Here is a 53,729-nt window from a genome sequence, read left to right as displayed (position 1 = left end):
GACGGCGATTCGTGTGCGAGCGGTTCCCGGGTCGATCCCGCGAAACGCCACACCTTCGAGGCGAATGCGCCGGATGCTCTCGGGGGCCAGCGACACTCCGAGGCCGGCTTCCACCAGGGCGCAGACGGTCTGCCATTCCACCGCGTGCTGGGACACCCGGGGCGTGAAGCCTGCCGCGGCGCACAGGCCGGTGATCCGGTCGTGCAGCTGCGGGCCGACCGCGCGGGGCAGGAGGACGAAGGCGGAGTCTGAAGATCGAAATCGAGGCGTACGCCCGGCGGTCATCGCACGGTCCGGCGCTTGTGCGTGGTGGGCGGCGGGCCGATCCCGGTGAGGGGCGCTGAGTTGTCCCGGTGTACCGCCCGGCTACCGGATTTCGGCACTGGACGACTGCGCCGCCGCGTGGGAGGCAAGGCTGTCGGCCACCCGTTGCATGACGCCTCGCATGACGGGCTCCATCAGCCAACCCCCGTCGCCTGTGTGAGTCGATCGGGCGGCTCGGACGACGCTGTTCGGGTGGTCATGCCCGGCGGGGCGGCTCGGTGGCCTCTCGTCGGCCGCCCAGTGGGATCACCAGCGGGAGGCCGGAGGCCGGGCATGCGATGACCGATGTGCGCAAGTCGAAGACCTCGCGGACCAGTTCCGGGGTGACGGATATCGGCGGGGGACCCGAGGCCACGACTCGGCCGGCGCGCATCGCGACGAGATGGTCGGCGTAGCGGCACGCGTGGTCGAGTTCGTGCAGGACGATTACGACGGTGCCGGCGAGCAGTGTCGCGGCGCCGACCAGCCCGCTCGCGATCAGCGGGATGCCGGCGGTACCGGTGAGTCGGCGGGCGATCCGGGGTGCGCCGAGCGCGATGAACGCGACCGGTCCGGCCGAGGCGGCGGCCACCGACGCCAGGCACGTGGCCACCACGAGCAGGGCGATCGCGTCGCCCTCGCGGCTGCCGCCCGGCGCGTGGAAGACGTCCGCGAGCGGGACGGTCTTGGTGCCGATCGCGAGCGACGCGAAGACAATACTCGATCGAGTGCATACTTTTGCTTTGGAGTGCAAATATATGCCATGCTGTCGGTCTCGGGTGTTCCCGAGCCGCTCACTCGTTACGATTCGGGGCCACGCGCGATCGGGCCGCCAGGGGTGCACACATGTCGAAGGTCTTGAGCAAGCTGCCGGTCGGCGAACGGATCGGTATCGCCTTCTCCGGCGGACTGGACACCTCGGTCGCGGTGGCGTGGATGCGTGAACGCGGCGCGATCCCGTACGCCTACACGGCCGACATCGGTCAGTACGACGAGCCGGACCTGAGCGACGTACCGCAGCGCGGCCGCACCTACGGTGCGGAGCAGGCGCGACTCGTGGACTGCCGCGCGGCCCTGGTCGAGGAGGGTCTCGCCGCCCTGGCATGCGGCGCCTTCCATATCCGCTCGGGTGCGCAGACCTACTTCAACACCACCCCGCTCGGTCGTGCAGTGGTGGGCACCCTCCTGGTGCGGGCCATGCACGAGGACGCCGTCTCCATCTGGGGCGACGGGTCCACGTACAAGGGCAACGACATCGAGCGGTTCTACCGCTACGGGCTGCTCGCCAACCCCGAGTTGCGGATCTACAAGCCCTGGCTGGACGGAGAGTTCGTGGCCGAGCTCGGTGGCCGGCAGGAGATGTCCTCCTGGCTCGTGGAGCGCGGCCTGCCCTACCGCGATTCGGCCGAGAAGGCGTACTCCACCGACGCGAACATCTGGGGGGCCACGCACGAGGCCAAGCGCCTCGAATACCTGGACACCTCGCTCGAGATGGTGAACCCGATCATGGGCGTCGCCTACTGGGACCCCGAGGTGGAGATCCCGACCGAGGACGTCACCGTGGAGTTCGAGCACGGCCGGCCGGTGCGGATCAACGGACGCGAGTTCGCCGACGCGGCTGAGCTGGTGCGGGAGGCCAATGACATCGGCGGCCGCCATGGGCTCGGGATGTCGGACCAGATCGAGAACCGCATCATCGAGGCCAAGAGCCGTGGCGTGTACGAGGCTCCCGGCATGGCGCTGCTGCACGTGTGTTACGAGCGGCTGCTGAACGCCATCCACAACGAGGACACCATCTCGATGTACCACGTCGAGGGACGCCGGCTCGGGCGGCTGCTCTACGAGGGCCGCTGGTTCGACCCGCAGGCGCTGATGCTCCGAGACGGTTTGCAGCGTTGGATCGGCTACCCGATCACCGGCAGCGTCACGGTGCGGCTGCGGCGCGGCCAGGACTACTCGGTGCTCGACACGCAGGGCCCGAACCTCAGCTACCACCCGGAAAAGTTGTCCATGGAGCGCAGTGTCCACCAGACGTTCGTCCCGGATGACCGGATCGGGCAACTCACCATGCGCAACCTGGACATCGCCGATTCCCGGAACAAGCTCGAGCAGTACGCCGCCCACAGTGGGCTCAACCCGTGGAGTCGACTCATCGGCGAGCTGACCCCGGGCGGCGCGACGGCCATCGCCGCGAGCAGCGACGAGGCCGAGGCGGTGGCGGTGGCATCGGACGCACTCGACCACGCGGCCATGGAGTCCGGAACCGACTGATCGCCCTCGCGCCGCACGGGCGCCCACGAACACTGAGGCCCCGAGAGGCGGCCGGCTCGACGAGCCGCCGCCTCTCGGGGCCCGTCGGTACGCGGTGTCCGGTGCCCCGTGGACCCCGGCGACCGGCTGAAGCGCCCGCCGCAAGCGCTAGCGCACCGCGTACATCCTGATCACCACGACGTCGTCGCCGTCCGGCCGGGCCAGCCCGACGAACGTGTTCTCGGCGAGACGGCGGTGGGCCGGGGCGTCGGTGCGAAAGATCGGCGACGTGCGGTAGTAGTGGCCCTTTTCGGTGACTCGGAGATCGCCGTCGTACTGGTCGGGGCCGTCCGGTGCGGGCCGATAGTAGCCGCGGTTGACGATGTCGACGACCGCGCCGTCGTCGGCGCGGACCAGGTAGCGGGCCTCCAGTTCGCAGACTTCGCCGCGCGTGCTGCTCCAGTCGCCGCCGCCCGCCAGGACGATGCCGGTGAACCAGGGGCCGGCGACCGTGCCACCGACGATCGGGGTGAACTCGGTCTTCTCACCGTCGCCGTGGCCGATGTGCAGCGTCTCGGCGACGTGGGCGCGGATCTCGAAAGCGAATTCGAGGGCAGGCGTGAATGCCATGATGATTCCTTGATTCCTTGATTCCTGATGGCTTGATGGCTTGATGAAGCGGATCGGGAAACCGGGGCCGGGGTCGTGCCTGGTGCGGTCCGGCGGCGTCATGCCGCGTCGAGCCCGCGCCGACGCGGTATCCATCCGGGCTTGGGGATCGAGTCGATGCCGGCGGGTGTACGCGTCCTGGGGTGCGCCGAGAACCCGGTCGACCGGGCCGTGCTCGACGACGCGCCCGGCGCCCGGGCGATCGCCACTCGCTGCCGCTGACCGCCCGACAGTTCCCCGGGCAGCGAGCGGGCCTCGCGGTCGTCCACGCCGACCAGGTCCAGGAGTTCCGCGACCCGGGCGCGCAGTGCCTCGCCCCTGAGCGGTCGATGCAGCGCCGCGACGCGTTCGAAGGCAAGGCTCATGAGTACTGCAACGCGGTGGGAAAATACGCGAAATGCATGGAAAACGCTGTGATATAACAATGTTGCATCACGTGAATTCAACGTCAAGTCCCCACTGAGCTAGGTTTCCCTCATGCCGATCGACGTCGACGAAGTCCAGCGCCGCAAGGCCATCGCCAAGGCGACGCTCACCGTCGCCGCGCGGGACGGGGCCCGCGCGGTGACGATCCGCGCGGTCGCCAAGGAACTCGGCGGCTCCACCGCGATGGTCACCAACTACGTGCCCACCCGCATTGCCTTGATCACGAACGCGGTCGCGACGGCCGAGTCCCGCTGGTACGCCGAACTCGACGAGCACGTCGGCCGCCTCGACGGCCGGGAGCGGCTGCACGCGACGGTCGCCTGGAACCTCACGACCGATCCGGACGACCTGCAATTGCGCCGCCTGTGGGTGGAGATGTTGTCGTCCGTGCAGGGCGGCGCCGATTCCGCGGACGCCGCGCAGACCCGTGAACCCGCCACCACGCGCCGGGAACTCCTCGACGCGGTCACCGCGGCGGGCGTCGCCGACCCGGAACTCGCCGCCGACCTGCTCTTCCTGCTGGTGCGCGGCTACTTCATCTCCACCGTCGAAGACCCCGCTCCGTGGACGCCCGAACGTGTGGCCCGGGTCGCGGACACGATCGTGGACATGCTCATCCCCTAGACCGGGCACGGACCCACCACCTTCGCGAACGCGTCGACCCCATACCCGTATCGCGTACGGGGTCGGATCCTGCGGACCGGTCGACGGGCCACGGCCGGGCCGGTGCCCCTTCGCCGCCCGGCTCCCGGCTCCCGGCGGGGGAGTGAATACCCTCAGGCGCGGCGGCCGTTCGTCGCGTCGGCGTCGGCGTCGGCGTCGGCGTCGGCGGCCAAGCCCAGTACACGGACCGCGTTCTCCTTGAGGATCAGCGGGCGTACTTCGTCCTTGATGTCCAGCCGCGCGAAGTCGGCGAGCCAGCGTTCCGGCGTGATGACCGGATAGTCGGAGCCGAACAACACCTTGTGGCGCAGCATCGAGTTCGCGGCGCGCACCAGCTGCGGCGGGAAGTACTTCGGCGACCAGCCGGACAGATCGATGTACACGTTGGCCTTGTGCGTCGCGATCGAGATCGCCTCGTCCTGCCACGGCACCGACGGATGGGCGAGGATGATCGTCAGCTCGGGGAAGTCCGCCGCGACGTCGTCGATCAGCATCGGGTTCGAGTGTCGCAGCTTGATGCCGCGGCCCCCCGGGAGACCCGCGCCGATGCCGGTCTGACCGGTATGGAAGAGCGCGGGCACGCCGGCTTCGGTGAGCGCCTCGTACAACGGGTAGAAGCGCGTGTCGTTCGGGTCGAAGCCCTGGAGACTGGGGTGGAACTTGAAGCCGCGGACGCCGTGTTGCGTGACGAGACGGCGGGCACGGGCGACGGCGGATCTGCCGCCGTGCGGGTCGACCGAGCCGAACGGGACGAGGATGTCGGCATGCGCCGCGGCGGCGTCGGCGATCTCCTCGCTGGACAGCGCCGGGTGGCCGGTCGCGGCACCCGCGTCGACGGTGAAGACGACGGCGGCGGTGCGGCGGGCGCGGTAGTGCGCGGCGATGCGCTCCAGGGTCGGGGTGCGGTCCTGGTCGGCCTTGAAGTAGGCGGCGGAGGCGTCGAGCAGTTCGCGATCGAGGGCGAAGCAGCCGTGGCCGTCCTGTTCGACGTGCACGTGCATGTCGACGGCGTCGATGGTGGTCAGGTCCATGATGGGTTCTCCGGGACGGGCGGTATGGGGCGCGGGATGCGCCGGCGGCGCCGGGGCCGCCGGCTGCGACCGGGCATCAGGGCAGGTCGGCGTCGGCCTTCGCGGCGAGCAGCAGACTCAACAGCGCGTCGCGGCGGGCGGCGAGTGCGGTGTGGTCGATCCCGGCGAGTGCTTCGTCCACGCCGGTCACGAGCTTCGCGGCCAGTTCGGGGGTGAGCGACGGGTCTCCGAGGTCGCGCCACCACGCCTCGGTCGGCGGCCCGAGGTGTTCGAGGACGTGCGCGATGCCGCCCGATCCGCCGGACAGGTGCTGGTTGGCGAACGGCCCCAGGATCGCCCAGCGCAGGCCGGGCCCGTACGCGATCGCGGTGTCGATGTCGGCCACCGTCGCCGCGCCCCGGTCGACCAGCGAGTACGCCTCCCGCCACAGCGCCGCCTGGAGTCGGTTGGCGAGGTGGCCGGGCAACTCGTGGCGGACCCGGATCGGCTTCTTGCCGACCGCGGTGTAGAAGGCGAGCGCGGTGCGGACGGCTTCCTCGGCGGTGTGTTTCCCGGGCACGACCTCGACGAGCGGGATGAGATGCGGCGGGTTGAACGGATGGCCGACGAGCACGCGCTCGGGGTGGGCGGCGCAGTCGCGGGCGATCACCGTGGCCGCCATGCCGGACGAACTGCTGGCCAGGACGACACCGGGGCGCGCCGCCGCGTCGAGGCGGGCGAACAGCGCGCGTTTGACGTCCTCGCGTTCGGGGCCGTTCTCCTGGACGAAGTCGGCCTCGGCGGCGGCCTCGGCGGCGTCCGCCGTGAACGTCAACCGGTCGGGCGAGCCGGCGTGGATCGAGCCGATGCCGGCCAGGGTCGGCCAGAGCGCGGCGACGTCGGCGCGCAGCCGCTCCTCGGCTCCCGGGGCCGGGTCGGTGGCGATCACGTCGAGCCCGTGCGCCAGGAAGTGCGCGGCCCAGCTCGCCCCGATGACGCCAGTGCCGACGATCGCGACGCGGGCGATCTCGACGGGCTCCGTCGCGGCGGCCGCGACGAGGTCGCCGGCCGGGTTCGCGGCGGCGTTCCTGTCGTGGTCGGTGTCCCTGCTCATGGGTTCCTCCGTTCTGCGGCGAGGGCGAGGAAGGCGTCGAACGCCGTCGGGTCGGCAAGGGTGTCCGGCCCGACGACGTCGGCGATGTGCGCGCCGAGCAGGATGCGCTTGACCGGCAGTTCGAGCTTCTTGCCGGTGCGGTTGCGCGGTACGGCCGCAACCGCGATGACGGCGTCCGGAACGTGCCGGGGCGAGAGCGCGCCGCGCAGTTCGCGGACGATGCGCTCGTGCAGTTCCGCGGTGAGTCCGTCCTCAGTCGCGGGGACGACGAACAGCAGCAACTCCCCGTTGCCGCCCGCCGGATCCTCCAGGTGCACGACGAGGCTGTCCGCGACCTCCGGGATCTCCTCGACGACGCGGTAGAACTCGGCGGTGCCCAGGCGCACGCCGCCGCGGTTGAGCGTGGCGTCCGAGCGTCCGGCGATCACGCAGCTTCCGGTCTCGGCGAAGCGCGCCCAGTCCCCGTGCCGCCACACGCCCGGGTAGGTGTCGAAGTAGGCCGCGCGGTAGCGGGAACCGTCGGCGTCACCCCAGAAGCCGACGGGCATCGACGGCATGGGGACGGTGATGACGAGTTCGCCGAGTTCGCCGACGACCTCGCTGCCGTCGGCGTCGAACGCGGCCGCCGCGACGCCGAGGGCCGGTCCGGAGATCTCGCCGGCCCGTACCGGCTGCCACGGGCCGCCTTGGACGATGCCGCTGCACACGTCCGTGCCGCCGCTGCCCACGTTGAGCAGGACCCGGTCGCCGAACTGCTCCTGGACCCAGCGGTAGCCCTCCGCCGGCAGCGGGCTTCCGGCGGCACCGATCTGGCGCAGGGCGGCGAGGTCGTGATCGCGTCCGGGGTTGAGCCCGGCGCGGCGGCAGGCCATCAGGTAGCCGGGGCTCGCACCCATCAGCGTCGCCCCGGTCTCGGCGGCGATGCGCCATTGCGCGTCGAGGTCGGGGTACAGCGGATTCCCGTCGAGCAGCACCGGGCAGGCGCCGACCAGCAGGCCGGATACCAGCGCGTTCCACATCATCCACGCGGTGGTGGTGAACCACACCATCCGGTCGCCCGGGGACAGATCCCAGCTGAGCGCGTGGTTCTTGAGGTGTTCGAGCAGGATGCCGCCGTGGCCGTGGACGATCGCCTTGGGCCGGCCGGTGGTGCCGGACGAGAAGAGCACGTACAGCGGATGGTCGAACGGCACGGGGTCGGTGTCCGGGCTGCCGGGCTCGGCGAGCAGGTCGTCCCACGCGACGGCGTCGGTCAGGGTGCCCGGTCCGTAGGGGACGGAGACCACCGCGCGCAGGGTCGGCAGTGCGGCGCGGATCTCCTCGACGGTCGCGCGGCGGTCGACGTCCTTGTCGCCGTACCGGTAGCCGGGCACCGCCAGCAGCACCGCGGGCTCGATCTGGGCGAACCTGTCGACGACGCTGCGCGCCCCGAACTCCGGTGCGCAGCTCGCCCATACGGCGCCCAGGCTCGCGGTGGCGAGGAACGCGACGACGGTCTCGGGGATGTTGGGCAGGTATGCCGCGACCCGGTCGCCCCGGCCGACGCCGAGGCGGCGCAGCCCGGCGCGGGCGCGGCCCACCCGGTCGCGCAGGTCGGCCCAGGTCAGGTCGACGCGGTCACGGGTCTGCGAGTACGCGATGAGCGCGGGCGCGGAGTCGGCGGCGCCGGCGCCGTGCAGGGCGTGCCCGGCGTAGTTGAGGGTGGCGCCGGGGAACCAACGGGCACCGGGCATGGTGCGGTCGGAGAGCACGGCCTCCTCGGGAGAGGCGAAGCGGACCCGGAAGAAGTCCCGGACCGACGTCCAGAAGTGCTCGGGCCGGGTGATCGACCATTGGTGCAGTTCGCGGTAGTCGGCGAACGCTTCGCCCCGGGCGGCCTCGACGTGTCGGACGAAGCGGCCGAGTTCGGTGGTGTCGAGCACGTCGGCGGCGGGAGCGCGCAGCAGTTCGGGCGCGTCGTTCGGGGCGGCGGCGGTGGCTGGGGTGCTCGGGTGCGCGGGGGTGGTCACGAGCGGCCGACCTTCCCGGCGCGGCCGTCGAGGAAAGCACGCATGCGGGTCTTGGCCTCGTCGCTGCCGGAGGCGACGGCCGCCATGAGCGATTCGAGCAGGTAGCCCTCGTCGGGGTTGGCTTGCGCGATGCGCGGGAGTGCCTGCAGGACGGCGAAGTTGCTGATGGCCGCGTTGTCGGCGATGCGCCCGGCGAGTTCGAGTGCGTGGCCGAGGCCCTCCCCGGCACCGGTCAGGTATTGCGACAGTCCGAGCGCCTGGCCGTCGGCGGCGTCGACGACGCGGCCGGTGAGCATCATGTCGGCCATGCGGTGCACGCCGATCAGACGCGGCACGCGGACCGAGGCGCCGCCGCCGACGAACAGGCCGCGTTGTCCTTCGGGCAGCGCGTAGAAAGTGCTCGGTTCGGCGACGCGGATGTGCGCGGCGCACGCGAGTTCGAGACCGCCGCCCACGACCGCGCCCTTGAGGACGGCGACGACCGGGACGTCGCCGCGTTCGATGCGGGAGAAGGCCCGATGCCACATGCGCGAATGCCGGAGCCCTGCGAAGGTGTCGCTCTCGCTGAGTTCGGACAGGTCGAGTCCGGCGCAGAAGTGGTCGCCCTCGGCGTCGAGGACGACGGCGCGTACGTCCGCCGGGGGTGCCGCGAAGAACGCTTCCAGGCCGAGGACCGTCGCGTCGTCGAGGGCGTTGCGCTTGGCCGGGCGGGCCAGGCGCAGGACCGCGACGGGGCCGTGCCGCTCGACGCGCAGCGACGGCGGCAGCGCGGGCAGCGGGGGGAGGGACGCGGCGGCCACCGACGCCTCGGCGGACGTGGGGGCGGTCGCGGTCGAGGGCCTGTCGGCGGCCGGGGCCGGGTGGGTGGCGGGGCGGGTCATGCGGAGGTTCCTTCCACGTCGGCGAAGTCCGTGGCCGCCCGCACGCGCAGCTCGACGCGGCGGATCTTGCCGGTGGCGTTGGCGGGGAGCGCGGTCACGAACACGACGTACTTGGGGATCTTGTAGCGGGCCAGGTGCGCTTCCAGGTGGGCACGCACGCCTGATTCGTCGAGGGTGAAACCCTCGCGCGTTTGGATGTACGCCGCGCCGACCTCGCCCCAGCGGGCGTCGGGTACGCCGACGACGGCGGCGGTGGCGACCGCGTCGAGCCGTAGCAGCACGGCTTCGACCTCGGCGGGGTACACGTTCTCGCCACCGGAGATGATCAGGTCCTTGACCCGGTCGGTGACCGATGCCCAGCCGTCGGGGCCGACGCTGAGCAGGTCGCCGGTGCGAAACCATCCGTCGACGAACGAATCGGCGGAGTCCGCGGGCCGGTTCCAGTAGCCGGAGAAGACATGCGGGCCGCGGACGAGCAACTCGCCGGGCGCGGCCGTGACGTCGGCGGGACGGCCGGCGCGAAGCATGGCGACGTCGGTGAAGAAGTGCGGGACGCCGACCGAAACAGGACGGTCGGCGGCGCCGGAGGCGGGTGCCATGTAGACGCCCGGCGAGGCTTCGGTCATGCCGTAGCCCTGCTGGAGGCGCACGCCGCGGTCGAGCCACGCGCGGGCGACGCGTTCCTGCACGGGCGAACCGCCGTACACGACGCTGGTCAGCGATCCCAGGTCGACGTGCGCCCACCGCGGGTGTTCGCACATCATGCGCAACATCGTGGGCACCGCGGAGAAGCTGGTGATGCGGGCCTGCTCGATGCGGTCGAGGATCGCCCCCGCGTCGAACCTGGCGACCGGTTCCACGCTGCCGCCCTTGAAGAACGTCGGCAAGGTGACCTGGCCGAGCCCGGTGGCGTGGAACAGGGGCGAGATGCACAGGGCGCGTTCGTCCTGCCCGATGTCGATGTGCGCGAGCTGGTTGATGGTGTTCCAGGTCAGGTTGGCGTGGCTGAGCACGGCGGCCTTGGGTCGGCCGGTCGTACCGGAGGTGTACAGCAGGACGGCCGGGTCGTCGGGGTCGACGGCCGGCGGCGCGTCGAGCGCGGGCCCGGCGGCGATCGCCGCGGCGAGGTCGGGCGGGTCGGCGGGGCCCGCGGCACCGGGGGCCGCCGAACGGCCGTCGGCGCCCGAGTCCGTGGGCCGGTCGCGGTCCGGGGTCGACGGGTGCGCCGCGGGCGCCGAGTCCGCCGGGCGCGCAGGGTCCGCTGCTCCTGCCGGCCCTGCCGCGATGAGGGTGCGCAGCGTGTCGGGCAGTGGCGCCGCGGCGGCCAGGAGCGCGTCGGCGTCCGGGCTGTGCACGAGCACGGCCGTCCCCGAATCCGCCAGCATGTAGCGGATCTCCGCGCCGGAGAGCCGGAAGTTGAGCGGGACGGCGATGGCGCCGAGCAGCCACGTCGCGAAGAACGTCTCGAACGTGCTTGCGGCGTTGACGCCGAGGTAGGCCACGCGGTCCCCGGGGCGCACTCCGCGCTCGGCCAGGTGTCCGGCCAGGCGCGCGGTGCGGTCGGCGAGGGCGGCATACGTGAGGGCGTGGCCGCCCTCGACGAGTGCCGTGCGCTCCGGGGAGATCCGGGCGCGGCGGGCCGGCCACGTGCCGAGCCCGAAGTTCGCGCGGGTGCCCTCAGCTGCGGTGTTCATGGATGGGTCCTCTGCGTCGAGGCAATGACAGGTTTCCTTATATCAAGATTCCGTGCAATGGTCACCCGTCCGGGACACACGTCCCGGCATGCGAGACTCGGGGCGCACACGGGCGGGATCACCGGATCAAGGGTCAGGGGCGGGGCGTATGGCGGCGCGGGCCACGGGGAACGACGCACCGGGCGAGGACGCTCCGTTGCTCCTGTACGCGGTCAAGCAGGTCGAACTCGCGGTGCGCGCACACCTGGACGAACTGCTGCGCCCGGCGGGCATCACCGCCCTCCAGTACACCGCGCTCACCGTGCTCGATCGCCGGGACGGCCTGACCAGCGCCGAGCTCGCGCGCAACTCGTTCGTGACGCCGCAGGCGATGCGGGATCTGGTGACGGCCCTGGAGAGGCGCGATCTGATCGCCCGCCGGCACGACCCCGCGCACCGGCGCCGTCTGCTCATCGCCCTCACCCCGGCCGGGCAGGCACTCCTCACGCAGACCCGGGACGAGGTCGGCGCGTTGGAGGAGCGCATGCTCGACGGCCTCTCGGACGCCGAGCGCCGGGCGTTCCGCGACTACCTCAACCGTGCCCGGACCGCCCTCGCAGGCGGTCCGGCACAGTAGCCCCCGGCGTCGGCGATCGCACGGCCGCCGGTGCGGGAGGCTGTACACGACGTCCTGGGGGGTGAGCGGAGTACCGTCCCGGAACGTCCCCCCGGGGCGCAGGTGGAGCACGAGGCTGTGGTCGTCCGCCCAGGCGGCCCTCTCGGCCGGACCGTGGCCGATCGAGAAGTCCGGGGCCATGCGCAGCAGCGTGTCGCAGAGATCGGCGACCACGGTCTGCTGCTCGGCGAGCAGGCCAGGCACGTCGATGGCGTGCGCCCGCTCGGGCACGCGGCCCTGGTCCTGGGCGTCGGTGGGCAGGCCGCCGGTGTCCTCGACAACTTCGCTGGTGTCGCGGGCGCCGACTGCGTCGAGGACGCGGCGGATGGTGCGGGGTGCGACGCCGTGCTGCCGGGCGAGCGCCTTGACCGCGGCGCCTTCGGCGTACGCACGGGCGATGTCGGCCGCCTGGTCCTCGTCGAAGGCGGCCGGGCGCCCCAGGGTCTTGCCGGCGGCCGCCGCGGCGGCGACGCCTTCCTTGGTGTTCTCCGAGATCATGTCGCGTTGGAATTCGAGGACGCCGGCGAGCATGGTGACGAACAGCTTGGTCTGCGGGTCGTCGGCCGCCAGGTCGAAGCCGGACCACGCTCCGGTGGCGATGCGCAGGTGCAGGCCGCGCCGCTGGAGGGCTTCGCGGATCTGGATGACGTCCTTGGTCGAGCGGAACAGCCGCGCGGCGTCCGCGATGCGGATCGTGTCGCCGACGGCCGCCTCGTCGAGCAGTCGGCGGAACCCGGCCCGGGCGACCGCGTAGACGCGGGAGGAGGTGGCCGGGTCCTCGTACGTCGGCGCGCCGGCCTTGAGGATGTCGGCGAGGGCGTGGAGCCGGCGGGCGTTGGTCTGCTTGTCGGTGGAATGCCGCAGATACAGGCGGTCGGCTATGCCGTTCCTCTCGTCCTCGTGTCCTGTCGGTTCTCGAAGCCGTGTGCCCGAGTGGGCGGGTGCTCCGGTGGTCGTCGCCTGCGGTGTTCTCGAGACCTCACCCGGATTTATTCAGGCGAGTGGGTTGCACAGCAGCCGTGTTCGGGATCCCCGCAGTGATGGCCCAGCGCTCGTGGTCGCGCCACTCGCCGTTGATGAACTGGAAGGCGGCCGAGTAGCCCTCGCGCCGGAAGCCCAGGCGCTTGGCGAGGTTCAGCGAGGCGGTGTTGTCCGGCTGGATGTTCGCTTCCAGCCGGTGCAGGCCGAGTTCGGTGAAGGCATGCTCGACGACGAGGCGGAGCCCTTCGCTCATGTAGCCGCGGCCGGCCGTGGACGCGTAGGCGGTGTAGCCCAGGGTCCCGCTCTGGAGGGCGCCCCGGAGGATGTTGTTGATGTTGACGCCGCCCACGATGGCGCCGGTGGTGCGCAGGCAGACCACGAAGCCCTCGTGGGTGGGCTGCTCGAACCGTGCAAGGTAGTCCTCGAACGCCTCCGCCGTGTTCTCGCGGGCGCCCAGCCAGCGGGCGAGCATCTCGGCGCTCTCCTCGGCCAGCGCGGTGAGCTCGCGGTAGTCCTGACGGCACACATGGCGGACGCCTACGCGCGGACCTTGCAGGAGGTAACTGGTCATGGCCATCCCGGGATCCTACGCAGCCCCGGCGTGCGGGCGGCCGACTTCGGCAGCGGACGCACCCTGTGGTGCCGGAGCGCGCCGTCCAGGGGCGGAATGGGGAGGCGAAAATGCGGATCGGGCCCGATTGGATCGGTGTGCCGTTTTGCGGCGGTTTGCATGTGCCGACTCATTGGATCGGCTGCAGGGGCGCAATCGACCAATTTCGCCCCCATCTCGCTACATGGATTCCAGTTCCACGGGCCTACCAGAGACGCCTCTGTATCTTTGAGAAAAGGGGATTCGATAGCAAAGGGCATTGTCATGGGCGAAACAGGCGGAAATCGTGTGGACTGGGACTACCTCAAGAGACTCGCTACGCTCAAAGCGCTCTGCGCTGGCGAAGGCGATATAACGCTCGACGACGCCTCTCGGCTCGCGGTGACGCGCAACCTGCACGAGTCGACGTCCGCCCCGGCTGCCCCCGTGAAGCAGTCCTACTCGCGGGACCCGTGCGCGGGCGGCTGCATCGGCATCAAAACTGGCTGCACCTATAGCCATTGCTGGGGCTGATGCGACTGATTTCGCCCCCGGCGGTGATTCGCCCGTGACGGCCGGTCAGCCGTCGGCGCCCCCGTCGTCCGGCTCGGCCGGGTCGCGCAACGGGCGCAGACCGTTCTCCGGCTGGGAGGCAGTGAAGGCGTAGCGGCCCAGGATCAGTCAGCCGTTCGGGCGGAGACGACGAAGACCCGACGCGAGCGTGTCGTTCCGTACTCCGCGGCGACCGGGGTCCTGTTGTCCGACTACCTCGCGCATCGGGCCGCGATCAGTCGGGCCCGCGGGCCGCTGTTCCTGTCGGAATCGCGCCGCAACCACGGCCGACCGCTGTCCCTTTGGACCTGGTCGAAGGTGGTCCGGCGGCTCGCTCTCGCCGCCGACCTGCCGAGGTTCTCGACCCACACCACGCGGCACCTGTGCTTGACCGACCTGGCCCGCATGGGTTGGGAACTGCACGCCATCGCCTCCTTCGCCGGCCACTCCAGCACCGAGTCGACGCTGACCTACATCCACCTCTCCGGTCGGGACCTGGCCGAGAAGCTGAATCGCGGCATGCAACAGATCCATTCCTGGCGAGTGGACATGCTCACCCGCGCCAGCGAGGCGGTGACCGAGTGACCACACGACCGAGCAGGACGACCGCACCACCGAACAGCGCCGCGACATGGTCGTGGCCCGTCGACCCGGCACGATACGACCGTCGCGGCCTGCTCACCGAGGCCGAGGCGGAAGCGCTCGGGACTCTCGGCGTCGATCGGATCCGGCGCGACGGCCTCGCCTCCGACGCACCTGCACTCCGGCCGATCGCCAGGTTGGTGCGGCCCTTGGCAGACGCCCTGACCGCCGTCCGCCTTCCGCCAGGCGACCGTCACCAGCGGCGGTTCGCCCGGGACGCGGCGGCCCTGGTGCTGATTCGCTGCGGTGAGCTTCGCCGAGCCTTCTGGGGCTGGTCGGACCAGGACTGGGTGGACCTGATAGACACCGACGGTGCCGAATTCCGACGGTCGTGGGGAGGCCAGATCGGGCCCAACGCCCGCCCGTTCGTACTCGTCCACGCCTACCTGCTCGGCGACTTCACCGCTTTCGATCGCATCGGCCGCTTCATGCGCCCGTCCTTGGCCCGCCGGGTATTCGGGGCCGATCTCGTCGACGATGCCGTCCGGCGGGTCTGCAGGGTCTTGGCCGACTGGGGCTATCGTCGCGACGCCGAGCGATTGGCCTCGGTGATCTGCCAGATGCTGCTGTTGAATCGCAGTCCGCCTGGAGGATCTGTCCACCGAGGCCCTGGCGGCGGTGCGCCGACATCCGGCGATGGACGGGCAGTGGGCGAAGGACTTCCATGACCTTCATCGGGCGGTCGCGGCTCTTGGCCATGCGAACCCACCACCGTCCGGGCGCCGGCGTGGGTCGGTCGCCATGACGGGAGTCCCGGCTTCGTGGGCGGCCTCGGTCGAGCATTGGCACGCGACGTCGACGCTGACTCCGAAGATCCGCGACGGCTACCGCAGCGTGCTCGCCAAGATCGGCCGCTGGTTGGCCGCCGAACATCCCGAGATCACCGAACCGGGCCAGTGGACCCGCCAGACGTGCGCGTCCTGGGTCGCGGCGGTGGACCGGATGGCCGTCGGCGACTTCTCTCAGTGGACCGACGGCATGCGCTCGCAGGATCGCCTGGGCAAACCACTCACGCCGCAGAGCAAGTCCGGCTACCTCAAGGTGCCTCGCGCGTTCTTCCGCGACCTGCACGAATGGGAGTCGATCCCGCGCAGGCTCGACCCCGCGCACGCCCTGAGGACGCCACGAAGCGTTCGTGCCCTGATGGGCCCCGACCCTCGGGTGATCGCCGACGACATCTGGGCCAAGCTGCTCTGGGCGGGCCTGAACGTCGAGCCGGGCGACCTGCCGACCGCGGACGGCCGCACCTACCCCGTCGAGCTCATCCGCGCCATCACCCTGGCCTGGCTGTTCGCCGGTCAACGCAGCGACGAGATCGCCCGGTTGCGGGTCGGCTGCATCCGATGGCAGCACGACGGCCTGCCCATTCCCGGGGACTCGGGCGAAGTCCTCGCCCGCGACGCGGTCTGCCTACTGGACGTGCCCACCCACAAGACCGGCACCGCGTTCAAAAGCCGGCCAGTTGGTGATCTGGGCGAAGAAGTACCTGAACCTGACGCTCAAAACCGTCAGCCGGCCGAAGGACGCCGTCGGGTTCGTCGTCCTGCCCCGTCGTTGGGTCGTCGAGCGGTCCCTGGCCTGGGTCATGCACGCCCGCCGACACGCGCGCGACTACGAAAGGCTCGTTCAGCACTCGGAGTCGCTGATCACCTGGGCGGCGATCACGCTTATGACCAGGCGCATCACCCGCAGGCAGTCACGGCGGACCGGTCAGCCGACATCCCGCGAGAACGACCGAGACTGACGGCGATCCGGACCACCGCCACCCACTCTCACCAGTTTCGAGCCCTTCCACGCTCCCACAGCAACACGCGATCCGGCAGCCCGATCACCTCATCGACCGGACACAACCTTCCCGCGGACCTCCAACCTGCCCTCAAAAAGAGCGGTCGATGTCCTTTGATATTGAACCTTGACCGTTTGCCACTAAAGTCTGACCGGTGACCGGCCCCGCCTTGGCGTGTGGCGCGGCCTTCACCGCAGCATCTTCAACGTCGATGAATGTGGCGATATGTGCTCGACCTGGCCGTCTTACGGCGAGTCGCTTCCGACCGAATGAACCGAACTGAGGGAGTAGCCGTGGAATTCAAGCGTGCGCGGTTGTTCGATGGTGTCGATCCAGAGTCCGGTCCGTACTTCGATGAGTCCAGGCCACGCATCGATGATCAGGATGAGCGTGAACGCTTGGTCGAATTTCTGGCACACGGTGGTACCGCTGTCGTGCGGGCTGCCGGGCTGGCCCCGGATCGGCTCGATGCGTCGAAAGGCCAGGTCGTCCCGATTTTGACCGTGACCGATGGCGTCTGGATCTGGGGGCAGGCACAGGCCTACTACCTGGAGCAGTATGGCTATGGGCCGGATTCAGAATTCTACGAATATATCAAGTCCCGAGGATATCGAGCTGACAAGGTGGAAAAGGAAGTCACGGCCGCCGCTTTGAAGTTCCTGCGCCGCAGTCGAAATGTTCGCTCATGAGTTGACGTGGCACGGGCGAAAAGGGCTCGCTCCTTGATGATCGGGGGCATGCCTACACGAGCACAACTTTCTACTGACTGATGGACAGTCTTGGGGCCGACTATCGGTCGTCAACTTCAGTGGCAAGCAGTCAAGGTTCAATGTCGAAGGAGAGTCGAACCCGCGCGGTCCCTGGTCCCTCACCGTGCCCGGTGGCCCGGCCGTGGCCGGCCGTTCCACCGGCCCCGGGCGCGCCCGGCCCCTGCGGTCGGCCCGCGCTACCTCGTTTCCGTCCGCCCGCCCTGAGAACAGGGGTGAAAGTCGAGCGCTGCTCGGCGGCCAACCAAGAGGGGGCGGCGTGGTGCTGTCGAGGGTCGGTCTCCCCGACTGCGGCGGTGATCACCACGGGTAGTAACCGTGGGGGTCGCAGGGGTCGCAGGGGTCGCACTTTTCCCCCTCCTCTCCGCTTACCCCCTCTCTTTTTCGCTTTTTCTTGAGGACAGAGGAGAGGGGGAAAAGAGCGACCCCCTCGGCCCCTTTGCGACCCCCTGGAGGACGTTTCGCAGGTCGGATCGGGGGTCGGTCGCCAAAAGAGGGGGTCGCTCTCGGCCTGGGGGGTCGCTCTCGGGGGTCGCACCGGCGAGAGCGACCCCCAGAGCGACCCCCTCGATTCGAGGGGCCGACCCCCGTTTCCGTCACCATCCGTGATCGTTTTCCGCTAGAGCGGACGCTTTCGGCGTCCCCGGGAAGGGGTGTGACCGAGATACGCGTCAAAGGGGCAACGCGATACTAGAGTTCCAGCAGATCGTCCAGATATTCGACCAGGTTTCCCGGAAGCGAGCCTTTGTCGATGTCACGGAGGCGCTCCAGGGAGACAGCCTCCAGCATTCCGCCGGAACCCAGCTCCAGCAGAGCGTTCAGTTGAGATTCGAGGGCGGCCGGATCCTGTTCACAGGCCGCCGCGATCGACAGGGCTCCCGCCAGCAGCAGGACATCGGATCGCGAGTAATGACGTAGCCAGTCCACCGACGAGTCGGCGCTGAGCTCTCGCCGGCGGGGATCCGGGTCTGTCACCTGTCGGATCAACTCCACCATCTGAGCAGGCTTTACGCTCATGCTTCGGTTCCCTCACTCGGGTAGGGCAGACTGTGGCCTGCAGGCCATGGTATTTGCGTCGCAATGGCCGTCGCCGGAGGGTTCGGAGTAGACGGGCGGATGCTGCGTGTCCCGGTGTGCGGGGGCGCGGACGGCTGAACGAACTCCCAGCCCCAGCGCTCCTGGCCGATGAAGACCCGTCGCCGACAGCCGAGCCACACCGGCCACGCCGGGAGCCGCCCACACATCGCCCGTCGAAGCGGCCCGCGGCATTCGGGACGGCGTCCCGAAGAGCTTGGAGACCCGGGGCCTCGCGGCGCCCCGGGGTGCCGTCCACCCGGGGGCGGGCGTCCCTCGGCTCCTCGGTCACTCTCCCGGGGTGGCCGGCGACGTGGGGTCCCCCGCCGCACCAGGCCCATCGTCCCTCGACCGCCCCACACCGGGAGTATCACCTCCCGACCTCGACGGACGACCCACCACCTCCTTTCCACTGGATTGCCCGGGCCCGTTCTCGGGGTCGGTGGGAGGAATCGGTCGGCGAAGGGTCGCGATGGTCCCTCGGCGGACCGATGGGAGCTCGCCGCAGGTTCATGGACGGCAACCTCACCGGGCCGGGTGCCACTCGGCGGCGGTCCGATGTCCTCGGTGCGGCGGTCCCGTTTCATAGGTGCCCGCCGTTGCAACACCGCCCCGCCGAGATATCCGAGCAGGTCATCGTGTTTCACGGGTCGTTTCCTTGCCCTTGACCCGTGAAACGCACCCCTGAAACGATCCGGGGTGTGAACAGCGACCCGCACAAGCTCGTCGAAGCGCGTTCCTGCCCGATGTCCACCTGCCGGGCCCCGGCGGGCTCCCCGTGCCGGACCACTGCGGGCAAGGTCGCGCTGAAGTACCACACGGCCCGCTTCCAACTCGTTCCAGACTTCTTGTCACTGCCGGCGGCTTTGAGTCGGTGTTGACAGCCGGCGTCGACCTCGGTTGTCCTCGGGCGGGCATGATCAGATGCCGGCAACCGATGGTTCAAGGGACGTGCCGCCGTCGAATCGGAAGCCCAGGGCATGCGTGAGGTCGAAAACCAGGTCTTCGGCGAACGGATCGCCCTCTGCCACCAGAGCGGCTCTCGATGTGCGGCAACAGCATGATCACCTCCGAACAACTGCCCTTCTACGACTCCCACGGGCGCAAACAACTGGAGATCATCAACAACCCCCGCATTCCGACCGTCTGCCGCGAGCTCGCCGAGCGCGAACTGGACACCACCAACCGGGTTCTCACGATGGCGAAGGAGCCTCGCCCGTGACCGACCTCGCCAGCGACGCGCCCCAGGACCAGGTCAGCCCGAAGGCCGCAGCCGCTCTGCGCGGCGCGATGACCCGTCTCCTCGAAGGCCGGCCCCAGCGCACCGACGGGCGTCTCACCAAAGAGAACCTCTACAAAGAAGCCCAGATCAGCCGCGCCACCATGAACCGCGCCTACGCCGTCCTCGCCGACTGGGACGCCCACATCGCCACTCATGGCAAGACCACCCCCGGCGAGTCCCAGCGCGACGCTACCATCGCCGACCTCAAGAAGCGGCTGGCCGCCAAGACCCAGGAATGCACCCTCCTGGAGAACAAGCTCAAGGCCGCTGCCACCGCGATCGCTGCCCTCCACCACGACAACGAAGCCCTCCGGCAGCAGCTCGCCAGGGACGTCTCAACCACCGTTATCCCGATCCGACCCCGCCGGGGCCGTCAGCGCCGCTACTGAGATTTGATGCGTGATGTCGCTGGGGCGGCGTCTTGAACTGCGAAGACGACAGCCGCGCGGCATCATGCGAAGATCACCAGTAACGGGCTCTCCCGCATTGGTCGTGAGGCGTGTTGGCCTGGCTCCTGAGGGAAGGGCCCGCTTCGCGGGGCTGTGCTAGAAGTAGCCCTTCGTGCCGTCGAGTAGCTCCCGGACGATGTCCGCGTGCCCCGCGTGTCGCCCCGTCTCCTCGACGAGGTGGATCAGCATCCAGCGGAGGTTGGCGCTGCCGTCGCGGAAGTCGGGGTGGCGGCCGGCGTCGTCCAGGTCGGCCGCGGCAACGATCTCGTTGCTGCGGGCGCACTGGGCCTCGTACTCCGCGAGGAGCTCTGCGAGGGGGCGGCCGTCGGTGTGCCAGTCGGCGTTCTTGGTTGACTCGTCGAATGCGGGGTTCTGCTTCTTGTCGCCGCCGAGGAACAGCACTTCCAGCCATATGTGCTCGGTCCAGCGCATGTGGGAGATGAGACCGGCCATCGTCATGTCCGGTGAGGTCGGGATGACCGGGCGGCGCGCGTCCTCGTCGCTCAGCCCTTCGCATTTCCAGCGCAGGATCTGCCGCTGCAGGTCCAGCCAGCCGATGAGCGCGGTGCGTTCGTCCGCTTGGCGCGGGGGGCGTTCCAGTTCCGATGACATGCCGGCGCACGCTACCAGGGCGGTCGGGAGGAGGCGCCTGGGTGAAGGCTCTTCCGCGATTTACGATCTTCGTCACGGTTGGGGACATCGGGGTGTTACTGGTGATCTTCGCGTGATGCCGCGGGGCGGGCCCTCCTCTTCGCAGTTCAAGGCGTCGACCCAGCGACATCACGCATCAAATCTCAGTAACCTGCAGATCCAGGCCCCGGCTTGCGTCGGCTGCATGTCTCATGAGACATACCGAGCGCGAAGAAGACGAGCAGGCCACCGCGTATCGGGCCTTCAACGAGGTGCCCACGCGTCCCGAGTTGGAGCGGTTCTTCTTCCTGGACGACCACGATCGGGACCTGATCGCGTTGCGAAGGACGGACAGTCATCGCCTGGGTATGGCGATCCAGATCTGCACGGTCCGCTACATCGGTCGGTTCCTGGGGGACGATCCGCCGGCGGTGCCGTGGGAGGTGGTCGAGTATCTGGCCGGGCAACTCGCGATCGCGGACGCGTCGTGTGTGAAGCGGTATCCGGAGCGGCGGATGACGCCGTACGAGCACGCGGCGGAGATTCAGAAGCGGTTCGGGTATCACGCATTCCCCTGGTACATGTCGAAGGTGACCCCGGCTCTGATGGTGCCCCTTCGTCTGATGGAAACCTGGGCACACGGGCAGGACGTCTTCGATGCCGTGGGCGTGGCGCGCCGCCCGACGGATCGACTGCAACACGTCGCTTCGCTGGGGGTGTTGGGACGGGAGCTGTCCTTCGCCGCCGTCGGACTGCCTCAGCCGGCGGACCCCTTCCGTGTCGAACTGACAGCACCCGACGGACAGACCTGGGTGTGGGGCCCCGAGGCTGCCACGCAACGGGTTCAGGGCAGCGCCCCGGACTTCTGCCTGTGTGTCACCCGGCGTCGCCCCTGGTCCGAGACGGACATGACGGCGACCGGCGAGGACGCACAGAAGTGGCTGGAGGTGGCGCGCGTCTTCCTCTGAGCTCAGAGCCTGAAGTTCACGTAGCCCCTTGCTTGACAACCGCCTGGCGATCCCTGACTTCGCGGCATTGGGTGACCACCTATGAAACACCGTCGGCGGCTCCCCTGCCGTCGGCCGCCCGCTCCAACGGCCAGAGCATCACGCTCAGCTACGTGTCGGTTGGATCGCCGTTCGTTGGCGACACCCCCTGTTCGTAGTGGTCGGGTCGATGCGAGTCTCGGGTTCGGGGCCTGCGGTGGTGGAGGGCTCGGTGGATGCCGACCTCGCTCTGACCTTGGGACGCGAAGGAAAGCTGCTGCTGCCTTCGTCCGGGCGGCGGTGAGTCCGGTCGCCGCGTCAGCCGTACAGGGCACCGCCGAAGCGTTCACGCAGTGCCCGGGCGGCACGGTCTCCGAACCGGTTGTGCCGGAGTCCGAGCCCTTCGAGTCCGGTCAGGTGCGGTGACCGGGCCAGGGCGAGTGCACCCGCGTCGCCGATCTCGTTGTTGTCGAGCACCAGACACCGCAGGGTGGCCGGCATCGGGGTGCGGGCCAAGACAGCCGCTCCGCGGTCGCCGATGCCGCAGTTGCCGAGGTCGAGGCGGCGCAGCCGCCGGAACGATGCCGCTGCCAGGCCGGCGGTGCCGTCGGGGCCGAGGCGGCCCCGGTCCAGCCGCAGTAGTTCCAGCGATTCGGTGAACACCGACTCCGCGAGGGCGGGGCCGATCTCGGGTGGCAGCCTGTCGAGATAGCCCCCGGAGAGCTGGAGCGTCCGCAGGGCGCCCAGCCGCCGCCCCCGCACCAGTGTGAGCATGGCGGCCCCGGTATTGAAACCGTTGATCGCCATGGCGAGACTCTGGAGGCCGGCTGCCACAGGGGAGTTGACCAGCGCGTCGACGCCTTCCTGGGTGAAGGCGCCGCTCGCGAGGTCGAGCGCGGTGAAGCGGTTGGGCAGCTCGCTCAGCCGGGTCAGCACGTTGTCGCCGAGCAGGTGGTTGTCAAGTGTGAGGTCGGTGAGGCGCGGCAGTGCCGGTAGGACCGTCGCCAGGGCGCTGTCGAGATCGTCGAAGGTGCTGCGCTTGAGGTCGAGGCGCTCCAGATGCGGCGCGAAGACGGCGTCGGGCAGCCGTAGGAGCCCGGCGGAGGAAAATTCCTGCTCGTCGTAACGTGAGGCGGACAGGTCCAGTTCACGCAGGCGCGGGTAGCTGTGGCTGGTGAGCAGGGCGGTCAGACCGTCGTCGTCCAGGTTGGAATCCGGCAGCGCGAGACTTTCCAACTGCCGCAGATGCGGCGACCGGGCCAGCCGGGCCACGGCGTCGCCGTCCAGGTAGGTGTCATAGGTGCGTACGCTGCGGTAGCGGCCGAGAGCGGGAAGCAGCGAGATCTCGGCGAGATGGTCGCTTGCGAACTGCAGCTCGAGGCAGTCGTCTTCGGGCCCGGCGCGGAAGAGGGCGTCATGGTGACGCAGGAAGGTCGCCGCTTCCATGTCGGAGACCGAGCGCACGAATCCGCGTTCCGGGCGGCCGATGAGGACGTCACGCACCTCCTCGGGCAGCGCGGCCAAGTACGCGGCCACGGCGGCGTCCTCGTCGTCCGCGTTGCTGCCGCACTGGGCGTGATCAGCCGGGCGTGCTCGGGGTGGGAGAGGGCCACCAGCTCCGCGTAGGCCAGCCGGGGGCCGTTGTCGGCGGGGCGTTCACGGATGGCGAGCAGCAGACGGGCGGCGGCCGGGTCGACGTGGTCCGGTCCCGGGACGACGGCGTCGGCGTCGGTGTCGCGGCCGAGGGCCCTGAGCAGGACCGCCCGTGTCCGGTGCCGGTCGGCGTCGTCGCCGAGGAGGAGGGCCGCGTCGATGACGTCCAGGGCGGTGTGCAGGTGCCCGCGGTGGAAGAGGTCGTGGGCGAGCCGGGCCAGGGTCGGGCCCGCAGACTCTCCCCACCGCAGGGCATGGATCACCTCGGTGAGTGACGACCGCGGGGTCAGCGGCGAGACAGGTATGCCCTCGTGCCAGTAGGGACCGTCGACCATGACGGCGGGCCAGGGCCGCTCGTCGCCGATGACCGGCGTGAGTGCTGCGGCGCCCTCCCGGGCGGAGAGCCGGATCCGGGCCAGCTGCGCGGGGCCGCCGTCCGGGTCGTCGGCGTCGGCTTCGGCGAGCACGGCGTGCAACTCCGCTGCACTGTACGGCAGTTCGGCGGCGGCCGGGGTAGCCGGCAGATCGGCGTTGCCCCACAGGCGCCCGAGCCGGACCTCCCGTACGGGTGTGCCGTCGGCGTCGCGGACCTGCCACAGGCCCACCTCGACGGCGTCCTCGACCGGGCCGGAGCGGGTGACGCCGCGACCGTCCGCCTCCTCGGCCGTGCGGTGCCGGGTCCGGTGCCGCTCGACTCCGCGTCCGGACCCGGAGTCGTAGCCGGACTCACGGCGCAGCAGTCCGTGCACGTCGTGGTAGCGCCAAGTGCCGTGCAGGGGGCGGACGTCCCCACGAGGCACCCGACGGTGCTCCCACCAGAGGACGCCACTCCGGTAGTAGCGCCGGTCGGTGCCGTCGAGGGTCCACTCGCTCTGGAGGGTGCCGTCGGCCCACCAGCGCCGGGTTTCGAGCGTCTCCTCACCTTCCTCGCCACGCCGCCGCATGAACAGCCACGCGACGTCCCCCAAGCCCGGCAGATGGCTCGCCGTGGGTGCCACGCCTTCGGGGCGCGGCGGCACGGGCTTGCCCGAGCTGTGTTGGACCTCGACCCCGGCTCCGTCGAGATGACGGGTGCCGATCAAGTCGCCGTCGGCGTACACGCACTCGTAGACACGTACCGACTCCACCGCGTCCCGCCACGGGCCACCCGAGCCGTATCCCGGCCCCGGCGACTGCGGCTCCGGGTTCTCGGCCGGTGGAAGCGCCGTACGCCGTCGACGCGGCCGTCCGTGTACCGGCCCTCCTGCGACAACTCGCCGCCGGGGTGGTCGTAGCGCCGGTAGATGCCGTGCGGACGGCCGGCCGCATGCTCGGACTCGTAGATGAACCGGCCGTCCGCGTCCCAACGGCGGACCAGGCCCGTGAGACGTCCGTGCTCGTCCTTGTCGCCGAGGACCCACTCTTGGTCCTCCTCCGACCACCACGCCTCGGGCGGCCGGGGATCGGTGCGCCGCGCGGTCATGCCTCGCCTCCTCGCCCTGCAGCTTCGCGGTGTACGCCCCCAGCAGGTTGCCCTCGTCGTCGGGGAGCCCCCGGGTTTGCTCGCCGGAGCGTCTCGACTGCCGACTCGGCCGCCACCGGCCCGAGGCCGTCAGCGAATCTCCAGGTCTCATCCCGGGCACGACCCTCTCACGCCTCAACCCGGAGAGCCGGCTACGTCAGATAAGACGAGACATCGGCCATTCGGGGGCAGTTCGAAGACCAGCTCTGGAGGCCCCGTATACGTCAGTCGGGAATTCCACGGGCACCAGCGGACCGTAGCCGGCATCCACACCGACACGACCGAGACTATGGGCATCTGACCGTCGAGGACGCCCGCCGCGTCTTGGAGAAAGCCGGCACGGCACGTTGGTGCGACTGAAGGTTGAGCACCTGCCGGGCGACCGCGATCCGAAACCGGTCTGGCTGTGGTGCTGGCTCTACTGCCGGCCCGACATCCGAGCCGAGATCGAAAGTCTCCGTGCAACGAGCCGCCGTTCCCCCTCACCGCAGATCCCTGCGGCTGAGCGTTCCTCCGATGCCTCGCTGCACGCACGCCTGGAGGCAGCCCTGGAACGGAACCGGCAACTCACAGAAGAGAATCAGCGTCTGCGTCGCCAGCTCGCTCACGCGCGCGGCGACCAGCGGGCATCCGCACGCACAGGTGTTGGTGCCCAGCCCTGATTCCCCGTCATCCGCAGCGGTACCTGTGTGAATGCGCCCCTCCGCTTGGTATACCTAGGACTCCTAGGCTATACCTAGATATCCTAGGATCTTGGGGAGGGCACATGGCGCGGGCCGGGCTGACGGCGGAGCGGGTGACGGTCGCGGGCGCCGAACTGGCAGACGAGGTCGGGCTCGACCAAGTGACCATGTCACAGGTGGCGCGACGGCTCGGCGTGAAGGACGCGAGCCTCTACACGCACGTCCGCAGCCTGGCGGATCTGCGCGGACGGATCGCGCTCCTTGCGGCGGACGAGAAGAGCATCCGCATCGCGGAGGCGACCGCCGGGCGGGCGCGCAAGGACGCGCTGGTCGCGTTTGCGAACGCCTGGCGGGACTACGCCCACAAGCATCCGGGCCGCTACATGGCGACGCAGACCCCGATCCAGATCGACCCCGAGCTGGCCGCAAAAGCGCCCGGACCACGGCGCGCGGTCGAGCTGACCTACGGCATGCTGCGCGGCTACGGACTGGCCGAGCCCGACCTGACCGACGCGGTCCGGTTGCTGCGCAGCACATTCCACGGGTTCGTCGCCTTGGAGGCCGCGGGCGGGTTCGCACACGAGCGCTTGCCGCAGCACTCCTGGGTCCGCGCCCTCGACGCCCTGCACACCCTCCTGGAGCACTGGCTCCCATCCCGAGAAGGAGACTCCTCATGACCGACCCGACCATCGGCAGCCTGCGCGTGAACGGTGCGACGCTGCACTACGAAGTGCGCGGCCAGGGACCGCTCCTGCTGCTGATCCCCGGAGGGACGGGCGGCGCGGCCTCCTTCGACGCCATCGCCGACGACCTGGCCGCCGAATACACCGTCGCGACCTACGACCCGCGCGGCATGTCCCGCAGCACGCTGGACGACCCCGAGGCCGAGCAGCGAGTGACCGAGCACGCCGATGACGCGTTCCGGATACTGGAACTGCTGTCGCCCGATGAGCCCGCCCGGGTGTTCGGCGCAAGCTCGGGCGCGATCGCCGCCCTGCACCTGCTTATCACCCGTCCCCAACGCCTCGAACGCGTCGTGGCGCACGAGCCGCCGGTAGTGGAGGTCCTGCCGGACGCCGCCGAGCACCGCGCGCTCATCGCACGGGTGCAAGCGACGTTCCACGCCCAGGGGCTCATGCCGGCGATGGCCGTGTTCGCTGCGGGTCTGAAGAAGGACGTCGACACCACCGAGCCGAAGGCCGAGATCAAGCTTCCGCCGCAAGCGGCGGCGCGGGCCGAGCAAACGATGGCCGACCTGCCGTACTTCGTCGGGCGCATCGTGCCCAGCTTCATGTCCTACGCCCCGGACATCCACCAGCTGGAGGCGCTGTCGGACCGGCTTGTGCTCGCGTGCGGCCAGGATTCACGCGGCGAGCTGCTCTACCGTCCTGCCGCTTTCCTGGCCGAGCGCCTCGGCACGGAACTCCAGCACTTTCCAGGCGGGCACACCGGCCTGACCACGCATCCCGCCGAGTTCGGCGAACTCCTTCGGAAGGCCTTCCGCGCCTGGACCTGAAGCCCAGTCGCCCTGGTCAACCCCACCGAAGTTGGTCACTGAACGTCACACCCGCAACTGGCCGTCCCCGGGGAAATCCTCATGGCCACTGTCACACAGGCCCCGAACCCAGTGCACCGCGTCGCTCTTCAATAACGATCGGCCCGTGCTGACCGGGCCTCGAAGGCGTTAAGCGGCCAGGTCGAAGACAGTGTCGTTGACCTGGCCGCCCAGGTCACAGCCCTGCTTGATCGGCGCGCTTGAGATAACGGCCATCGCGGCGAAGAACGCGAACAGCAGCTTGCCGGGCCCGATGGGGTCGTAGATGCCGGGCAGCGGCCCGGCGAGCATCTCCAGGATGAGGCCGTGGGCGGTGAGGTGGTCGGCGAGCGTGGTGAGTTCGGCGGCGTCGCGGCCGAGCCGCTTCATCTCGTACATGGTGAAGATGACCCGGCAGTGTGGGGCGTGGGCCTTGACCTCCCGCGCGGTCCGCAGCGCTTCCTCGAACTTGGGGCGTACGCGGACGCGGGTGCTGATCTTCTCGCTGAAGATCTTGTCCCTCGGGATGCCGTGCTTGCCGAGTGCGTCGAGCTGGGAGTCGAGTTCCTGCCCGAGCGTCGAGCAGCGGGCGTAGCCGATGCGGATGTCCGCGCTGGGCAGGTCCGAGTCGATCGGCGCAGGCGGTGGGGTGCCCGGTCGCCACGGCTGCCCCGGCCCGCGGTCGGCCGGGGTCGGCACCCGCAGCGCCTTCTTCAGGCGGGGCACCAGGGTGAAGCGGCGGGTGTGGTAGGCGGAGGTGACCGCTCCTGAGCGCGAGCGGCACGGCGATCCGGGCTGCGTGTCGCACTTCGGGCAGGCGTGCCACTCGACATCGTCCGCGTCCGACTGCTCGGACGGGGAAGGGGTTTGAGGGTCCGTCACGGGCCCGGATTTTCGCACAATGCAAGTCTCAGAAGAGGGCGCATCCCGCTTTTGAGTGAGAACGGGTTGTGAGAAGCAATCGACGGTCGGGCGGGGGCCGGCGACCCGTTCTTGATCATGCCCGCGCAAAGGACCGTTTGTGAGGACCGGGGTCAGCGTGTACGTACGCCGTCGATGGCCGATCCCCGTCTCCGGCATCCGGGATCTGCTCGACGAAGGGCTCACCCACACCGGTCTCACCGACGCTGCGGGCCTGCCGCTGGAGTTCACGCCACACGACTTTCGCAGGCTGTTCATCACGGACGCGATCATGAATGGCATGTCGCCTCACATTGCCCAACTCGTCGTCGGACACCGGGATATCAACACCACGATGGGATACAAGACGGTCTATCCCGAAGAGGTCATCAACGGACACCGAGCTTTCATCTCACGCCGACGCCAGACCCGCCCCAGCGAGGAATACCGCACCCCCACCGACGAGGAATGGCAGGAGTTCCTGGGTCACTTCGAACGCCGGCGCGTCGCCCTGGGCGATTGCGGACGAGCCTACGGAACCGACTGCGTTCACGAGCACAGCTGCCTCCGATGCAGCCTCCTCCGGGTCGACCCCGCCCAACGCCGTCGAATCGTCGAGATCCGCGACAACCTGCGCGACCGCATCGCCGAGGCAGAACGAGAGAACTGGCTTGGCGAAGCCGAAGGACTCAAGGTCAGCCTCGCCGGCGCCGAACAGAAACTGGGCGACCTCACCGAGCGAAACCGCCGCGCAACCAGCGTCAATCTCGGGATGCCAGCCTTCCGCGACATCGTCGGCCACACCATCACGGCCAGCCGGAACACCATCGGATGAAACCCAGAAGGGCCCGCTCGGAAGTTCAGAGAAGACGTGCACCAACGCCGACTGGAGCAGGTGCAGGGCGAGCATGGAGACCTCCTGGGACTCCTTGTCGGAGCCGGTCAGGTCGCCGTCCTTGCCGTAGAACAGGTCGTGGTTGGCGCTGTTCCAGTTCTCCACTCGGCGTCGGCGAGGTAGTCGCAGGTGAACGCCGTACGTACCGCCCCCCCCGAGTTCCTCGATCGCGCGGTAGGTAGGGTGCTTGGGCCCGCCCCGGGTGAAACGCCGCAGGACCTGCTCGGCCTCCGCGGTGCCCAGGCGCGGGGGGGTGGTGTACTTCACGCTCCGCGGTGCCCAGGCGCGGGGGGTGGTGTACTTCACGATCTGGTCGTACTGCTGGCGGATCAGGTCGCAGTCGATCGTCTCGCTTCGAACTCGTCTCGTGAGTCGTCGTTCAGCACCGTGTGCGTATCAGGTGACGGATGCTCGGCGATGGCTGGGCCCGCCGGTCAGTCGATGCCTTCGGTGATGCGGAAGTCGCGTTCGAAGCCGTCGGGGAGGGCCACCAGCGCCTTCTGGTATGCCTCGCTCTCGTATGCCGCGACGGCCTGTTCAAAGCTGTCGAACTCGATCAGAATGACGCGTTGCGTTATTCCGGCCTCGTGGGCGACGACTCGACCGCCACGGGACAGGAGGCGCCCGCCCCCAGCCCGGACAGCCGGACCGGCCAGCTTGTCGTAGGCAGTCAGCCTCTCAGGGTCGGAAATGGCGGGGTAGACACTGACCCAGTAGCCCTTGGCCATGGAAACCTCCTGTGTTCGGCCGGACACGTCCGACTTCGAATTGATACTCGGATCGATCGATCCCGGCGACGGGTACTGCGGTCAGTGGAATCGTCATATGCGCAGGTTAGGGCTTGATGTGGGGTCGGGGGAAAGACCGGTACGGGATAGACTCAGAACGGATCGTTATCAATCGGCGGGGAGGGCGCGTGGCGCCGGATACGGTGAGCCTGCGGTACTTCCTGGTGCTGGCGCAGGAGTTGAACTTCACTCGCGCGGCCGCCCGAATCGGTATCGCACAGCCCGCACTCAGCGCCCGGATGCGCCGATTGGAGGCGGAACTCGGTACGGCCCTGCTGGTCCGCAACACGCGTAGCGTCGTATTGACCACGGCCGGTGCGGCTTTGGCGGAGTCCGCGCCGCCCGCGCTGGCGGCGCTGGACCGGGCATGGGACACCGCCCGGCGGGCGGGGGCCGGTGAACTGGGCACGCTCCGCATCGGATACAGCCTCAGCGCCGGGGCCGAGACGGCACCGGCCCTGGTGGACAGACTGATTCGCGGCAGTCCCGGACTCGAGGTCGGCGCGGTCCCGATGGCGACACCGGAGATCTCCCCCGCGGTCGCCGACGGCCGCATCGATGCCGGGATCACCCGCGGTGAACAGCCGGGCCGAGGCGTGCGCCGGTACCTGCTGCGGCGTCAGCGCATCGGGGTCCAGCTGGCGCAGCACCATCCCCTGGCCGAACACCCGGAGATCGAGATCGCCGACGCGGCCGCGTATCCGCTGCGACTCCCCGACCGTGCGGCCAACCCCGTGATCCACGATCAGCTGTCCGCACTGTTCCGAGACACCCGACCACACCCCCGATTCCACACGCCCGCAGTCTCTTTCGACATGTCTCAGCGCGACCTGCGCGACGGGCTCACCCTCGCCCCGGCCGGAGAAGCCGCCGCCACGGCACCACCGCCCGGCATCACCTGGCGACCGCTGCACGGCGCACCCAGCCTGACGATCCACCTGGTCCTCCCACGCGAACAGTCGCCACTGCACCGCCGCGTCCGTGCCGTCGCCAAAACCCTGGCGCACGAGCTGCACTGGCTGTCGGACTGACAGGCAGCAGGTCATGCCAGGCGAACTTCCGCGGTGGCGAGGCCGAAGACCTTGCCCCCTGGGGACTTCGCGACAATCACGACGACGGCGGTCTTGCTGAATGTCCGACACGACCTCGCTACGCCGGCGGATCAGCATCCGACGATGGCCCCGGGTCCGGTCCGAGTCGTACACCGCGGCGACGTCCTCGCCCAGCCCGAGATCTCGGCAGATGTGAGCCACCACTGTCTCCGGGACGTCATCCAGCCGGGGGAAATAGCCCATCCGGTTGAAGCACTTCAGCTGCACCATCAGTGCCGGCAGGTGGTTGTCCGACCGCACCTGCCCGCTCGCCCACGCGATCTCCTCCGTCTGGGGCGTGTAGAACACGTGCAACTCCCGGGCCGACAGGAACCGCTTGAACCGCGGATACGCGGTCCGCTCGATCGACGTAACGCCACAACCCCAGACCCGTAAATATCAACCCATACGGATCGAGGAACGTACCAAAAGATCAGGTACGCCGAGGGCTGAGATCGATCACATCCGGGAACCCCTGCCCTCACCAGCGCAAACCCGAGGACCGCTCAGCCTATTGCCGGTTTCCGCCGTACCTTGGCTGCACCCCCACAGTGTCCGAAGCCCCATACGGCTTCGATTGCGTTCGTTTGCGCGCCGCGAGGGAGGAAGGCGCCCTCACCGTGGCGGCCATCGCCAGACCAGCGCGACCGCAGCGTGCTGCAGCTGTTGGACTACATGCGCGAGCACACGATGCTGACCCGCGACCACATCCCCGACCGGATTCGGGACTGCTGCGAATCATCCTGTCCACCATGGCCGGTGCCGTCTCGGCCCCGGCGCTGAGGCTGTATCCGCCTGCGGTACTTCCTGGTACTGGCGCAGGAGTTGAACCCTCCCCGCCGATTGATAACGATCCGTTCTGAGTCTATCCCGTACCGGTCTTTCCCCCGACCCCACATCAAGCCCTAACCTGCGCATATGACAATTCCACTGACCGCAGTCCTGGACATCGCACTCACGCAGCCCGCCGACCCTGAACTGGACGGAGGTCGTCATGCATAAGTTGGTGGTCCTGTATTCCAAGCCCGCCGACCCTGACCACTTCCGCGACTACTACGTGACCAACCACCTTCCACTGGTCATGAATTGGCCCGGCCTGCTTGCGTGGCGCTACAGCTTCGACGTGGCGGCGACCAAGGGAGAAGCGCCGTATTTCGCGGTCTTCGAAGGCGACTTCGCTGACGCCGCCGCCATGGCCGCGGCGCGGGCGTCGCCGCAAGGCCGGCGGGTGGCCGCCGATGTCGCCAACTACGCCACCGGCGGTGCGGTCATCATCCACTATCCGGTGCAGGACGGCACCGGCTGAGGCAGGACGGTACGCTCCGGGACGCGTTCGGTCGGCCGTTGCGGCCAGGTCCGGCTATCGGCGGAACGCCGTTCGCGGTTGCCGGTTCGTTGAGTGTCAAAGGTGGGCCGATGTCCTGGCCGGATGTCACGGTGGTTGATGCGTGCGTACGGCGCGACGGCCGGGGCGGCAGCCCCACGGCTGTCACCGACGACGACCCGGCGGCGACGGACGCGGACCGGCGTGCGGTCGCTGCTGCGGCCGGCACCTCGCACGCGGCGTTCCTCGGCCCGGGGCGGACGCCGGACGGTGGCCGGCCGGTCCGGTTCTTCACCGCCACCGCCGAACTGTCCGGCTGCGGCCACGGCACCGTTGCCGCGCAGGCCGTCCGGTTGACCCGCACCGCGCGGGGCGAGCTGAACGACCGCCAACACACCGGCGGGCGCACGTTCGACACCGTCGCGATCCGCCGCCCCGCCGGCATCGAGGTGTGGTTCGACCAGGGCCTCGTTGCGCTGCGTCACCCTGCACCGGACGAGCGCGCCGCGATCGTCGCCGCGCTCGGGCTCACCGCGGACGACCCGCATCCGACCGACGCGCCACGGATCGCCGCGCCCGGCGCACCACGCATGCTGGTACCGGTCCACGACCGGTCGGCGCTGCTCCGAGTCCACCCACACCTCGGCAGGCTGACAGCGGCGTGCCGGCGGTACGGGCTCCTCGGCTGTTTCGTGTACGTACCGCCAGTGGGCGACCGACCGGGTGCGGCGCGGATGTTCGCGCCGGCGATCGGTGTCGACGAGGACGTCGCCAACGCCAACAGCACCGGCTGCCTGGCCGCCCACCTGCTCGACACGACAGGGGCGCAGACGGTCGCTATCGAGGTGGAGCAGGGCGACAGCCTCGGTCGACCGGCCAGCGTGCTCGCTTCGGCCCGACGCGGGCCGGCGGGCATCACGACCCGGGTCGGCGGGTTAGCGGTGGTCCGCGACGGACACTGAGGCGAGTCCTGCGCCGGTAGTTGCTCGTTAGATGTTGTGTGACTTCTGTGGTTGGTGCGTCGGTTCCTCGTCGTGGTCCGAAGTTGGAGCCGTTACTGCTCTCCGATGAGGAGAGGGTGACGTTGGAGCGGTGGACTCGCCGGGCAACGTCGGCTCAGGCGTCGGCACTTCGCTCGCGAATCGTGTTGGCGTGTGCGGGGCCGGAGGTGCCGCCGATCGTCGCGGTCGCCCGGGATCTGCGGGTCGCCGCGGACACGGTCCGCAAGTGGCGGCGGCGTTTCCTCGTCGACCGGTTGGACGGCCTGGTGGACGAACCCCGGCCGGGCCGGCCGCCCACCATCGACGTCGAACGGGTCGAGGCCGTCGTGGTCGCCACGTTGGAGGAGATCCCGAGGAACGCCACCCATTGGTCGCGCAGGTCGATGGCGGACCGCAGCGGCCTGTCGAAGTCCACCGTCGGCCGGATCTGGCGCCGGTTCCAGCTCAAGCCACACCTGACGGACACGTTCAAGCTGTCGACGGATCGGAGCGGTCACCGTCGCTGGCGTCGCCGCCCGGGCCAGGGTCTCCCGGACTTTTCTCTACGACGCGGCCCAGGCGACGCTGCCGGCCAGGCTGCGAGACCTCGCGAACAAGCAGCCCGCTACTGGGCGACCGGCCTTGCCCGATCACCAGCGGATCAGCACCAAGTCACACGAATCGGTGGTGCGAGCGCTACGGGAAGCCAACCGAAAACTGCACGTGGAGAACGAGCGGCTCCGCAACGAACTCGCCGTGGCCCTCGGGCAGCTCCGTGACCTCCGTCGAGGCCTCGGTGCCTCCGCGTGACTGAGCGCGTCGGCTTCGCCGCCAACATGATCGGCGCAACTTCCTGTCTGGGTAAGCAAGTTGACGACCTCCCGGTCGGGCCGGGGGCCATCACAGATCCGAGGCGTCAATCCAACAAATCGTCGCCACCAGATCGGGAGCCTTGTCAGTCGCTTCGGCTGCCAGAAGTGCCCAATCCCGGCAGTCGGCCACAATCTGAGCCCAGGACAACTGGCGGTCGATGTCCCAATCGATGCCTGGGCCGTGGCCCCCGAAGGCCCCGTTATCCTGCTTGATCCGCCATACCTGGAAATAGAGCACCGCCTGATCGTGAGCGGCAAGATCCTCGATGACTTCAGCAAGGTGAGCCGTCGGCCATGCCGGAGCCAGGGTACCCAGCGAGGCCCGCAGTGCAGCGACCCGAGGCGGGATCACGACCTCGCGGGCTCCGAGATCCGTCAGTGCCCAGCGAAGTGCCACTCCTTCGCTGTCGTCGGGGGCCTCGCCTCGCTGCTGGAAGGCTTCATAGGCTCGTTGAAGAGCCGGCACGGCACGCTGGATCTCCAGGTCCGCCAAGGCTTCGGCCGCCCATTGGCGAACGGTGGCGTTCTCGCTCTCCAGCAGGCCGATCAGCACGTCTCCCGGCCGCGGATCCTTCAGCGCAGTGAAGACCTCGATGGCGCAGAGCTGCCCGAAGGTCCCGAGGTGAGGCGCTGCCGCAATCAACTCGTCCAGCACCTCTGGCCCCATGGCGATCAGCGCATGCTGGGCATCTTCTGCCACCTCGCTCGAATCCGCATCGAGCTCGCCAACCCGCTGAGTAACCGTGCCGTCCATGGCCACGAAGTCTGGCTCGTCTCATCCACCACGACCAGTCAATAATCCAGACGCCTCGTGCCCGGGACAGATGCGAGCCCTTCCGTCCCGCCCACTGGGACTCTCAGCGCGCGACCACCGAGCGGCACGTGGTTGGTCACTGTCAGCCACACGAAACCGCAGTTGAAACTGGCCAACCGCAGCGACAGATACAGATAATGGCCTGCTCATCAGTCAGAAACTCCACCGGCACGAGCCGGACCGTAGCCAGCGGCGACGAGCAACCGGCGGCTTTCCGTGAACCCCAGCAGCAGCCGCATCCGGTGTGCTAGCCGACCATGATCGTTCTCACCGGGATTTCCTGTATCGCAACTACTCACACCCGTTGAGTCCCGTGAGTTCAGGGCAACTGAAGGTTTCTCAGCGGGAACCCGAGGGTCGGGTGTCCTGATTCCCGGGTGCTGCCTCCGGGTTCGTTGTGAACCCGCGCATGCGACCTCGCTGATGCGGGGGTGTGCGTGTACATCCGGACTCTGTTCACGCTTCGTCGCGGTGAGTGAGGTGGCCGTGCGTGAGCCGCCAGTAGTGCTGATGAGGAGTCAGCTTCCAGGTCTCGTCAGCAGCGATCGCCTGCGTGATCCATTCGTGGAGTTGCGGGAGGGCATGTGCTCGTAGAACAACGCGGATGGCAGCACGTTCAGTGGCGGCGACCGGGTGGACGTCAATGCGGAAGCCGACCATCTCCGGGTGGATGCCGTGGCCGTAGTTACGGGGGTTGGGAGCGACCCATGCCGTTCCCAGGACGATGGACCCGCTGTCATGCCCCCTGAGGAACCGCAGGTCCGTGACGCGGCTCATGTAGGAGCCGAGACACTCGTTAATGTCGGTGGTGGTCAGAGGCCACGCACGGTGGCGGGGCAGTCTTCGATTTCGTGCGGACATGGCAAGCAGAATCGCAGAAGGTCACTGCCGGCTCTTGTTCAGCGGCCTGCTCCAGCAGGGCTCGTGCGGAGTCCGCGTAACGCATCGCTATTTTCTCATCAAGCCCGAAGACTTCGGCGAGGTGGAGCGGGTCAGGGCCCTGGATCATAGCCTCTTCGAGCTGCCGGTCGACGCGGAGTCTCTCCAAAGTCGCGGCCTGCCCGCGCATGGCGGCGCTGATCCAGTGGTTGCTGGCACCGTTGGTCCTGGTGGCGGTCTGGTTGTTGATCAACAGATGGCGGTTCGCCGTGTTCGGCCACCGCTTACGTCGGTGGTCCAACCAGTCCAGCAGCAGTGACGGCCGTGCAAGGTCTTGAGATAGGCGAGGACGTCGTCGCGGGTCACTTCCCGTAGGTGGTCGTAGCGGTTCGACCACTCCAGCAGGGCCGGGCGGACCCGGTTGAGATAGAGCCAGACCGTGCCTGGTTGCCGTGGGAGGTTGCGGGGGCCGCCGTTCCAGTCGGCACTCGGCCGCCAGGCCGGCGCGGGCGGCGGTTTGGGAAGAGCTCCCCGCGGGCCACCACGTCGCGGAGTGTTTGGCGCCGATCCTCTGCGGTAGTGCAGGCCCATGAGGAACAGCTGGTGGTGACGGACGGCGTCAAGCCGGGCCCTTACGTCTGCCCCAAAGCGCAACTGGCCGACGGCGGTCGTGACGTGGAGCCGAGCCTGGCACCAGCACAGACGGCAGTAGTCCCATCTCACTGGCAGGACGCGACGGCAGCCGACGCAGGCGGCCGTCGCGTGGCTGTGGCGGAACGTATAGCAGGTCGGGCAGAGCCGTCGTCGCAGGAGTCGGTGGGCTTGCGATAACCCTTCGGATACCGGCTCATACCGGGGGCAGCGACCGGCCGTCACGGCGTTTGGGGATCACCGATGGCCCGGCGCCCCCTCCCCCGACCGCCGCCTGCCCAGTCTCCTGCTGTCCCGGGCGGGTCACCCTCTCAGGCTCGGGGATCATCAGGTCGCCGATCTCGCAGCCGAGGACGACGCAGATGACGTCGAGATCGTCGAGCTTGAGGGAGACCGGCTGGCCGGACCACAGTCCGGACATCTTCCCGGCCGAGATCACCAGCCCGTGCTCGGCCAGGCTTCGCTGGAGCTCGGACGCTTTCCAGATTCCCTTGTTCGCGGCGGTCAGCCGCAGGTTCCACCTCATCGGATCAGTCCTTCCAGCCGCTTCGCGGCCCGTTCCATCCCGGCGACCCAGGCATCCTCGACCCGGGTCTGCTGCACGTGGATATACCGCATGGTCGTAGCGATCCAGGAATGCCCCAAAACCTCTTGGATCGCGAGCAAGTCGAGCCCGTTTCCGTAGCGTTGGGACGCGCAGAAATGGCGCAGGACATGCGGCGTCAGCTTCTCGCCCCACCCGGGCAGGTGTGCTTTGGCCGCGTCCTTGAGTCCACTTCGCAGGGCGTCGTTTCCCACCCGGCGCGAGGAGCCGTCGGCGTTCTTCCGCTCACGCGGCCCCGAGCCGCGGGTGCCCTTGCCGTGGCGGACGTGGAGCTTGCCGAAGCGGCCCAGGTCCCACTTGATGTCGTCCAGGTCGAGCCCGCATGCCTCGCTCACCCGCAGACCGACCTGAGACAGCAGCTTCGAGGCGGTGTAGTTCCGGGCGGTAGGGGCGAACTTGCGGCAGGTGGCCAGCTCGCCACCCCAGCCGGTGAACAGCGTCCCGACCTCCGGCTCGCTCGGCGGGATCCGCAACTGGGCGTCCTTGGCCCCACGCGGCCGGTTCATCTCGTCGATCGGGCACTCGACGACGCGGCCGGTCATCCGGTGCAGCTCGACCTTGTGCCGCAACTCCAGGAACATGAAGTACGTGGTCAGCGCCTGCGACCGGGCCGGCCGGGTGCCGCTCCGTGAACCCCGCAGCACCTTCCCGAAGTACGCGTCGGCGTCGGCCGGTTCCATGTCCCACAGCGGCTGGCCGAACCAGGTCCTGATCTGGTCCAGGTGCCCGACGTCCCCGCGGATGGTGCCGTCCGCCAGCCCTGCCGAGGCCCGCGCGAGGACGAACCCGGACAGTACATCGGTCTCGAACCGCTCCAGCTCCTCATCCGACGCGGGCGTCCAGTGCTCGCGCAGGTCCCGTACGACTGCCAGTGCAGACAACCCGAGCCTCGCCTTCGGCCCAACTGCGGATCGGTCGGACGAGGTGAGAACGCTTCAAGAATCCCGAAGTTACGTCACAAGGCCACAGAGCACACGAAGGAGGAAGAACCCCCAGGCCACGGGGACAAAGACTCAGCGGGGATCAGGGGAACTCGGGCCGGTGGACTGGGTGCGGGAGCACACGTGGTGGGCGCCGGTCGCACCGGGGCACGGCAGGCGTCGCTCGGGCCCGGGTCGGCGGCTCGACCCGGGCGCCGGCGTCTTCGCCCCAACCCAGGCCGCTACTCGAATCGCGCGGTGTCGCCCGCTCCTCGGCGTACGATCTCGGCCTCGTCGCCGGAGAAGTCGATGACCGTGGTCGGCCGGGTGCCGCAGTCGCCCGAGTCCACCACGGCATCCACCACGTGGTCGAGCCGTTCCTTGATCTCCCAGCCCTGTGTCAGCGGCTCGTCCTCGCCGGGCAGGAGCAGCGTACTGGACAGGATCGGCTCACCGAGTTCGGCGAGCAGGGCCCGGGTGACGACGTGATCGGGAATCCGGACGCCGACCGTCTTCTTCTTCGGGTGCAACAGTTGCTTCGGCACCTCGGACGTCGCGCGGAGGATGAAGGTGTAGGGCCCGGGCGTCGATGCCTTGATGGCACGGAACACGTCGTTGTCCAGGTACACGAACCGGCCCAATTGAGCGAAACTCTCGCACACCAGGGTGAAGTGGTGCCGGTCGTCGAGGTTGCGGATCGTCCGGATCCGGCTGATGCCGTCACGGTTGCCCAATCGGCATCCCAGCGCGAAACAGGAATCCGTCGGGTACGCGACGAGCGATCCGGAGCGGATCAGGTCGACCACACTGCCAATGGTGCGCTGTTGGGGGTTCTCGGGGTGCACATCGAAATACTTCGCCATCCGCCGACCCTATGGGGACGAACCCCGCTCCCGGCCAACGGATGTCACCCCGGGTCTGATCGAGGGAGGCGATCCTCGCCTCGGCGCACGCCACGACGTCGAGACGCCGATCACCGAGGCGACCTGTGCCGAGACTTGTTGTGGACCTGCTTCCAGCCTGGCAGCTCCTCGCCCTTGCGGCGCCGGCGGGGCATCACGAGCCCGGTGCCCGGGTAGCCGCCGTCGGCGATGGTCATGGTTGTGCCGACGGCGGCCTTCGCGCCGGACTCCTCCCACGCCTTGCAGTCGTTGCGGTTGCCCGGCAGGGGGCGGCCGACCACCACGACGAGGCGCGTGTCGGCGTCGATGACGACCGAAGTGATGGGCCGGACGGAGATCGTGAGGGTGTGGCGATCTCCCGGATCAAGGCGGCGAATCCCGCCCGGCGGCACGGTGTCCTGCTGCTCAACCCCGGCGGTCCGGGCGGTCCCGGACTCGACCTGCCGTGGCAAATGGAAGCCCAGTTGCCGCAGGACGTGAAGGACCGCTACGACCTCATCGGCTTCGACCCGCGCGGCGTCGGCCGCAGCACCCCAGTGGCCTGCGACCTCACCCCCGAGGAGCAGCGTGCGTTCCGGCCCGACCGTACCTTCGACGCCAACGTCGTCTGGGCCCGGACAGTGGCCGACAAGTGCCGCGCGCACTCGGGCGATCTGATCCCGTACATCACCACCCGCAACACCGCCCGGGACATGGACGTCGTGCGCACGGTCCTGGGCGAGCACAAGATCTCCTATCCGGGTGTGTCGTACGGCACCGCCCTCGGCGCCGTCTACACGCAGATGTTCCCCACCCGCACCGACCGGTTCGTGCTGGACAGCGCGGTCGACCCCAAGCGCATGTGGCGCGGGATGATCCAGGTCTGGGGCCCGGAGGCGGAGCCGGCGTTCCAGCGGTGGGCGAAGTGGACCGCCGAGCGCTCGGCCACCTATCACCTTGGCGAGACCCCCAAGGAGGTTGCCGAGACGTTCTGGAACCTCGTGTACCGCGCCGACCGCGATCCCATCGTCATCGGCACCACCCCCCTGGACGGCGCGCAGATCCGGGACGAGATGCGACCCCGGTTCTTCACGGTCGCCGACGGCGCGAAGTGGGTCGCGATCCTCAAGCGCGGTGCCGCCGGTGAACCGACCCCCGAGCTGCCCAAACCGCCCGCGGGTCGCTCGGACGCCATCGCCGCGCTGTGGTCCGTGGTCTGCGGCGATGCCACCTGGCCGCACGACCCCTGGCGCTACCGCGTCGACTCCGCACTCGACGCGATCCGCTACCCGATCTACGGCGACTACGCGTCGGGTATCACGCCCTGCGCGTTCTGGAACACTCCCCGCGAGCCGGCCAACGTCGTGGACAACCGGGTACCCACGCTCATCGTGCAAAACGAATGGGACCCGCAAACCCCGCTCGTCACGGCGCAAGCCATGCATCGGGCCCTGAAGGGCTCCCGGATGATCACCGTCGACGAGGGCGAAGGTCATGGCGTGTACACGTACACCGGCAATCGGTGCGCGGATCAGGCCACCACCGACTACCTGGTCACCGGCCGCCTGCCCACCCGCGACGTGACCTGCCAGGCCGGGCCTGAGGACCGGCGCGCCACCATCTCCGACGCCGTCCCGCACTGGAGCTGAGACTCGGGCAGGCGGGCCAGGCGCGGCCCGCCTGCCTACGCGGGTTTCGTCAGGGCCGGTGTCGGTCGCCACCGGGCCGAGTTCGCGCCCGGATCCGGGCCTGCCGCGGCCGGTCCGCCCGGCGGCCGAAGGGATACGAGCGGGTCAGTGGCGGCCGTGCGCGCTGTCAGATGCCCCGCCGAAGAGTCGGGCGACAGCCCGGAAGGGGAGAGTGACCACGGTCGCGATGGCGCTGCCCACGGCACGGAAGACATCGGCTATTGCCTTCAACATCGGCGGTACCTCCGACCTGTCTGCCGGCGCACACTCGGTGGCCGCCGTGCACTGCCCCGTATGGTGCGTGTGCCCGATGGGGGGTCGAGAAAACCGGCCCGCCCGTTGCGGCCCGGGCGCACCCGCAGCCCGCGCGATCCGATATTTTCGGCAGGTGCGTCCGACGAACGAAGGACACAGAGATGAGCGTTGACTATGACGACGGTGTGCTCCGCGTCGAACGGATTTCGCCTCCGCCCGGGATCCGCCTGACCGGTGAGGTCGATCTCGACAACTGCGGGCACCTGCGCTCCGCGTTGGACTCGCAGTGCGGCGCCGAGCCGGGGGACCTGCTGGTCGACGTGTCGTCGCTGGGTTTCATCGACATCGCCGGCATGCGGACCCTCGTGGAGACCGCTCGCGGCATGGAACAGGGACGACGCCTGATCCTGCGTCGAGCCTCCGAGGACCTGTGCGACCTGGTGGAAATGGCAGGATGGGACCGGGTGCCCGGCCTTGCAGTGGAGAGGGTGACGACCGGATGAACACGGCCACGATGTTCCGCCACGATGCCCTCCTCTACGCGGGCTTGGACGACTTCGTCGAGCACACCGCGGGCTTCGTCCGCGAGGGTCTGGTCGCCGACGAGGCCGTGGCCGTCGCGGTGATCCAACCTCGCGCGGGCGCCCTGCGTGAGGAACTCGCCGCCGACGCCGCTCACGTCACCTGGATCGACATGGAACGGGTCGGTCGCAATCCGGCCCGCATCATTCCCGCCTGGGTGCAATGGACCCAGGAGCAGGGCCCGCGCGTCTTCCGCGGTATCGGCGAGCCGATCTGGGCCGGCCGCGACAACGCCGAACTCGTCGAGTGCCGTCATCACGAGACCCTGCTCAACCTCGCCTTCGACGGCGTGCCCTGGCAACTCCTGTGCCCCTACGACACCACCGCGCTCGACGCGGGCACCATCGACGCGGTCCGCCACTCCCACCCACAGGTCTTGCACGGTGCGGCTCGCATCGACCACCCACACCCGCAGCCCGAGCACTTCGCGGCCACCCTGCTCGGCCCCACCCTGCCACCCGCACCCGACCAAGCCGAAGAACTGGCCTTCCGCTCGGGCGAACTCGCCGGCGTGCGGGCGCTGGTGCGTCGGGTCTTGTCGGATGTGGGCCGTGCGCAGACCAACCATGCTCTGCTGGCGGTCAGTGAGATCGCCGGCAACAGCGTGGCGCACGGCGGCGGCGCGGGCACGATCACCCTGTGGCGGCAGGATTCGTACCTTGTCTGCGAGATCCGGGACACGGGCCGCGTGGTCGACCCGCTTGCCGGGCGCCATCGGCCTACGCCGGACCAGGACGGCGGACGCGGGTTGTGGATCGCCAACCAGATCTGCGACCTGGTCCAGATCCGATCGACCGAAACGGGAACGGTGGTCCGGCTGCGTGTCAACGTGGCTTCGTAGTCACCCGGGCTTCGCGCCCGGAGACTTCGATGGTGCGTGCGAACGCGCGGTGCGCAAGGTGTGCTTGGTTGTCGTCCGTGCACCCGCTCGCACTCCCGGCCGGTGCTTCCGAAAGGCTCCCGGGCGACATCCTGAGCGTGCGGCCTACGGTGTCGGGGACTTGGGCTGTGCCGGGGAACGGGGGATGGGCCTGGAGGGCGTGGACGTCGCGGTCGTCCGGACGCGGGCGAGAGACTTCTTCAGCTCGCGGTGGAGTGCGGCCCCGCCCGGTTCCTCGACGAAACGGTGGACGAGGTAGGAGAGTGCGACGGCGACGGCGACCGTCGTACCGAGTGCGGCCCACGGTTCGATGCGGTCGATCAGGCCGTTCATCAGGAGCAGGTGCGCTACGGAGCCGTGCAGCAGATACAGCGGGTAGGTGAGGGCGCCGAGGATCACGATTTTGGGCGATCCCAACCAACCGAGTCTGCCGGTGGCGACGAGCGCCATCACGATGAAGAACACGGTGACGCATGCGGTCGTGATCGGGACGTCCCAACTGCCCTGCCACTGGGCCCAGTCCCCCGCGCTGACGCGCGTCTGGTCGACGGCCAGCGCCCAGGAGAGCAGCACGAACAACCACAGCAGCAGGTCCGAGCCGAATCGGTGGATGAGGAAGAAGGCCATCCCCGCGATGAAGTACATGCTGCGATACGGCATGAACATGACGTCCAGCCACGTGGTGTCCGAGGCCTTCGCGACGATGCCGAGGAAGGTCCAGGCGGCCATGAACAGAATGCAGTTGCGGTAGGTCACTCCCAACGGGATGAGCAGTGCGACGAGCATGTAGAAGCGCAGCTCCCACCAGAGCGTCCAATACGCGCCGTCGGCGTGCGGGACGGCGATTCCGCCCTGAAGCATCGTCAGATTCGGGACGAGGTCCCACAGTCGCACGCCGGCGGCGGTGGCATGTCCGGTCACCACGATGGCCACGCCGGCGAGGACGATACTGAACCAGTAGGCGGGCATCAGGCGCACGACCCGGGAGACGGCGAAGTCGCCGAGCCTGCGATTCCAGATCGACATCAGGATGACGAAACCGCTGATGATGAAGAAGAGGTTGACCCCCAGATACGCGTAGCGGGTGAATCGGGTCATCTCATGGAACTCGCGGAAGCCGGACGTGTCCGCTTTCGGAGGCGAACCGGTGTAGTGGTAGAGCACAACGGCGAACGCCGCGAGGAAACGCAGGACGTCCAGCTCGTAGAGCCGACGCTGTTGCCTGTGGGCAACGCGTTCGTGCCGTGGCTCCTCGATCGGTGCGTGCGCCTCTGCTCGCATCGATGGTTCCGTCGACGGAGACTGTGGGGAGATCGCTTGACGCGACGGAAGGAACTCGTAGGGAAACTGCGTCATCGTAGGGTGTTGCCCATCTCGTCGTCTGGGTGTGAACGCCGATGCGGCGTCCTCGACCGTCTGCGGGACCACGTCGTGGGTTGCCGGACGTGCGGGTGAACACCGCCGGGGCGGTGTGCGTTCCGTACGTCGTGAAGGCCTTGTCGGCGGTGCCGGAGAAGGCGGGCGCCACCAGCACGGCGGCCGGAGCGCCGGCCGTGAAACGACAGGCGGATGAGGCGATCACGAGCGTGCCGAGGCGGTTCGAGGAGGGCTTCGCCAACGGCTCGATCCGCTTCCACGGATCATCCGTCACCAACCACGGCGCACCCTTCCTCTGCCCCATGACGTGTGCAACGAGCGCAATCCGGCGAAGACATGGCATCGCTCAGCCTTTGGTTACGCAGTTCGTCTGAAAGGTGAAAGAAAAAGCGTCACCGGGCTTCATGGCCGGTGGATGGTGAGACAACCCGAAACCCCGGACCCCGGTGCCATGGCACCGGGGTCCTCGTCACGAGCGTCGACTTACCTCGCCCCACTCACCCGGCACACCAAAATCGTGTGAGCGGGCCGGCCACTCCCGTTGCGGCGCGAGGAGTGGACGCTACGCGGCCAGCGGGGTGAAGGGGAGCAATTCGTTCGCTCCGGGCTGCACGACGCCGTAGCTGCTCTCGGGGACCTTGTTCCAGGCGCCGGGAAGATTGCCGGGAGGCTCCGACACGATGAGGCGGGTGTCGTCGGATACCTCGCGCAGGAATGCCACGTCGGGGTGGAGCGCTCGCAGCGTCTCCACCCGGGTGCTGTAGAAGAGCGAGCGTGAGGCGGTCTGGCTGGAGTAACGGAATGCCCACAGTCGTTGTCCGTCGGTCAGCGCGACGGTCATCTGAAGCGGGAACTCCACCCCGTACCGGTGGCCGGTGCTTTCCACCAGGCCGGCCATCCGCGCGACGGCGCCCGGCGGGTCCTGCTCCAGGCCCAGGGTCAGTGCCAGGAAGAACATGAGCTCGGAGTCCGTCGATCCCTCGATGTCGGGGAAGAAGTCGGGGTCGACGGCCAGGGCCAGTTCTCGCTTGATGCGGTGGAAGTCGCTGACGGCGCCGTTGTGCATCCACATCCAACGTCCGTGACGGAACGGGTGGCAGTTGCTCTGCTGCACCGCCGTGCCGGTCGACGCCCTGATGTGAGCGAAGATCAGTGGAGAGCGGACGTGGCCGGCGATCTCCCGGAGATTGCGGTTGCTCCATGCCGGACCGGTGTCCCGGACGAGCGCCGGGGCGTCGATGTCGGGTGCGTACCAACCGACGCCGAACCCGTCGCCGTTGGTCGTCTCCACGCCCATCCGCGAGTGCAGGCTCTGGTCGATCAGCGAGTGCTCCGGTTTGTAGAGGATGGTGTCGAGCAGGATGGGTGTTCCCACGTAGGCAAGCCAACGGCACATCGGCTACCGCCTCCTCTTCGAGCCTGCGCCGCGCCCGGACGCTCACGAGCGCGTCGTGCGGGTTCGGTCTTCGAAGCTCGTCCTTCGAAGCTCGTCCCTGCCTCGGCGATCGAGAACCTCCGCAACCACGGCGATGCGGTGACGGGACACTTCGCATCGAGGTCGTGGACGTCCGCACCGCGGCCCGGATTCCACGTCCCCTCCTTCGACCCTAGGCATCCCCGCCTGCTACTGCACCCGGGCGGGCGTATTCCGATGTGGATGAGCAGGGCCGCACCGGTTGCCGGCACTGCGATGGGTCGGGTGCGCGTCTTCGACGAGCGGACGGATCCACGCAGCCGCGATCCGGCGTCGACAGCCGCGGCGCGTTCGTGCGGCTGGATCGTTCGTCGTCCGGCTCCTCCCGCGCTCAGTCCCGAGGAAGGAGCGGTCCCAAGGGGCCGAGGTCGATGTTCAGGTCTTCGGGAGAGAGGTCGAAGTACTCGCGCAGTTCCGCCATGCGCTCCTCGAGAGCCATCAGTGTGAGACCCATCCGCTCGATCTGATCGTCGGTCAACCCTCCTTGATCGATGCGTCGCAGGGCTTGCTTCTCCATGAGTTGACGCAGGAGTTCGACGATGGTCAACACCAGGCTCACCAGGCCCCGTTCCACCGTCTCGGGGTCGGCTGCGATGCGGCGACCGAAGGCGGGGGAGAGCGAGGCGTCGGGAAGCCGGCCGGCCAAGCCACGGCGAGGGGTTCGCCCATCCCGGTTCGTTGACATGCCGTGCAGACGTGTCCGCGAAGAACGCGGTTCGGTGGATGCCTGCCGGGCGATCCGATGGCGTCGGGCCGTGGTCACGGTCGTCCCCCCGACTCACCCTCTCCCTGGCCCGCTCCCTGGGCCACCGTGCTGACGGAGGCGACCAGTGCGCGCAGCGAGATACGGACGAGGTCGACGTCGGCGATGCACAGCGTGATTTCGCCACTGACGACGACGCCCCCCGCCAGCACGCGGTCCAAGAGGTCGACCAAGGCGATCTGGCGACCGTCCAGGGGCGGTCGTCGAGCAGGTGCGGATTGGCTGATCACGGTTCCGGATCCTCCGGCGAATCGGCGACGAACGAGTAGGCCGGCCACGGACCGCTGAGTTCGAGGCGAATACCGGGGAAACGTCCGTCCAAGTTCGCCACGGTGGAGGCGAATTCCCCCGCCCGGGCGTCGTCCGTCAGGTAGGAGGCGTTGAGTACCATCCAACCCTGGTACCGGGCGAGCCCGGCGTCCTGCGGCGGGTGCAGCACGGCGTGCGCGGCGTACGCGGCGAGGGTGGCGTGGATCCGCTCAGCGTAGGCGGCCGCCCGGTCGCCCGCGTTCTCGCGCTGTCTTTGCCGGGCGCGTTTGTGCAAAAGGTAGGTGGTGCCGGGACTGTCCGGTTCCGGGGATCGCTCGTCCGGCGCGGCCGTGTCCGCCTCCGGGGATCGCTCGTCGGGCGCGGCAGCGAGCACCTCGGGGTCCGCGTAGGCCTTGACACCCCATTCCGCCCGATCAGACAACCGGGACAGCGCCGTGGTGAAGGCGGTCTCGCGCCGGCCGAGCATCTCCCGCACGCGTTCGTCGTCTCGGTAGATCGTGGCGAAGCGCAGCGGGAGCACCGTGCCGGTGTGTGCCGCGGCCTCGACGACACGGTGGTGCGCTCGAACCGACGACTCCAGCCAGGAAAGGTCGCCCAGACGCTCCTGCAGGATGTCCTCGGAGAATTCTCCGGCGGGGACGGAACCCACGATGGCCGCCAGGCTCCCCGCTCGGACCACGTGCGGAGGTTCTCCGGCGACTCCCACCACGTCGGCGGAAACAGCAGCGGTCGAGCCGGGAAGGATGGCGTACACCCAGTCGACGGAATCGTTGTTCATGATCGCCGCCTCGTTCCGCGAGAGGTTCCGGGTGAGGCCGAACCGCCGCGTTCGCCGGACTCGTTCGCCTCGGAGGCGATTTCCCGGGACGCGGAGGCGGCGTCGCGACCGGACTCGACGCGTTCGGCCTCGAGATCGCCCAGGCGCTTGCGGAGCCGCTCGTTCTCCGAGAGGAGATCACGCTTTCCCGAGGACAGGGTGGGGTCGTGTTCCCACCAGTCGATGCCCATTTCCCGGGCTCGATCGACGGAGGCGACGATGAGCCGGATCTTGATCGTCAAGAGTTCGATGTCCAGGAGGTTGACGCGGATGTCACCGGCGATCACTATTCCCTTGTCCAGGACTCGTTCAAGGATGTCTGCGAGGTTCGCCGGTTCACCGCGCATGGATTCCCTCGCGCGCGAAACCGGCCGCCGCTCAGGGAAGACACCGCGCTCCATCGGGCCTTCGGTCATCTCACGACTCCTCCGCTCGGCCGCGGTAGTAGCGCCTCTCGCGGCGGTAGGACGTCATCTCGCCTTCGTCGTCGACTTCGACCTGGTAGAGCGCCAGGATGTCGGTCGAGTCGGGGATTCGCCGCGTCTCCAAGACCTCGATGCCGATCCGCCAACCGGTGTCGACCCGCTCCGCCGAGACGATTCCCTCGGGCTCGCGGCCGGTGAGGGCCCGGAGTTGACTGGCCGCCGCCGCAGCGGCTTGCAGGGGTTTGATGGGCGCGTGCTCCGGCGTGCGACGGCTTTTCCGCTTGTCACCCTCCTGCCCCTCACGCGGCGTGCGAGATGACGCGCGCCGGGGGCGCGGCTCGTCTTGATCGTCGGCCCGCGCGGCGTGATCGTCATCCTCGACCCGTGTGTCGCGCTCACTGAGAGCGCGCCGCTTTTTGAGGCGACGTCCGGGCGGTTCCCGCTCCTCCTCGACCGGGCTTCGTCGAGCGACCGAACGCCGTGGGGCCGGCGCGGCTTCGTCCTTCGAACGAGCGACCCGCTTCCTGGAGGCCGCCCGCTCCGGTGCGCCCTTGTCACGCGTCGGTCGGCGACGCTCGGACTCCGCGTCGCCGGGTTCGCGGTCCGCGCTGCGCACGGCTCACACCTCCAAGCCGCCGATCGAGCGCCGCGACTCCAACAGCCGGCCCACGAGTTCCTTCTCCAGGGCGTCGGCCTCTTCGTCCGTGATCAAACCCTCGGAACGGTCGTGGTCGACCTCTTCGAGGCCGCGACGGATCGCCTGAGGACTGGCCCATTCGTCGTACGCCTCGTCATAGACCTGTTCGGCGAGCCACACCACGCCGTGCACGGGCGCGAGGGGAAGGGAGAGCAATCCGGTGATCAGACCCATTACGATCGCCCCCATTCGAGGTTGTCCATCACTTCGGCCACGAAGTCGTACGGTGCCAGCGGCCCCAGCAGGCGTAGGCGCACCCGACCGTGCAGGTCACGCGCCAGATGATCGGCCGCCTTCTCGAAATCCTGCTGCCGATCGAGGGCGACCAGGAAGGACGCGTCCGCCACCATGTCACCGGCACCCGCCTCGACGGGACCCACGGCCTCGACCATCGGCGCCAACCGTTCCAGGATCAGCGCGCCGTCGGCTTCGCGTTTGCCCGCGAGGCCGTCGGCGACGAGTTCACCGAGCCGAATCCGCCGGTGGTAGGCCACTTCCTCGGACAAGCCCGCCAGTTCCTCGCGAAGACGGACGATGTCCGGACGCTCCTCCAAGAGTTCACGAAGGATGGCGTCCTCCTCGTACCGAGCCCGGAGAGTGAACTGCGCTTTCCCTTCGAGTTCCGCGAGCCCGGCCGAGAACTCCTTGTCGTGTCCGACGAGTAGTTCCTCGACCACCGAGCGCACATCCTGTACGACGGTTCCGAACCGGAAGGGGAGCACCGTCGTCGAAGCGGCCAGGCCGTCCAGGACTCTCGCATGCGCCCGAAGATCTTCCGGCGTTCCCAGCGGCTGTTCCACGGATACCTCGCTGACCACGGCCGCGACGGCATCGTGCACCACCAAGGTGATCGGAGCCGCCGGGTGGCCCACACCCGCGGCGTCCGAAGGCAACGCGGTGTCCGCGGGCACGAGTCCGTACACGTAGCACGCGAAACCGGCGCCCTCGAACGACGAATCCGGCGACGGGAACGCGGGGTCCGGGAAGGTCGTCATCACCCCTCCTCCTTATGCCTGGACGAGCGGCGTCGTCGAGGGCGCTCCTCCGGCTCCGCTTCGGGCTCGTCCTCCTCCCCGCTGTCGAAAGCCTCACTCAGGGTTTCCTTCGCCCCTTCCAACGCGCCGCGTGTCTTGTGTTTCGCGCCGCCCTCCGTGAGGCCGTGCATCAGGTCCGGTAGCCCCTGGGGTTCCTTTTGGCTGAGGTCGAGCCGGTTCACAGCTTCTGCGAAGCGCAGGTATGTGTCGACGCTGGCGATCACGATCCTGGCGTCGATGGTGAGCAACTCGATACCGACCAGCGACACGCGCACATAGATGTCGATGACCAAGCCCTTGTCGAGGATCAGGTCGATCACGTCGACCAGACCGCTCGACGACGGGCGATCGAGGTAATGCCCCTGCCTGCTTGCCATGGTCATGGGACGTCACCGAGCCCGTGCCGGCGCGCGCCTGCGGGAGTGCCTCTTCGGCGTCTCGTCCTCATACTCGCCGTCCTCCTCGTCCTCCTCATCCTCGTCCCCTTCGTCCTCTTCGTCCTCCGAGTCGGTGTCGTACTCGTCCTCGTAGTCCTCGGCCTCTTCGTCTACGTCTTCGTCTTCGTCTTCGTAAGGCTCTTCTTCGTTCTCTTCGTCTTCGTCGGCCTCTTCGTCCATGGCCTCTTCGTCTTCGTCGGCCTCTTCGTTCTCGGCCTCTTCGGGCTCCTCGTCCTCATACTCGTCGTATGCGTCCTCGGGTTCCTGCGAGCCCTCTTCGTCCCACTCCTCGTCGCCACCGCCCTCGTCCTCGTCGCCGCCCTCGTCGCGTTCGCGTTCCTCTTCGTCGAGGGCATCCTCGTGGCTCTTGACGACTTCGCCGTCTCGAATCTCGCCGCGCCACCCCTCGACCTCGTCGGGCTGAAGGATGGTCTGTGTCATGACGTGACGCCGGAAATGCTTCAGTTCGAGGCGCACTCGCCGGCCCTGGGCGCGCCACAGGTTTCCGGTCCGTTCGAACAATCCCTGGGGGTGGTACTGGAGCACGACGAGGATCTTGGTCAGGGTGGGCGTGATCTCGTGGAAGGTGACGGCCCCGTCCACACGCCCCTTCTCGCCGGAGGACTCCCACAGGATCAACTCGTCGGGGACCTGCTCGATGATCGTCGCCTGCCAACTGCGGTGGGACCAGAAGACCTGTGCCTTCCAGTTCAGCTTCTCGTCTTCCTCCTGCTCGACGGTTTCCACCTTCTTCATGAAGCCGGGAAAGTCACCGAACTGCGTCCACTGGTCGTATGCCACGCGCAGCGGCACCCCGACGTCCACGTCCTCGACGATGTTCGTCAGCTTGAGCTGCTTCTTGCCGCCTCCGCCACCGCCGCCCTTCCCGCCGGTCAGGGTTCCCTTGACCTTCTCCTTGACGCCGGTCAGCCCCGCGCCGACCGCTGCCTTGAGCGGCGACTTGCCCTCGGCCAGCTCTTTCGCGCCGCGGAGTCCGGCCTTGGCGCCGTCACTTCCGTCGTTGTCCACGAGATCGGTGAGTCGTGCGGTGGCTTCGCCGACCTTGTCGGTGGCCATCGACAAGGCGCGCTCGCCCAACGCTCCCAGCAGGTTCTGCGCTTCCGAGACCAAGCGATCGGTGGGCAATTCCTGTGCGATTCGGCCAAGACCGCCCGCTGTCGCGCTCTTCGTCCGGTCCGCCATGATCACCGCCCCCGCCCGCGCGTCGCGGTGCCACGCCCGCTCGCGGTCTTCTTCGCCGGCTTGGCTGCCGCGGTCTTCGTCGCGCGCTTGGCCGGTGTGGTCTTCTTGGCAGCGGCCTTACGAGGGGCCTTCTTCCCCGCCGATTCGCCGCGCGCGCTCTCCTTCGGGGCCGCGGACCGGCCACGAGTCTTCGAAGGAGCCTCCGTCGTCTTCTTCCTCGTCGCTCGTTTCGCACCGGCCGTCGACGTGCGTTTGTCAGCGGACGACGATGCGGGCCGTGCACGCTTGGCCGCCGGGCGCTCGCCCGCCGAGGACCGTGCGCCACGTTTGCGGGCCGGTGGCTTCGCCGGCTCCTCCTCTTCGTCCTCTTCGTCCTCTTCGGGTTCCTCGGGCTCCTCGGCTTCGTCCTCTTCGGCTTCCTCGGCTTCCTCGGCTTCCTCGGGTTCCTCGGCTTCGTCCTCTTCGGGCTCGTCCTCGTCGCGACCCTTCTTTGGCCCCGCGCGCAACGACTCGGCGCGCTGATGCAGCTTGCCGGTGAGCGACTCCACTCGGTTGCCGGCCGCCGCCAGCGCGGCCTTCTTACCCGCTTCGGTCAGTTCGCCCCGCAGACTGCCGACCAGTTGCTCCAACTGGGGACTGGATTCCAGCAGGCTCGATACCAATTTGCCCGGGCCGCCCCCAAGGCGCTTTCCCGCCGCCATGCCGGCGACAGCCATGGCGAGTTTGCCCTTGTGGAAGCGGCCGAGCGCGTAGCCGGCGCCCAGTGCGACGGCGAGCTTGGCGTTGTTCATCATCGTTTCCAATCCGGGAACGATCGGCGGACCACCGGTCTCCGCCCCACCGCCATCGGCGATCCACGCCGCTACCCATCCGCAGGGCCGTCGGCGGACTTCCGCCCTCCCGCCGGCCCATGCCCCCGGCGCACGCGACGCCTCTCCCGACGCCGGCGCCCGCCCGCCACCCCTTGGGGCTCGGCATTGTCCTGTGCTCGTTCGAGCGTGCAACTCCATCGTCGCACCAGAAGATCTTCGTTGCACAAGGGGCCGATCGTGCGCCGAGTTGCCAGAGGACTGGGCCCGTCACGTCTTCCCGCCACGGGCGCAGAGGGGGCGACACGGAAGTATCGCCTTCGCCATGACGGCGGCGTTGTTCAAGAGCGGCAAAACCGCCGGTGAGGAACCGTTGGGGGACGGCCCGTCATCCGCATCCGTGTGCCGAGCCGTGGCCGGACCTGTCCGAGTGAGGCGGCCCCGTGCCGTTCGCGCTTCGGTGCCCTCCCGGTCCCGGTGGTCGACACCAGCGGCATCCCGTCGGAGGACGTGTCCTACGACAAGGGCGCCCGGGCCCGGACCGGCTTGGGCTTGCCGGACCGGCTTGGGCTTGCACGAGGAGCCTCAAATCCGGCGCCTACATGACGGAGAGTCCGCCCAAGCTCGCCCTACGGCCCCACCCGATTGACGGGCCGGATGGACGTCCCGCGCACCGGTGACGATCGAGCGCGGCAACCCGACCCGCCTCGCGGTTCCGCGCACGTGATCACGAATGGCCCGACCGCCGCGCGGCGGCCGGGTCGGGGTCCGGTGAAAGCACCGGCTGCCGGCGATCCTCAGGGAAGACGCATCAGCCGCCATGCGAGTGCGAACAGGCGTTGGGCGAGTCTTACGACCGGGAGGCCGAGCGGAAGCAGGATGATCGTCACGCACAGCAGTCCGCCGACGATCCACAGCACGGCTGCGAGAAGCCCCAGCACCGTGCCGAGCACGGCTGTGACGATCCCGAGCACTGCGTTGAGCAAGCCCTTGAGTATGCGCATGATGACCTTCTTGATTACATTTTGCGCCTTTTCGGACCGGCGTGCACGTGCCGTGCGGTCCGACCTCACCCGGCTGTCGATCTCGGGCGACATGCCCACCGAACCGGGCTTCCTGCACCGCGAGTTCGCGTGCAAGGCGCCATCGGGTGTTGCCCGGGCTCGCGCTGCCGGCTGCTGTGGGCGAGCCCCCGGCCGAACGCGACGCGGGTGCGACGGCGGTGGAAGTGGCCGTGGCGTCCCTCGTCGCGTCGATGGTGTGCGCGGGCGGCACGCGCCGATCACAGCCGACGACGACTTGGGCCCGGTCGCCCAAAGGGATGCGTCAGACCGGCGCATACGCTCGGTGGAGTGCGTTCAGTGCGTCCAGGTCGACCGCTGAGAGGTCGATCGCGGCCGCGTCCCAGTACTCGTCCAGGCGTTGCGGTGTGCGAGCATCGACGACGGGGAGCAGCACGGGCGAACTGGTGAGCAGCCACGCCAGCGCAATCTGGGCGGTACTCGCTCCGTGACGCTCGGCCACAGCGGTGGCATCATCCGCTCTTTTCTCGGTCTTCGTGCCGAGGGGCCGTCCGGGCACGAACACCAGGCGGTGGGATTCGCAGAACCCGAGAAGATCCTCCGAGGTCCGATCGGTGACGTTGTACGGGGCGTGGACGGATGAGATCTCGGTGATCGCCATGGCTCGGCGCACCTCTGCGGAACTGCTCGCCTCGACCCCAGCTCGACCCGGCCGTGGCCGTCCGCGGTCCGCACGACGGCCATGTCCGCTCGGAGGCCGTCGAGCCCGACGAGCCGGTCCACCCAGTCACCCTCGACTGTCGCCTCGCCCTCCGGTTCCAAGCCCACTTCGACGAAGAACGCGACAGCGGCCGCGAGATCCTCGACCACAACGCCAACGTGATCCATTCGGTGAACCGTCATCATTACCTCCTGAGTAGCGCGGCACTCGTGGCCGCCCGTGCCCCTGGGATCCGCCGGCACCCGGCGGCGTTCAGCGCGTCGATCTGCCAGTCGAGCTTTTGCGATCCGGTGCCGACTCTGGCGTAGCCGAGCCGGGCCACGAGGTGACCGACGCGGACATGCCGATTTTCGACGCGTGGCCGACGCGGTCCAGGAGGCAAAGCGCGCAGACGCGCGCGTACGTCAGGAGGTGGCTCGGACCGAACTCGCGGATTTCCGGTTCCGGACTGCTCCGGGCGCCTACATGTGCTGGTGGGAACTGCCGGAACCGTGGCGGGCGGACACGTTCGTGGCCGCGGCCGTGTGCCGGGGCATCGCGGTCACACCCGGCGCCGCGTTCGCGGTCCCACCCACCGCCGCCCACAACGCGATCCGGCTGGGACTGGCCTCCCCGACCCCGGATGCCCTCTCGGCGGCCCTGGAAGCCCTGGCGACCATGGCCCGCTCGATCCCGGAACACGAACCGGTCGACTAGGTCCTGTACGGAGTTGGACCATTCGCCGGGCTGTCCCTCGGTGATCGTGCACGCCGGGGGGCGGCAGCGGCGGTCGCCCGCCGCCATGTGCCGCCTCCGTGTGGTTCAGCGCGGCGATCGTCGGCGAGGCCGCGGCGAGCGGGTGGAAGGAACTGAACGTGTCGCTCACGAAGTCCGGGTGCACCCCGCGGTCGCTG

General features: G+C 68.9%; 58 protein-coding genes and 8 pseudogenes (1 of these 66 running past the window's edge). 24 read left to right on the top strand and 42 right to left on the bottom strand.

Going from position 1 to position 53,729, the window contains the following annotated elements; all coding sequences use genetic code 11:
* Both ABZS54_RS08230 and ABZS54_RS08225 read right to left on the bottom strand, forming a co-directional pair.
* Positions 1-252 (bottom strand): annotated as a pseudogene (locus ABZS54_RS08230) (LysR family substrate-binding domain-containing protein); its annotated part reaches 96 nt to the left of the window's first position; the annotation flags it as partial.
* Between the two features lie 268 nt (positions 253-520).
* Positions 521-1,057 carry an iron chelate uptake ABC transporter family permease subunit gene (locus tag ABZS54_RS08225; protein ID WP_355532328.1) on the bottom strand — a complete coding sequence of 179 codons (537 nt, stop codon included), beginning with the start codon at positions 1,055-1,057 and terminating at the stop codon, positions 521-523.
* 92 nt (positions 1,058-1,149) lie between these two features.
* Here ABZS54_RS08225 and argG point away from each other — a divergent pair, with 92 nt between their 5' ends.
* Positions 1,150-2,574 (top strand): argininosuccinate synthase, encoded by a 1,425-nt coding sequence (argG, locus tag ABZS54_RS08220; RefSeq protein WP_355532326.1) that lies wholly within the window; start codon positions 1,150-1,152, stop codon positions 2,572-2,574.
* Positions 2,575-2,721: 147 nt separating this feature from the next.
* On the opposite strand, the gene ABZS54_RS08215 is transcribed toward argG, so the two are convergent.
* Both ABZS54_RS08215 and ABZS54_RS08210 read right to left on the bottom strand, forming a co-directional pair.
* Positions 2,722-3,183 carry a DUF3237 domain-containing protein gene (locus ABZS54_RS08215; RefSeq protein ID WP_355532324.1) on the bottom strand — a complete coding sequence of 154 codons (462 nt, stop codon included), beginning with the start codon at positions 3,181-3,183 and terminating at the stop codon, positions 2,722-2,724.
* Positions 3,184-3,281: 98 nt separating this feature from the next.
* Positions 3,282-3,587, bottom strand: a complete 306-nt coding sequence (locus tag ABZS54_RS08210) for an ATP-binding cassette domain-containing protein (RefSeq protein ID WP_355532322.1) — start codon at positions 3,585-3,587, stop codon at positions 3,282-3,284.
* A 112-nt stretch (positions 3,588-3,699) separates the two neighbouring features.
* On the opposite strand from ABZS54_RS08210, the gene ABZS54_RS08205 reads away from it, so the two are divergent.
* Entirely contained in the window at positions 3,700-4,272 is a 573-nt protein-coding gene (locus ABZS54_RS08205) for a TetR family transcriptional regulator C-terminal domain-containing protein (RefSeq protein ID WP_355532320.1), read from the top strand.
* A 152-nt stretch (positions 4,273-4,424) separates the two neighbouring features.
* On the opposite strand, the gene couO is transcribed toward ABZS54_RS08205, so the two are convergent.
* The 5 genes from couO to ABZS54_RS08180 all read right to left on the bottom strand — a co-directional run bounded on the left by couO (position 4,425) and on the right by ABZS54_RS08180 (position 11,019).
* The gene (gene couO, locus ABZS54_RS08200) at positions 4,425-5,342 is read right to left on the bottom strand and encodes a 4-hydroxyphenyl-beta-ketoacyl-CoA hydrolase (RefSeq protein WP_355532318.1); all 918 of its coding nucleotides are present in this window, start codon (positions 5,340-5,342) and stop codon (positions 4,425-4,427) included.
* A 76-nt stretch (positions 5,343-5,418) separates the two neighbouring features.
* The gene (locus tag ABZS54_RS08195; protein WP_355532316.1) at positions 5,419-6,435 is read right to left on the bottom strand and encodes a 3-hydroxyacyl-CoA dehydrogenase NAD-binding domain-containing protein; all 1,017 of its coding nucleotides are present in this window, start codon (positions 6,433-6,435) and stop codon (positions 5,419-5,421) included.
* The gene (locus tag ABZS54_RS08190) at positions 6,432-8,444 is read right to left on the bottom strand and encodes an acetoacetate--CoA ligase (protein ID WP_355532314.1); all 2,013 of its coding nucleotides are present in this window, start codon (positions 8,442-8,444) and stop codon (positions 6,432-6,434) included. Before ABZS54_RS08190 ends, ABZS54_RS08195 begins: the two co-directional genes overlap by 4 nt.
* Positions 8,441-9,325, bottom strand: a complete 885-nt coding sequence (locus tag ABZS54_RS08185; RefSeq protein ID WP_355532312.1) for a crotonase/enoyl-CoA hydratase family protein — start codon at positions 9,323-9,325, stop codon at positions 8,441-8,443. Before ABZS54_RS08185 ends, ABZS54_RS08190 begins: the two co-directional genes overlap by 4 nt.
* Positions 9,322-11,019, bottom strand: a complete 1,698-nt coding sequence (locus ABZS54_RS08180; RefSeq protein WP_355532310.1) for a long-chain fatty acid--CoA ligase — start codon at positions 11,017-11,019, stop codon at positions 9,322-9,324. The genes ABZS54_RS08185 and ABZS54_RS08180 overlap by 4 nt, the downstream gene beginning before the upstream one ends.
* 148 nt (positions 11,020-11,167) lie before the next feature.
* On the opposite strand from ABZS54_RS08180, the gene ABZS54_RS08175 reads away from it, so the two are divergent.
* Positions 11,168-11,635 (top strand): MarR family transcriptional regulator, encoded by a 468-nt coding sequence (locus ABZS54_RS08175; RefSeq protein WP_355532308.1) that lies wholly within the window; start codon positions 11,168-11,170, stop codon positions 11,633-11,635.
* Between the two features lie 543 nt (positions 11,636-12,178).
* Here ABZS54_RS08175 and ABZS54_RS08170 read toward each other — a convergent pair.
* Together ABZS54_RS08170 and ABZS54_RS08165 are read right to left on the bottom strand one after the other, a co-directional pair.
* Positions 12,179-12,538 (bottom strand): annotated as a pseudogene (locus tag ABZS54_RS08170) (recombinase family protein); the annotation flags it as partial.
* A gap of 115 nt (positions 12,539-12,653) precedes the next feature.
* Positions 12,654-13,232, bottom strand: a complete 579-nt coding sequence (locus ABZS54_RS08165) for a GNAT family N-acetyltransferase (RefSeq protein ID WP_355532306.1) — start codon at positions 13,230-13,232, stop codon at positions 12,654-12,656.
* Positions 13,233-13,889: 657 nt separating this feature from the next.
* On the opposite strand from ABZS54_RS08165, the gene ABZS54_RS08160 reads away from it, so the two are divergent.
* From ABZS54_RS08160 to ABZS54_RS08145, 4 genes and pseudogenes are all read left to right on the top strand, one after another.
* Positions 13,890-14,381: a site-specific integrase gene (locus ABZS54_RS08160; protein WP_355532399.1), complete on the top strand. Its 492-nt coding sequence runs from the start codon at positions 13,890-13,892 to the stop codon at positions 14,379-14,381.
* A gap of 347 nt (positions 14,382-14,728) precedes the next feature.
* Complete coding sequence (locus ABZS54_RS08155; protein ID WP_355532305.1) at positions 14,729-15,106, top strand: hypothetical protein; 378 nt, start codon at positions 14,729-14,731, stop codon at positions 15,104-15,106.
* A 785-nt stretch (positions 15,107-15,891) separates the two neighbouring features.
* Positions 15,892-16,182, top strand: a pseudogene (locus tag ABZS54_RS08150) (transposase); the annotation flags it as partial.
* Between the two features lie 335 nt (positions 16,183-16,517).
* On the top strand, positions 16,518-16,913 hold the full coding sequence (locus ABZS54_RS08145) for a hypothetical protein (RefSeq protein WP_355532303.1): 396 nt from the start codon (positions 16,518-16,520) through the stop codon (positions 16,911-16,913).
* A gap of 768 nt (positions 16,914-17,681) precedes the next feature.
* Here the strand turns inward: ABZS54_RS08145 and ABZS54_RS08140 are convergent.
* Positions 17,682-18,008 carry a hypothetical protein gene (locus tag ABZS54_RS08140; RefSeq protein WP_355532301.1) on the bottom strand — a complete coding sequence of 109 codons (327 nt, stop codon included), beginning with the start codon at positions 18,006-18,008 and terminating at the stop codon, positions 17,682-17,684.
* A gap of 1,117 nt (positions 18,009-19,125) precedes the next feature.
* On the opposite strand from ABZS54_RS08140, the gene ABZS54_RS08135 reads away from it, so the two are divergent.
* Together ABZS54_RS08135 and ABZS54_RS08130 are read left to right on the top strand one after the other, a co-directional pair.
* Entirely contained in the window at positions 19,126-19,287 is a 162-nt protein-coding gene (locus ABZS54_RS08135; RefSeq protein WP_355532299.1) for a hypothetical protein, read from the top strand.
* A complete protein-coding gene (locus tag ABZS54_RS08130; protein ID WP_355532297.1) occupies positions 19,284-19,736 on the top strand; it encodes a hypothetical protein in 453 nt (150 codons plus the stop codon). The genes ABZS54_RS08135 and ABZS54_RS08130 overlap by 4 nt, the downstream gene beginning before the upstream one ends.
* 156 nt (positions 19,737-19,892) lie before the next feature.
* Here the strand turns inward: ABZS54_RS08130 and ABZS54_RS08125 are convergent, their stop codons facing one another.
* Entirely contained in the window at positions 19,893-20,408 is a 516-nt protein-coding gene (locus ABZS54_RS08125; protein ID WP_355532295.1) for a DinB family protein, read from the bottom strand.
* A gap of 230 nt (positions 20,409-20,638) precedes the next feature.
* On the opposite strand from ABZS54_RS08125, the pseudogene ABZS54_RS08120 reads away from it, so the two are divergent.
* Positions 20,639-20,998, top strand: a pseudogene (locus ABZS54_RS08120) (DUF4158 domain-containing protein); the annotation flags it as partial.
* A gap of 9 nt (positions 20,999-21,007) precedes the next feature.
* On the top strand, positions 21,008-21,394 hold the full coding sequence (locus ABZS54_RS08115) for a maleylpyruvate isomerase family mycothiol-dependent enzyme (RefSeq protein WP_355532397.1): 387 nt from the start codon (positions 21,008-21,010) through the stop codon (positions 21,392-21,394).
* A 336-nt stretch (positions 21,395-21,730) separates the two neighbouring features.
* Here the strand turns inward: ABZS54_RS08115 and ABZS54_RS08110 are convergent, their stop codons facing one another.
* From ABZS54_RS08110 to ABZS54_RS08100, 3 genes are read right to left on the bottom strand one after another with little or no spacing between them, the layout of a single operon-like run.
* Positions 21,731-22,648: a hypothetical protein gene (locus tag ABZS54_RS08110; protein ID WP_355532293.1), complete on the bottom strand. Its 918-nt coding sequence runs from the start codon at positions 22,646-22,648 to the stop codon at positions 21,731-21,733.
* Positions 22,600-24,192, bottom strand: a complete 1,593-nt coding sequence (locus tag ABZS54_RS08105) for a hypothetical protein (protein ID WP_355532291.1) — start codon at positions 24,190-24,192, stop codon at positions 22,600-22,602. Before ABZS54_RS08105 ends, ABZS54_RS08110 begins: the two co-directional genes overlap by 49 nt.
* Positions 24,144-24,527, bottom strand: coding sequence for a hypothetical protein (locus ABZS54_RS08100; protein ID WP_355532289.1), 384 nt, complete (start codon positions 24,525-24,527; stop codon positions 24,144-24,146). Before ABZS54_RS08100 ends, ABZS54_RS08105 begins: the two co-directional genes overlap by 49 nt.
* 805 nt (positions 24,528-25,332) lie before the next feature.
* On the opposite strand from ABZS54_RS08100, the gene ABZS54_RS08095 reads away from it, so the two are divergent.
* Both ABZS54_RS08095 and ABZS54_RS08090 read left to right on the top strand, forming a co-directional pair.
* Positions 25,333-25,926, top strand: coding sequence for a WHG domain-containing protein (locus ABZS54_RS08095; RefSeq protein ID WP_355532287.1), 594 nt, complete (start codon positions 25,333-25,335; stop codon positions 25,924-25,926).
* Positions 25,923-26,765 carry an alpha/beta hydrolase gene (locus tag ABZS54_RS08090; protein ID WP_355532285.1) on the top strand — a complete coding sequence of 281 codons (843 nt, stop codon included), beginning with the start codon at positions 25,923-25,925 and terminating at the stop codon, positions 26,763-26,765. Before ABZS54_RS08095 ends, ABZS54_RS08090 begins: the two co-directional genes overlap by 4 nt.
* 168 nt (positions 26,766-26,933) lie before the next feature.
* On the opposite strand, the gene ABZS54_RS08085 is transcribed toward ABZS54_RS08090, so the two are convergent.
* Positions 26,934-27,665, bottom strand: a complete 732-nt coding sequence (locus ABZS54_RS08085; protein ID WP_355532283.1) for a recombinase family protein — start codon at positions 27,663-27,665, stop codon at positions 26,934-26,936.
* A gap of 157 nt (positions 27,666-27,822) precedes the next feature.
* Between ABZS54_RS08085 and ABZS54_RS08080 the strand changes: the two genes are divergently transcribed.
* Positions 27,823-28,518: a site-specific integrase gene (locus ABZS54_RS08080; protein ID WP_355532281.1), complete on the top strand. Its 696-nt coding sequence runs from the start codon at positions 27,823-27,825 to the stop codon at positions 28,516-28,518.
* Between the two features lie 48 nt (positions 28,519-28,566).
* On the opposite strand, the pseudogene ABZS54_RS08075 reads toward ABZS54_RS08080, so the two are convergent.
* Positions 28,567-28,932 (bottom strand): annotated as a pseudogene (locus tag ABZS54_RS08075) (Tn3 family transposase); the annotation flags it as partial.
* A gap of 80 nt (positions 28,933-29,012) precedes the next feature.
* Complete coding sequence (locus tag ABZS54_RS08070) at positions 29,013-29,306, bottom strand: DUF1330 domain-containing protein (protein ID WP_355532280.1); 294 nt, start codon at positions 29,304-29,306, stop codon at positions 29,013-29,015.
* A 188-nt stretch (positions 29,307-29,494) separates the two neighbouring features.
* Here ABZS54_RS08070 and ABZS54_RS08065 point away from each other — a divergent pair, with 188 nt between their 5' ends.
* Positions 29,495-30,397 (top strand): LysR family transcriptional regulator, encoded by a 903-nt coding sequence (locus tag ABZS54_RS08065; protein WP_355532278.1) that lies wholly within the window; start codon positions 29,495-29,497, stop codon positions 30,395-30,397.
* Positions 30,398-30,517: 120 nt separating this feature from the next.
* Here the strand turns inward: ABZS54_RS08065 and ABZS54_RS08060 are convergent.
* Positions 30,518-30,823, bottom strand: a pseudogene (locus tag ABZS54_RS08060) (DUF4158 domain-containing protein); the annotation flags it as partial.
* Positions 30,824-31,451: 628 nt separating this feature from the next.
* On the opposite strand from ABZS54_RS08060, the gene ABZS54_RS08055 reads away from it, so the two are divergent.
* From ABZS54_RS08055 to ABZS54_RS08045, 3 genes are all read left to right on the top strand, one after another.
* Positions 31,452-31,763 (top strand): EthD family reductase, encoded by a 312-nt coding sequence (locus ABZS54_RS08055; RefSeq protein ID WP_355532276.1) that lies wholly within the window; start codon positions 31,452-31,454, stop codon positions 31,761-31,763.
* Between the two features lie 110 nt (positions 31,764-31,873).
* Positions 31,874-32,743 carry a PhzF family phenazine biosynthesis isomerase gene (locus ABZS54_RS08050; protein WP_355532274.1) on the top strand — a complete coding sequence of 290 codons (870 nt, stop codon included), beginning with the start codon at positions 31,874-31,876 and terminating at the stop codon, positions 32,741-32,743.
* A 38-nt stretch (positions 32,744-32,781) separates the two neighbouring features.
* Complete coding sequence (locus ABZS54_RS08045; protein WP_355532273.1) at positions 32,782-33,540, top strand: helix-turn-helix domain-containing protein; 759 nt, start codon at positions 32,782-32,784, stop codon at positions 33,538-33,540.
* 121 nt (positions 33,541-33,661) lie between these two features.
* Here the strand turns inward: ABZS54_RS08045 and ABZS54_RS08040 are convergent, their stop codons facing one another.
* Both ABZS54_RS08040 and ABZS54_RS08035 read right to left on the bottom strand, forming a co-directional pair.
* Positions 33,662-34,387: a HEAT repeat domain-containing protein gene (locus ABZS54_RS08040; protein ID WP_355532272.1), complete on the bottom strand. Its 726-nt coding sequence runs from the start codon at positions 34,385-34,387 to the stop codon at positions 33,662-33,664.
* Positions 34,388-34,903: 516 nt separating this feature from the next.
* A complete protein-coding gene (locus tag ABZS54_RS08035) occupies positions 34,904-35,308 on the bottom strand; it encodes a hypothetical protein (protein ID WP_355532271.1) in 405 nt (134 codons plus the stop codon).
* Between ABZS54_RS08035 and ABZS54_RS08030 the strand changes: the two genes are divergently transcribed.
* Entirely contained in the window at positions 35,307-35,645 is a 339-nt protein-coding gene (locus ABZS54_RS08030; protein ID WP_355532269.1) for a hypothetical protein, read from the top strand. The two genes, ABZS54_RS08035 and ABZS54_RS08030, sit on opposite strands and share 2 nt — an antisense overlap.
* A 528-nt stretch (positions 35,646-36,173) precedes the next feature.
* Here ABZS54_RS08030 and ABZS54_RS08025 read toward each other — a convergent pair.
* The 4 genes and pseudogenes from ABZS54_RS08025 to ABZS54_RS08010 form a co-directional block, all read right to left on the bottom strand.
* Positions 36,174-36,503 (bottom strand): helix-turn-helix transcriptional regulator, encoded by a 330-nt coding sequence (locus ABZS54_RS08025; protein ID WP_355532267.1) that lies wholly within the window; start codon positions 36,501-36,503, stop codon positions 36,174-36,176.
* Positions 36,500-37,462 (bottom strand): tyrosine-type recombinase/integrase, encoded by a 963-nt coding sequence (locus tag ABZS54_RS08020; protein ID WP_355532265.1) that lies wholly within the window; start codon positions 37,460-37,462, stop codon positions 36,500-36,502. The genes ABZS54_RS08025 and ABZS54_RS08020 overlap by 4 nt, the downstream gene beginning before the upstream one ends.
* Before the next feature lie 281 nt (positions 37,463-37,743).
* Positions 37,744-38,364, bottom strand: a complete 621-nt coding sequence (locus ABZS54_RS08015) for an L-threonylcarbamoyladenylate synthase (protein WP_355532263.1) — start codon at positions 38,362-38,364, stop codon at positions 37,744-37,746.
* Between the two features lie 131 nt (positions 38,365-38,495).
* Positions 38,496-38,723 (bottom strand): annotated as a pseudogene (locus ABZS54_RS08010) (IS5/IS1182 family transposase); the annotation flags it as partial.
* Positions 38,724-38,750: 27 nt separating this feature from the next.
* Between ABZS54_RS08010 and ABZS54_RS08005 the strand changes: the two are divergent.
* Positions 38,751-40,031 carry an alpha/beta hydrolase gene (locus tag ABZS54_RS08005; protein ID WP_355532261.1) on the top strand — a complete coding sequence of 427 codons (1,281 nt, stop codon included), beginning with the start codon at positions 38,751-38,753 and terminating at the stop codon, positions 40,029-40,031.
* A 144-nt stretch (positions 40,032-40,175) separates the two neighbouring features.
* Here ABZS54_RS08005 and ABZS54_RS08000 read toward each other — a convergent pair whose 3' ends face one another.
* The gene (locus ABZS54_RS08000) at positions 40,176-40,304 is read right to left on the bottom strand and encodes an LPFR motif small protein (RefSeq protein WP_355532259.1); all 129 of its coding nucleotides are present in this window, start codon (positions 40,302-40,304) and stop codon (positions 40,176-40,178) included.
* 182 nt (positions 40,305-40,486) lie between these two features.
* Here ABZS54_RS08000 and ABZS54_RS07995 point away from each other — a divergent pair, with 182 nt between their 5' ends.
* Positions 40,487-40,828: an STAS domain-containing protein gene (locus ABZS54_RS07995; protein WP_355532257.1), complete on the top strand. Its 342-nt coding sequence runs from the start codon at positions 40,487-40,489 to the stop codon at positions 40,826-40,828.
* On the top strand, positions 40,825-41,748 hold the full coding sequence (locus tag ABZS54_RS07990) for an anti-sigma factor RsbA family regulatory protein (RefSeq protein WP_355532255.1): 924 nt from the start codon (positions 40,825-40,827) through the stop codon (positions 41,746-41,748). The genes ABZS54_RS07995 and ABZS54_RS07990 overlap by 4 nt, the downstream gene beginning before the upstream one ends.
* 144 nt (positions 41,749-41,892) lie before the next feature.
* Here ABZS54_RS07990 and ABZS54_RS07985 read toward each other — a convergent pair whose 3' ends face one another.
* Entirely contained in the window at positions 41,893-43,068 is a 1,176-nt protein-coding gene (locus tag ABZS54_RS07985) for an acyltransferase (protein WP_355532253.1), read from the bottom strand.
* Between the two features lie 164 nt (positions 43,069-43,232).
* Here ABZS54_RS07985 and ABZS54_RS07980 point away from each other — a divergent pair, with 164 nt between their 5' ends.
* A complete protein-coding gene (locus ABZS54_RS07980; protein ID WP_355532251.1) occupies positions 43,233-43,538 on the top strand; it encodes a hypothetical protein in 306 nt (101 codons plus the stop codon).
* A gap of 188 nt (positions 43,539-43,726) precedes the next feature.
* On the opposite strand, the gene ABZS54_RS07975 is transcribed toward ABZS54_RS07980, so the two are convergent.
* From ABZS54_RS07975 to ABZS54_RS07910, 14 genes and pseudogenes are all read right to left on the bottom strand, one after another.
* Complete coding sequence (locus ABZS54_RS07975) at positions 43,727-44,560, bottom strand: class II glutamine amidotransferase (protein WP_355532249.1); 834 nt, start codon at positions 44,558-44,560, stop codon at positions 43,727-43,729.
* A 409-nt stretch (positions 44,561-44,969) separates the two neighbouring features.
* On the bottom strand, positions 44,970-45,284 hold the full coding sequence (locus ABZS54_RS07970; RefSeq protein WP_355532247.1) for a gas vesicle protein K: 315 nt from the start codon (positions 45,282-45,284) through the stop codon (positions 44,970-44,972).
* A gap of 113 nt (positions 45,285-45,397) precedes the next feature.
* Positions 45,398-45,631, bottom strand: a complete 234-nt coding sequence (locus tag ABZS54_RS07965) for a gas vesicle protein (protein WP_355532245.1) — start codon at positions 45,629-45,631, stop codon at positions 45,398-45,400.
* The gene (locus ABZS54_RS07960) at positions 45,628-46,449 is read right to left on the bottom strand and encodes a GvpL/GvpF family gas vesicle protein (protein WP_355532243.1); all 822 of its coding nucleotides are present in this window, start codon (positions 46,447-46,449) and stop codon (positions 45,628-45,630) included. Before ABZS54_RS07960 ends, ABZS54_RS07965 begins: the two co-directional genes overlap by 4 nt.
* On the bottom strand, positions 46,446-46,835 hold the full coding sequence (locus ABZS54_RS07955) for a gas vesicle protein (RefSeq protein ID WP_355532241.1): 390 nt from the start codon (positions 46,833-46,835) through the stop codon (positions 46,446-46,448). Before ABZS54_RS07955 ends, ABZS54_RS07960 begins: the two co-directional genes overlap by 4 nt.
* Positions 46,836-46,905: 70 nt before the next feature.
* Positions 46,906-47,529, bottom strand: a complete 624-nt coding sequence (gvpO, locus tag ABZS54_RS07950) for a gas vesicle protein GvpO (RefSeq protein ID WP_355532239.1) — start codon at positions 47,527-47,529, stop codon at positions 46,906-46,908.
* 3 nt (positions 47,530-47,532) lie between these two features.
* Complete coding sequence (locus ABZS54_RS07945) at positions 47,533-47,799, bottom strand: gas vesicle protein GvpG (protein ID WP_355532237.1); 267 nt, start codon at positions 47,797-47,799, stop codon at positions 47,533-47,535.
* Positions 47,784-48,605 (bottom strand): GvpL/GvpF family gas vesicle protein, encoded by an 822-nt coding sequence (locus ABZS54_RS07940; protein ID WP_355532235.1) that lies wholly within the window; start codon positions 48,603-48,605, stop codon positions 47,784-47,786. The genes ABZS54_RS07945 and ABZS54_RS07940 overlap by 16 nt, the downstream gene beginning before the upstream one ends.
* The gene (locus tag ABZS54_RS07935) at positions 48,605-49,027 is read right to left on the bottom strand and encodes a gas vesicle structural protein GvpA (RefSeq protein WP_355532233.1); all 423 of its coding nucleotides are present in this window, start codon (positions 49,025-49,027) and stop codon (positions 48,605-48,607) included. Before ABZS54_RS07935 ends, ABZS54_RS07940 begins: the two co-directional genes overlap by 1 nt.
* Positions 49,028-49,033: 6 nt before the next feature.
* Entirely contained in the window at positions 49,034-50,284 is a 1,251-nt protein-coding gene (locus ABZS54_RS07930; protein WP_355532231.1) for an SRPBCC family protein, read from the bottom strand.
* A 2-nt stretch (positions 50,285-50,286) separates the two neighbouring features.
* Positions 50,287-51,078 carry a histone protein gene (locus ABZS54_RS07925; RefSeq protein ID WP_355532395.1) on the bottom strand — a complete coding sequence of 264 codons (792 nt, stop codon included), beginning with the start codon at positions 51,076-51,078 and terminating at the stop codon, positions 50,287-50,289.
* Positions 51,079-51,890: 812 nt separating this feature from the next.
* Entirely contained in the window at positions 51,891-52,097 is a 207-nt protein-coding gene (locus ABZS54_RS07920) for a hypothetical protein (RefSeq protein WP_355532229.1), read from the bottom strand.
* 322 nt (positions 52,098-52,419) lie between these two features.
* Positions 52,420-52,776: an aldo/keto reductase gene (locus ABZS54_RS07915; RefSeq protein WP_355532227.1), complete on the bottom strand. Its 357-nt coding sequence runs from the start codon at positions 52,774-52,776 to the stop codon at positions 52,420-52,422.
* A 38-nt stretch (positions 52,777-52,814) separates the two neighbouring features.
* A pseudogene (locus ABZS54_RS07910) lies at positions 52,815-53,018 on the bottom strand (VOC family protein); the annotation flags it as partial.
* 175 nt (positions 53,019-53,193) lie between these two features.
* Between ABZS54_RS07910 and ABZS54_RS07905 the strand changes: the two are divergent.
* Entirely contained in the window at positions 53,194-53,532 is a 339-nt protein-coding gene (locus tag ABZS54_RS07905; protein WP_355532405.1) for a hypothetical protein, read from the top strand.
* Positions 53,533-53,729: the final 197 nt, after the last annotated feature.

The organism is Embleya sp. NPDC005575 (genome assembly GCF_040605455.1).
Lineage (GTDB): Bacteria > Actinomycetota > Actinomycetes > Streptomycetales > Streptomycetaceae > Embleya.
The sequence above is the reverse complement of the archived record's forward strand: the minus strand, read 5'-3'. Positions and strand labels throughout refer to the sequence as shown.

Excerpts from the sequence above, each read along its gene's own strand:
- argG (WP_355532326.1), top strand. The coding sequence starts at position 1,150 with ATGTCGAAGGTCTTGAGCAAGCTGCCGGTCGGCGAACGGATCGGTATC.
- ABZS54_RS07940 (WP_355532235.1), bottom strand. The coding sequence starts at position 48,605 with ATGACGACCTTCCCGGACCCCGCGTTCCCGTCGCCGGATTCGTCGTTC.
- ABZS54_RS07960 (WP_355532243.1), bottom strand. The coding sequence starts at position 46,449 with ATGAACAACGATTCCGTCGACTGGGTGTACGCCATCCTTCCCGGCTCG.
- ABZS54_RS08035 (WP_355532271.1), bottom strand. The coding sequence starts at position 35,308 with ATGTCCGCACGAAATCGAAGACTGCCCCGCCACCGTGCGTGGCCTCTG.
- ABZS54_RS08100 (WP_355532289.1), bottom strand. The coding sequence starts at position 24,527 with ATGACCGCGCGGCGCACCGATCCCCGGCCGCCCGAGGCGTGGTGGTCG.
- ABZS54_RS08165 (WP_355532306.1), bottom strand. The coding sequence starts at position 13,232 with ATGGCCATGACCAGTTACCTCCTGCAAGGTCCGCGCGTAGGCGTCCGC.
- ABZS54_RS07990 (WP_355532255.1), top strand. The coding sequence starts at position 40,825 with ATGAACACGGCCACGATGTTCCGCCACGATGCCCTCCTCTACGCGGGC.
- ABZS54_RS07975 (WP_355532249.1), bottom strand. The coding sequence starts at position 44,560 with ATGTGCCGTTGGCTTGCCTACGTGGGAACACCCATCCTGCTCGACACC.
- ABZS54_RS08115 (WP_355532397.1), top strand. The coding sequence starts at position 21,008 with ATGTCGAAGGTGACCCCGGCTCTGATGGTGCCCCTTCGTCTGATGGAA.
- ABZS54_RS07945 (WP_355532237.1), bottom strand. The coding sequence starts at position 47,799 with ATGGGGGCGATCGTAATGGGTCTGATCACCGGATTGCTCTCCCTTCCC.
- ABZS54_RS08025 (WP_355532267.1), bottom strand. The coding sequence starts at position 36,503 with ATGAGGTGGAACCTGCGGCTGACCGCCGCGAACAAGGGAATCTGGAAA.
- ABZS54_RS08215 (WP_355532324.1), bottom strand. The coding sequence starts at position 3,183 with ATGGCATTCACGCCTGCCCTCGAATTCGCTTTCGAGATCCGCGCCCAC.
- ABZS54_RS08205 (WP_355532320.1), top strand. The coding sequence starts at position 3,700 with ATGCCGATCGACGTCGACGAAGTCCAGCGCCGCAAGGCCATCGCCAAG.
- couO (WP_355532318.1), bottom strand. The coding sequence starts at position 5,342 with ATGGACCTGACCACCATCGACGCCGTCGACATGCACGTGCACGTCGAA.
- ABZS54_RS08030 (WP_355532269.1), top strand. The coding sequence starts at position 35,307 with ATGGCAAGCAGAATCGCAGAAGGTCACTGCCGGCTCTTGTTCAGCGGC.
- ABZS54_RS07915 (WP_355532227.1), bottom strand. The coding sequence starts at position 52,776 with ATGGCGATCACCGAGATCTCATCCGTCCACGCCCCGTACAACGTCACC.
- ABZS54_RS08125 (WP_355532295.1), bottom strand. The coding sequence starts at position 20,408 with ATGTCATCGGAACTGGAACGCCCCCCGCGCCAAGCGGACGAACGCACC.
- ABZS54_RS07955 (WP_355532241.1), bottom strand. The coding sequence starts at position 46,835 with ATGCGCGGTGAACCGGCGAACCTCGCAGACATCCTTGAACGAGTCCTG.
- ABZS54_RS07935 (WP_355532233.1), bottom strand. The coding sequence starts at position 49,027 with ATGACCATGGCAAGCAGGCAGGGGCATTACCTCGATCGCCCGTCGTCG.
- ABZS54_RS07920 (WP_355532229.1), bottom strand. The coding sequence starts at position 52,097 with ATGCGCATACTCAAGGGCTTGCTCAACGCAGTGCTCGGGATCGTCACA.
- ABZS54_RS08140 (WP_355532301.1), bottom strand. The coding sequence starts at position 18,008 with ATGAGCGTAAAGCCTGCTCAGATGGTGGAGTTGATCCGACAGGTGACA.
- ABZS54_RS08195 (WP_355532316.1), bottom strand. The coding sequence starts at position 6,435 with ATGAGCAGGGACACCGACCACGACAGGAACGCCGCCGCGAACCCGGCC.
- ABZS54_RS08000 (WP_355532259.1), bottom strand. The coding sequence starts at position 40,304 with ATGTTGAAGGCAATAGCCGATGTCTTCCGTGCCGTGGGCAGCGCCATC.
- ABZS54_RS08180 (WP_355532310.1), bottom strand. The coding sequence starts at position 11,019 with ATGAACACCGCAGCTGAGGGCACCCGCGCGAACTTCGGGCTCGGCACG.
- ABZS54_RS07985 (WP_355532253.1), bottom strand. The coding sequence starts at position 43,068 with ATGCGAGCAGAGGCGCACGCACCGATCGAGGAGCCACGGCACGAACGC.
- ABZS54_RS08015 (WP_355532263.1), bottom strand. The coding sequence starts at position 38,364 with ATGGCGAAGTATTTCGATGTGCACCCCGAGAACCCCCAACAGCGCACC.
- ABZS54_RS08090 (WP_355532285.1), top strand. The coding sequence starts at position 25,923 with ATGACCGACCCGACCATCGGCAGCCTGCGCGTGAACGGTGCGACGCTG.
- ABZS54_RS08095 (WP_355532287.1), top strand. The coding sequence starts at position 25,333 with ATGGCGCGGGCCGGGCTGACGGCGGAGCGGGTGACGGTCGCGGGCGCC.
- ABZS54_RS08050 (WP_355532274.1), top strand. The coding sequence starts at position 31,874 with ATGTCCTGGCCGGATGTCACGGTGGTTGATGCGTGCGTACGGCGCGAC.
- ABZS54_RS08175 (WP_355532308.1), top strand. The coding sequence starts at position 11,168 with ATGGCGGCGCGGGCCACGGGGAACGACGCACCGGGCGAGGACGCTCCG.
- ABZS54_RS08055 (WP_355532276.1), top strand. The coding sequence starts at position 31,452 with ATGCATAAGTTGGTGGTCCTGTATTCCAAGCCCGCCGACCCTGACCAC.
- ABZS54_RS07995 (WP_355532257.1), top strand. The coding sequence starts at position 40,487 with ATGAGCGTTGACTATGACGACGGTGTGCTCCGCGTCGAACGGATTTCG.
- ABZS54_RS07930 (WP_355532231.1), bottom strand. The coding sequence starts at position 50,284 with ATGGCGGACCGGACGAAGAGCGCGACAGCGGGCGGTCTTGGCCGAATC.
- ABZS54_RS08040 (WP_355532272.1), bottom strand. The coding sequence starts at position 34,387 with ATGGACGGCACGGTTACTCAGCGGGTTGGCGAGCTCGATGCGGATTCG.
- ABZS54_RS08135 (WP_355532299.1), top strand. The coding sequence starts at position 19,126 with ATGATCACCTCCGAACAACTGCCCTTCTACGACTCCCACGGGCGCAAA.
- ABZS54_RS08185 (WP_355532312.1), bottom strand. The coding sequence starts at position 9,325 with ATGACCCGCCCCGCCACCCACCCGGCCCCGGCCGCCGACAGGCCCTCG.
- ABZS54_RS07925 (WP_355532395.1), bottom strand. The coding sequence starts at position 51,078 with ATGATGAACAACGCCAAGCTCGCCGTCGCACTGGGCGCCGGCTACGCG.
- ABZS54_RS08070 (WP_355532280.1), bottom strand. The coding sequence starts at position 29,306 with ATGGCCAAGGGCTACTGGGTCAGTGTCTACCCCGCCATTTCCGACCCT.
- ABZS54_RS08210 (WP_355532322.1), bottom strand. The coding sequence starts at position 3,587 with ATGAGCCTTGCCTTCGAACGCGTCGCGGCGCTGCATCGACCGCTCAGG.